A 50760-nucleotide genomic window follows, 5' to 3' on the forward strand; every position below is an offset into this window, starting at 1 on the left:
CCAGGGGCCGGCGGCGACGGCGGCGAGGTAGGTGGGGATGGGGGGCGTGGGGGCGGAGCGCCATACGGCGGATCCGGGGTCGCCGTGCTCCGTGCGGTCAGCGCGTGAAGAGCGGCTCGCCCGGCGGAGCCGGGGCGTCCGCGGGGAGCAGCGCCAGGTCCAGCCCGCGTACGAGCCGGGCGCGCAGGGTGGTGTCGGAGGCCAGGCCCTCGGCGACCCGGCGGGCCGCCGCCGGAGCCGGGGCGCCGGCTGCCAGGACGACGGCCAGGGTGCCGTCGGAGTCCGCGCCGCCGGGGACCAGGTGGGCACGCAGCACCGCCGGCTCAGCGGCCACGGCGGCCCGTACGGCCTCCCGTACGGCGGGGTCGGCGAGCGGGTCCGCGTCCGTGCGGCCTTCGGCCAGCGCGAGCAGGGCGGGACCGGTGAGCTGGTAGGGGACCGGGCCGGCCAGGTCGAGCACCAGCGTGTCGGCCTTCTCGTGCGCGGCGGCCGCCAGGGCCTGGTGCAGCGGGACGGCGACCGGGCGGGCAGCGGGGTCCCAGAGGGTCAGGGACGCGATCGAGGTGAAGGCCGGCAGCGCCCGCCGGTCCCCGGCGCGCAGGGTCGGGACGGCCATGTCGCTGGTCTTCTCGCGCTTCAGGCCCGTCCCGGGGTCCGTCTCGACCTCGCCGAGGACGGCGACGACCGGGACCAGCAGGCGGGCGCCCTTCAGGGCCGCCAGCACCTCGGGCTCCTTCGACCGGTCCCCGGCCCAGGCGGCCAGGGCCGCGCTCAGCCTCGGGTCGGCGGAGCCGTCGTCGTCGGAGAAGCCGGGGTCGGGAATGTTCTTGTTCGCCATGTTCGCCACAGTTACCCGACCCTACTGTGCCCCGTGGGGGTCTCCGTACGGGGCCGCCCCCCGGTCCCGGTGGCGGGCGCCGCGGGGGCGCCGGGCCAGTACGCCGGCCAGGACGAGCAGCACCCCTCCCGCGCCCGCAGCCGCCGCGGCCCCGAACCGGGCGCCGCGTTCGGGGGGCCGGGCCGGCTCGGGTCCGGGCCCGAAGTACGTCTGCGGGGCGGCGGCGGCCGCGGGCACCGGGGCCTCGGGCCGCACGGTCTCCGCCACCTGGAGCGCGGCGGCGGGATCCACCGTGCCGTGGCCGCGGGCGTCGTCCCGGCCGCCGCTGGGCCGGTCGGAGGCGGTGTCCTCCAGCAGCTTCTTGATCTGTGCCGGGGACAGGTCCGGATGGGCCGCCTTGACCAGGGCCACCGCGCCGGAGACGAACGCCGCCGCGGCGCTCGTGCCCCAGCCCTCGTAGTAGGAGCGGTCGGGGTCGGCGATGACCACGTCGACGCCGGGGGCGCTGACGGTGGCGTACCAGTTGCGGGTCGAGAAGGGGGCCTTCCTCCCCCGGCGGTCGACGGCGGTGACGGCGATGACCCCCGGGTAGGCGGCCGGGTAGGAGACGCGGTCGCCGGTCTCGCCGCCGTTGCCCGCGGAGGCGACGACCACCACGCCCTTGGCGAGGGCGTACTGGACGGCCTCGTCCTCCCCGGCCTCGTGGTGGGCGGAGTCGCTGTCGTCGCCGAGGGACAGGTTGATCACGTCCGCGCCGTGGTCGGCGGCCCAGCGGATGCCCTCGGCGAGGGCCCCGCCCTTGTTCTCGCGGGCCTGGGCCCGGCCCGGATCGCCTTCCTCCAGGATCACCCGCACGGGCAGGATCTTCGCCTGCGGGGCGAGACCGAGGACGCCCTGGCCCCGGTCCGGGCCGTGGCCGTGCCCGGCGATGATGCTCGCCATGGCGGTGCCGTGGCGGGCCCAGGCGCGGTCGCCGCGGCCCGCGCCCATGCCGACGAGGTCCGTACCGTCGAGGACCTGCCCCGCGAGGTCGGGGTGCGTGGCGTCGACCCCGGTGTCGAGGACGGCGACGGTGACGCCGTCGCCCCGGGTGGTGCCCCAGGCCTCCTCGGCGCGCAGGGCCAGGAGGCCCCACTGGCGGTCGCGGATGGCGTCGGCGGCGGCCGGGGGCGCGACGGCGCCCGCGAGGAGGACGGCGAGGGCGACGGCGAGCGCGCCCCGGGCTCTGCTCATCGGGCGGGCTCCGCGGCGGGTGCGGAGGCGGAAGCGGAGCCGGAGGCCGCGGACGGGGACGCGGGCGGCGGCGCGGAGGCCCCGGGCGGTACGGCGAGGGCCCGGACCGTGTCCCGGATGCGGTCGGCGAGGGCCTTGGCCTCGTGGCCGAGGCCCGCCTGGGCCACGGCTCCGGTGGCGTCCTTCTTCATCACGTCCTCGGCGGGGCGGGGTGCGTCCAGGTGGCGTCCGTCGGCGAAGGCGGAGACCGCGTAGACGATCACGGGGGCGTCGGGGAGTACGGACGCCTCCCAGGCGGCGCGCTGGGTGTCGGCGAACCCGTACGCGGGCGGGGCGGTGAGCCGGCCGGTGAGCGCGGCCATCGCGGGGGCGCCGGCGGGGGTGAAGACCATGCCGACGGTGATCAGGGAGCTGCGGGTGGCGTCGGTGTAGGTGGCCCGCAGGACCCGCGTGCAGCCGGTGCCGGCCAGCAGGCCCTGCCAGTCGGGGGCCAGGGCTGCCGGGCAGTCCGCGTCGGGGGCGAGCGCGATCCGGGTCCAGGTCCGGTCGGCGCCACCGGGCCCGGCGGCGGGTCCCGCCACCACGGGCGGGAGGAGGCCGTCCACGGGGGTGGCCCGCCACAGCGAGCCGGCCTCGCGGTGGACGGCGGCGGCGGACAAGGGCCGGTTGGCGGCGCGGTGTTCGCTCCAGGCGGTGGCCGCGGCCCCGCCGACCAGGCCCGCTCCGAGGAGGGCGCAGAGCACGGCGGCGACGATGCGCCCGGGGCGGCGGCGCGGGCCCGGAGGCGGGGGCGGCGGCGGGCCGGGGTCTCCCAGGACCGCGGTCCGCGGTGTCGACGTGGTCATCCGGCGGCTCGCCCCCCGTTCCGTACGGCTGCCTGTCCGTACTCTACGGTCCTCCGGGCCCCGGCCGGACCCGGGGGGACGGGCCGCGACCCCTACCCACGGGTAGAGCGGTCTGGCAAGCTGCGCCCATGAATTACCCCGCCGCCGACCGCGCCCGCTACGACCGGGCGACCGCGCACCTCGACGCGCCCCTGGCGATCGTCGACCTCGCAGCGTTCGACGCCAACGCGGACGATCTCGTGCGGCGGGCCGGCGGCAAGCCGGTGCGGGTGGCCAGCAAGTCCGTCCGGTGCCGCGCACTCCTGGAACGGGTCCTGGCACGGCCCGGATTCGCCGGGATCATGTCGTACACACTCGCCGAGTCGCTGTGGCTGGCCCGTTCCGGGTTCGAGGACGTCCTGCTGGCGTACCCGTCCGCCGACCGGGGCGGTTTCGCCGAACTCGCCGCGGATCCCAAGCTCGCCGCCGCGGTCACCGTCATGATCGACGATCCGGCCCAGCTGGACCTCGTCGACCGGTCGCGCGACGGCGGCACGCAGGAGGTGCGGGTCTGCCTGGAACTGGACACCGCGCTGCACCTGTTCGGGGGGCGGGTGCGGGTCGGTGCCCGCCGCTCCCCGCTGCGCGAGCCCGACCGGCTGGCGGACCTGGCCCGTGCGGTCGCGGCCCGGCCGGGCTTCCGGGTGGTGGGGCTGATGGGGTACGAGGGCCACGTCGCCGGGGTCGGGGACGCGCTGGCGGGCCGTCCGCTGCGCTCCCGGGCCATCCGGCTGATGCAGGGAGCGGCCCGCAAGGAACTGGCGGCCCGCCGCGCCGAGGCCGTACGGGCGGTGCGCGCGGTGGTGCCGGACCTGGAGTTCGTCAACGGCGGCGGGACGGGCAGCGTGCAGCAGACGGCGGCGGAGGACGCGGTCACGGAGATCGCCGCCGGGTCCGGGCTGTACGTGCCGCGGCTCTTCGACAACTACACCTCCTTCCGCGGGCGGCCTGCCGCGCTCTTCGCCCAGCCCGTGGTCCGGCGGCCCGGCGTCGGCGTGGTCACCGTGCTCGGCGGGGGCTATCCGGCCTCCGGCGCGGCCGGGGCGGACCGGTTGCCGGTGCCGTACCTTCCGCAGGGCCTGCGCTACGACCCCCGGGAGGGCGCGGGCGAGGTGCAGACGCCGCTGCTCGGGAGCCCGGCCGACGACCTGCTGATCGGCGACCGGGTCTGGTTCCGCCACGCCAAGGCGGGGGAACTGTGCGAGCGTTTCGACGCGTTGCACCTCGTGGAGGGCGACCGGGTGGCGGCCACCGTCCCGACCTACCGCGGCGAGGGCCGCACCTTCCTCTAGGCCCTGTCGTCACCGTGGCGCCCGGCCCGCGACGCCCGGCACCGCCGGACCGTCAGAAGACGCTGTCCGTCTGGTCGGGTATGACGCTGGTGTCGCTCCGGCGGACCGGTCCGGCGGTGCCGTCGCGCTCGGTGTAGCCCGTCGTGGCGCACGGGTAGGGGCTGCTCCTCCGCGGCTTCGGCTCGATGAACATCGGGTTGACGGCCCATGTGCCGTCGCTGTTGTCGTACGCCCGGCACATCAGCTCGTTCTTGTTCCGGTTCACGACGAGCCGCAGGGCGGTCGCGTCGCGCAGGAACGAGATGTCCGTGTCGGAGTCGCCGGCGGCGAACACCGGGCGGCGGGCCGCGGGCTGGACCTTCTCGGCGGCGGCGCCCCGTACGCCGAAGATCTCCTTGTTGATCCAGCAGCGCTTGCCGTCGATGTACGTGATCATCGTGTCGGCTCCGTCCCGGACGGAGCCGCACCCCTGGAGGTGGGAGGTGAACTTCCCGCCGCGCGCGGTGGTGTTGCGGATGCCGATGACCCGGTCGGCCCCGATGCCCACGCTCCCGGCCCACACCTCTACGACCGGCTGCGGGGAGGCGGAGCTGATCCAGACGTCGAAGCCGGCCTTCTGCAGGCTTTTGACCAGGTCCTTCTGCTGGTCGTAGTAGCGGACCCAGCCGGTGGCGGTGCCGCTTCCGACCCGTTGCGCGGTCCCGACGGGCGCGGCGAGGTTCTCGGTGCGGGCGGCGGCGGCGAAGCCGCGTACCTCGCGGGCGGTCCAGCCCTGCATGAGCTGCGGGAGCCATGCGTAGCCGGGTTCGTTCGTGCGGCGGTCCCAGCCGGCGAAGGCGGCGGCGCCGTTCCTGGTCGCCCCGGTCGCGTAGACCGCGTGGACCTCGTCGGCGCAGCGGTCGGCTCCGGCCGTACCGGTGCCGGTGGGCAGCGGGGTGCCGGGGCGGGCCAGGGCGCCGCAGGCCCCGGCCAGCGCGGTGGCGGCGGCCGGGGTGAGGAAGCGGCTGGTGGTGGTCCAGTCACCGGCGGCGGGCTGGCGGATCTTCCCGTTGCGCAGGAGCCAGAACATGGTGGCGTCGCCGACGTCGTTCTTGACGACCGTGTTGTCCCAGTCGAAGACGGCGACGGGCTGGACCCGGCCGGACCGGTAGGGGCCGCATCGGCCGTACCGGTCGACGAGCTGCTGGAGCCGTGCCTGGTTGTCCCCGTACCACCCGGCTCCGACGGTCACCCGCGGACACGGGGCGTGGCCTGCCTGTGCCGGGGGTGCCAGGAGGAGTCCGGAGCCGGTGACCGCCACGAGGGCGAGGGGCGTCGCCCATCTTCACTGCATGCTGCTCCTCCGGGGATGCGGGGTACGGGGCCGGCCGGGCACCTTGTGGCGCCCGGCCGGCGGAGTGGCGGGTGGGTGAGTGAGGCGGGTGGGGTGAGGCGGGCGGGGCCTACAGCGGGGTCACGTACGCGCCGGAGATGCCGCCGTCGACGAGGAAGTCGGTGGCGTTGATGAAGGAGGAGTCGTCGCTGGCGAGGAAGGCCACGGCGGCGGCGATCTCGGTGGGCTCGGCGAAGCGGCCCAGCGGGATGTGGACGAGGCGGCGGGCGGCCCGTTCGGGGTCCTTGGCGAACAGCTCCTGCAGGAGCGGGGTGTTGACGGGCCCCGGGCACAGGGCGTTCACGCGGATGCCCTCGCGGGCGAACTGGACGCCGAGCTCGCGGGACATGGCGAGGACGCCGCCCTTGGAGGCGGTGTAGGAGATCTGGGAGGTGGCCGCGCCCATGACGGCCACGAAGGAGGCGGTGTTGATGATCGAGCCCCGGCCCTGTCGCTGCATGTAGGGCAGGGCGGCCTTGCAGCACAGGTACACGGAGGTGAGGTTGACGTCCTGGACGCGGCGCCAGGCGTCGAGCTCGGTGGTGAGGATGGAGTCGTCGTCCGGCGGCGAGATGCCCGCGTTGTTGAAGGCGATGTCGACGGAGCCGTAGGTGTCGAAAGCGGTCTTGAACAGGGCGTCGACCTGTTCCTTGTCGGTGACGTCCACCTTGGCGTAGGTGCCGCCGACCTCTTCCGCGGCGGCCTTGCCGGCCGTCTCGTCGATGTCCCCGCAGACGATGTGCGCGCCCTCCGAGGCGAGGCGGCGGGCGGCGGCCAGACCGATGCCGCTGCCGGCTCCGGTGATGACGGCGGTGCGGCCGACGAGGCGGCGGCAGATGATCTCTTCGTTCGACATGCTGGTCAGGCCTCCGTGCTGATGAAGACGTTCTTGGTCTCGGTGAAAGCGGTGAGGGCGTCGGGTCCGAGCTCGCGGCCGAGTCCGGACTGCTTGTAGCCGCCGAAGGGGGTCCAGTAGCGGACGCTGCTGTGGGAGTTGACGGACAGGTTCCCGGCGGCGACGGCGCGCGAGACGCGCAGGGCGCGGCCGATGTCGCGGGTCCAGAGGGAGCCGGAGAGGCCGTACTCGGTCGCGTTGGCCAGGCGTACGGCGTCCTCCTCGTCCTCGAAGGGCAGGACGACGGCCACGGGGCCGAAGACCTCCTCGGCGGCCACGGGTGCGGTGGGGGCCACGTCCGTGACGAGGGTCGGGGGGTACCAGAAGCCGGGGCCTTCGGGGGCGGAGCCGCGGACGGTGGTGAGGTCGTCGGTGACGTAGGACCGTACGCGGTCCAGCTGGGTCCGTGAGATCAGTGGGCCCATCTGGGTCTTCGCGTCGGCCGGGTCCCCCACGACGACGCTCTCGATGCCCGGGGCGAGCAGCTCCAGGAAGCGGTCGTACGCCGAGCGCTGGACGAGGATCCGCGTGCGGGCGCAGCAGTCCTGGCCGGTGTTGTCGAGGAAGGCCATGGGGGCGGCCGCGGCGGCCGCTTCCAGGTCCGCGTCCGCGAAGACGATGTTGGGGCTCTTGCCGCCCAGTTCGAGGGTGACCCGCTTCACCCGGTCCGCGCACTTGGCCATGATCTGCTTGCCGACGCGGGTGGAGCCGGTGAAGACGATCTTGGCCACGGCGGGGTGCTCGACCAGTGCGTCGCCCGCCACCGCCCCGTGGCCGGGGAGCACCTGGAAGAGGTGCTCGGGGATCCCGGCTTCGAGGGCGAGTTCGGCGAGGCGCAGCGCGGTCAGCGGGGTGGTCTCGGCCGGCTTGAGGATCACGGCGTTGCCCGCGGCCAGGGCGGGCGCCAGGCCCCAGGCGGCGATCGGCATGGGGAAGTTCCAGGGGGCGATCACGCCGATGACGCCGAGGGGTTCGAGGAAGGTGACGTCGATGCCGCCGGCCACGGGGATCTGGCGGCCGGAGAGCCGTTCCACTCCCCCCGCGGCGAAGTCGAGCAGGTCGCGGACGTTGCCGGCCTCCCAGCGGGCGTTGCCGATGGTGTGGCCGGCTTCGCGGACCTCCAGCTGGGCCAGTTCCTCGACGTGTCCGTCGACGACCGCGGCGAAGCGGCGCAGCAGCCGCGCGCGGTCGGCGGGCGCCGCGGCGGCCCAGCCGCGCTGGGCGGCGGCGGCCCGCGCCACGGCGGCGTCGACATCGTCCCGTGTGGCGGCCGGGACGAGGGCGACGGTCTCCTCGGTGGCCGGGTTCAGCACTCTCAGATCGGCAGGGGCCGGCGCAGCGGACACGTGGGGCCTCTCAGTTCTCGGGTCGGTACGGGTGGGCTTAGAGGCGTTCGAAGGAGCGGCGCAGCTCCCAGTCGGTCACCGCGGAGTCGTACGCGTCGAGTTCCACGCGGGCCATGTTCCGGTAGTGGGCGACCACGTCCGGCCCGAAGGCCGCCTTGGTGATCTCGCTGTTCTCCCAGAGTTCCGCGGCCTCGCGCAGGGTGGTGGGGACGTGGGCGTACTCGCCGGTGTAGGCGTTGCCCGCACAGGCGTCGGGCAGTTCCAGCTCGTTCTCGATGCCGTGGAGACCGGCCGCGACCAGGCCGGCGACGGCGAGGTAGGGGTTGACGTCGCCGCCGGGGAGGCGGTTCTCGAAGCGCATGGACCGGCCGTGGCCGACGACCCGGAGGGCGCAGGTCCGGTTGTCCACGCCCCAGGCGACGGCCGTGGGGGCGAAGGATCCCGGCTGGAAACGCTTGTACGAATTGATGTTGGGGGCGTAGAGAAGGGAGAAGTCGCGCAGTGCGGCCAGCTGGCCGGCCAGGAAGTGCCGCATCACCGGTGACATCCCGCCCGGACCGTCACCGGCCATGGCATTGCGTCCGTCGGCGTCACCCAGGGAGAGGTGGATGTGGCAGGAGTTGCCCTCGCGCTCGTCGTACTTGGCCATGAAGGTGAGCGAGACGCCTTCCTGGGCGGCGATCTCCTTGGCCCCCGTCTTGTAGACGGCGTGCTGGTCGCAGGTGGTGAGCGCCTCGTCGTAGCGGAAGGCGATCTCGTGCTGGCCGAGGTTGCACTCCCCCTTCGCCGATTCGACGACCAGGCCCGCGGCCTGCATCTCGTTGCGGATGCGGCGCAGCAGGGGCTCGATGCGGCCGGTCCCGAGGACCGAGTAGTCGGTGTTGTACTGGTTGGCGGGGGTCAGACCGCGGTAGCCGGAGTTCCAGGCCTTCTCGTAGGTGTCCTGGAAGACCATGAACTCCAGCTCGGTGCCGACCATCGCGGTGTACCCGCGCTCGGCGAGGCGCTCCAGCTGGTGGCGCAGGATCTGCCGGGGCGCGGCGACGACGGGCGAGCCGTCGTTCCAGGCGAGGTCGGCCACGAGGAAGGCGCTGCCGGGGTTCCAGGGGATGCGGCGCAGGGTGGCGGTGTCGGGGTGCATGGCGAAGTCGCCGTAGCCCCGGTCCCAGGAGGACATCTCGTAGCCGTCGACCGTGTTCATCTCGGTGTCGACGGCGAGGAGGTAGTTGCAGCCCTCGGTGCCGTGCTCCAGGACCTCGTCCAGGAAGAACTGTGCGGCGAACCGCTTGCCCTGGAGGCGCCCCTGCATGTCGGGGAAGGCCAGGACGACTGTGTCGATCTCACCGCTGGCGACGAGGACGCGGAGCTCCTCGGTCGCGAGCGGCGGCTTGCGGTCTACCACGGGAATCTCTCCTTCGGTGAGCCGAGGAGGCCTAAGGTATTGAACAGAACCATTGCTTGGGAAGGGGAGGGGCCGAGATGACCGATACGGCGAGCGAAGGAGACGCCGTGGCACGGCTGAATCCCGTGCTGCGGCAGGTGCGGGCGGGCAACGGTTTCGAGGAGGCTCTGGAGCAGATCCTCCAGGTGGTCCGGCTGGGCCTGGTGCCGGGCGGGGAACGGCTGCCGCCCGAGCGCGAGCTGGCGGAGCGGATGGGGATCAGCCGGGTCACGCTGCGCGAGGTGCTGAAGGTCCTGCAGGACCAGGGCCTGGTGGAGTCCCGGCGCGGACGCTACGGCGGAACGTTCGTCCTGCCCCGCGCCGACACGCCGGCGGCCGGCGTCGGGGAGGAGCTGCGCCGGCGCGTCGCCGGGGTGGACATCGAGGACGTCCTGCGGTTCCGCGAGGTGCTGGAGGTGGGCGCGGCCGGACTCTGCGCCTCCCAGGGGCTCACCGAGGAGGACACCGGGCGGCTGCTCGGCGCGCTGGCGGCCACGCACGACGCCCCCCTGGCCGACTACCGCCGCCAGGACACCCTCTTCCACCTCACCCTGTGCGAACTGGCCGGTTCGGCCTCCCTGACCGCCCAGTACGCGGCCGTCCGGGCCACCGTGAACGACCTGCTGGACTGCATCCCGCTGCTGGTGCGCAACCTGGAGCACTCCCAGCAGCAGCACACCACCCTGGTGGAGGCGGTACGGGAGGGGGACGCGGACCTGGCCCGGGAGACGATGCGCGAGCACTGCTGCGGCACGGCGGCGCTGCTGCGGGGGTTCCTGGCCTGAGCGGGCGGCCCGGGGGCGGGCGCGGGGCCAGGGGCCGCACCGCCTCCGCCCCGCCGCCCGGGAAGGCCCCCGGCCGGGAGGCCTTCGTAACTTCTCTTTAACGCACAGGTCTTGCGCACTCCACTCCGGTACGGCAAAGGTACGCCCCACAACCATTGCCCTGAGGCAGGAGCGCACGATGGCCGACGACATCGAGGCACGGCTCACCGCCGTCCCCGCACCCACCCCGTCCCCCGGGGGCGGCGACCAGGACTACCACGCCCGCCGCACGCTGCGCCGCGGCAGCGCCGGCTGGCTCCTGCTCACCGGCCTCGGCGTCGCGTACGTCGTCTCCGGGGACTTCTCCGGCTGGAACGTCGGCCTCGACAAGGGCGGCTTCGGCGGCCTCGCCGTCGCCACCGTCCTGATGGGGGCGATGTACGCCTGCCTGGTCTTCTCCCTCGCCGAGCTCTCCAGCGTCCTGCCCACCGCGGGCGGCGGTTACGGCTTCGCCCGGCGCGCGCTGGGGCCCTGGGGCGGCTTCCTGACCGGCACCGCCATCCTGATCGAGTACATCCTGGCTCCCGCCGCGATCGTCATCTTCATCGGCGACTACGTGGAGTCCCTCGGCCTCTTCGGCCTGACCTCCGGCTGGCCCGTCTACCTGGCCTGCTTCGTCATCTTCATCGGGGTGCACCTCTGGGGGGTCGGCGAAGCCCTGCGCTTCAGCCTCGTCGTGACCGCCATCGCTGTCACCGCACTCCTGATCTTCGCCGTCGGCGCCTTCACCGAGTTCGACGCGAGCGGCCTCGACGACATCCCCGTCGACGCGGACGCCTTCGGCTCCAGCTCCTGGCTGCCCCTGGGCCTGCTGGGCATCTGGGCGGCCTTCCCCTTCGGCATGTGGTTCTTCCTCGGCGTGGAGGGCGTCCCGCTGGCGGCCGAGGAGGCGAAGGACCCGGTCCGCTCCATGCCGAAGGCGCTCTCCCTCTCCATGGGCATCCTCGCGCTGCTGGCCCTGATCACCTTCTTCGCGGCGACCGGCGCGCAGGGCGCGGACGCGATCAAGTCGGCCGGCAACCCGCTGGTGGTGGCCCTGGAGGGGGACGGCGGCCCGACCGCGCTGAGCCGGTTCGTCAACTACGCGGGCCTCGCCGGCCTGGTGGCCTCCTTCTTCTCGCTGATCTACGCCGGCTCGCGCCAGCTCTTCGCCCTCTCCCGGGCCGGGTACCTGCCCCGCTTCCTGTCGCTCACCTCCCGGCGCAAGGCCCCGTACCTCGGTCTCGTCATCCCCGGAGCGATCGGCTTCACCCTCGCGGCGGCGACCGGCGACGGCGCCCGCATGCTCAACATCGCGGTGTTCGGAGCGACCATCTCCTACGCCCTGATGGCCCTCTCCCACATCGTGCTGCGCCGCCGGGAACCGGGCCTGGAGCGCCCCTACCGCACCCCCGGCGGCGTCCTGACCTCCTCGGTGGCCTTCGTCCTGGCCCTTCTGGCGCTGGTCGCCACCTTCCTGGTGGACAGGGACGCGGCGTTCATCGCGCTGGCCGTGTACGCCGTCGCCCTCGCCTACTTCGCCCTCTACAGCCGCCGCCACCTGGTGGCCTCGGCGCCCGAGGAGGAGTTCGCCGCCCTCGCGAAAGCCGAGGCGGAGCTCGCACGGGACTGAAATCCTGTCCCCGCCCGACCGCACCGACCGTCCAGGAGGTAGAGAACGTGCCCAGGCCGCTCATCGGCATCAGCACCTACGTGGAGGCTTCCACCCGCTACGGCGTGTGGGACCTGCCCACGGCCCTCGTCCCCTCGGGGTACTACGAACTCGTCCAGGCGGCGGGCGGCACGGCCGTGCTGCTCCCGCCGGACGAACCCGGGAGGGCCGCGGAGGTGCTGAGCCGGCTGGACGGACTGGTCGTGTCGGGCGGGCCCGACGTGGACCCGCTCCACTACGGGGCCGCCCGCGACCGCCGTACGGGCTCCCCCGCGGCCGTCCGCGACCACTGGGAGCTGGCCCTGATCGCCGCCGCCCTGGAGTCGGGCCTGCCGCTGCTCGGCGTCTGCCGGGGGATGCAGGCCCTGAACGTGGCCCTCGGCGGCACCCTGACCCAGCACCTCGACGGGCACATGGACACCCCGGGCGTCATGGGCCGGCACCCGGTCCGGCCGGTTCCCGGCAGCCGGTACGCGGCGCTGGTGCCGGAGGAGGCCGAGGTGCCGACCTACCACCACCAGGCCGTCGACCGGCTGGGCCGCGGGCTGACCGCCTCGGCCCACGCGGCCGACGGCACGGTGGAGGCGATCGAACTCGCCGACCCGGCGCGCTGGGTCCTGGGCGTCCAGTGGCACCCGGAGCAGGCCAAGGACACCCGCGTGATGTCCGCCCTGGTCGACGAGGCCGGCACCCGCACGTCCCTCCGGGTGCACTGACCTCAGCGGCCCCGCTGGGGGCGGGGGCCGGGCCCGAAGGCCGAAGCCGGGCACCCGGGCCGAGACCCGGCACGGGCCGGGTGGGGCACAGGCGGCCGGGGCCGGGCGGGCCGAGCCCGCCCGGGATCACGGGGCAGCCCTCAGGAGCGGCCCCGGGTCAGCGACAGGAGGTCGCGCGCCGGGCCGGCCGGGCGGGCGCCCGTGGGCCAGACGGCCCGCAGCGCCCGGTCCAGGGCGGCCCCCGCGACCGGGACGGCGACCAGCCGGCGGGCCGTCAGTTCGTCGCCGAGGGCCAGCTCCGACAGGACGCACGGCCCGGCGCCGCTGAGGGCCGCCGCCTTCACCGCGGTGGTCGACGCCAGTTCCAGCAGCGGCTCCGCCAGCCCCCCGGCACCCGCCAGGGCCGCATCCAGCACCTGCCGGGTCCCGGAACCCCGCTCGCGCAGGATCAGCGGCGTCGACGCCAGCTCCGCCGCGGCCACCCCGCGGGAGCGCCGGGCCCACGGGTGCCCCGGTGCCACCGCCACGACCAGCCGGTCCTGGGCGATGACGGCCGAGTCCAGCCCCTCCGGCACGATCAGCCCCTCCACGAACCCGAGGTCCGCCTCGTGCGCGAGGACCCGCTCGGCGACCACCGCCGAGTTCCCCGCGTGCAGCGACACCGCCGTGTCCGGTCGCTGCCCGCGCAGCGCGATCAGCCAGCCGGGCAGCAGGTACTCCGCGATGGTCATGCTGGCGGCCACCCGCAGCCGCGAGTCACGGCGCCCCCGCAGGGCCTGGGCCCCCGCGTCGAAGGCCTCCGCCGCCTCCACCACCTGCCGGGCCCAGTCCGTGACCAGCGCCCCCTCCGCCGTCAGCGTCGACCCGCGGGGCGACCGGTCGACCAGGGCCACGCCCAGGCGGGTCTCCATGGCCCGGATGCGGCTGCTCGCCGCGGGCTGGGTGATGCCCAGGCGCCGGGCCGCACCGCTCAGGCTGCCCATCCGCGCCACCGCGAGCAGCAGTTCCATCGCGCCCAGGTCCGGTACCCGGTGTGCCAGCGGAACCCACTCGTCATTGCCCATAACATCAGTTTATGGCCCCATAGGGAGATCACCTCTGCCGCTCGGTCCGCCCCGGCGGGAGGCTGGCCCCATGGCCACCACCCTCGTGCGACCCCGCACCACCCCCACCCCCGCCGGGACCGCGCCCCGCGCCCACCAGGCCCCCGCGCTGCGGCACCTCGGCCCCAACTGGTACGCCTCCGTCATGGGCACCGCGATCGTCGCCAACGCCGGCGCGACCCTCCCGTACCAGCTCCCCGGACAGCGCGTGGCCTGCCAGATCGTCTGGGTGCTGTCCGCGCTCGCGCTCGCCGCGCTGCTCACGGCCCGTGCCGGGCACTGGATCCACCACCGCGACCAGGCCCGCGCCCATCTCCTCGACCCCGCCGTGGCCCCGTTCTACGGCTGCCTCTCGATGGCCCTGCTGGCCGTCGGCGGCGCCACCCTCGTCGTCGGCACGGACCTGATCGGGACCGGCGCCGCCGTCGCGGTGGACGCCGTCCTCTTCGCCGCCGGCACCTCCATCGGCCTGGTCATGGCCGTCGCCGTGCCCTACCTGATGATGGTCCGCCACACGGTGGAGGCGAAGCAGGCCACCCCCGTCTGGCTGCTCCCCGTGGTCGCCCCGATGGTCTCCGCCGCGCTGGGACCCCTGCTGATACCCCACCTGCCCGCGGGCCAGCCCCGCGAGGCGCTGCTCCTCGCCTGCTACGCCATGTTCGGCCTGAGCCTGCTGGCCACGCTGCTCATGCTCCCCCTGGTCTTCGGCCGGCTGCTCGTGAGCGGCCCCCTCCCCCTGACCCTGACCCCGACCCTCTTCCTGGTGCTGGGCCCCCTCGGGCAGTCGACCACCGCCGTGAACCAGCTCGCCGACGTGGCCCCGCAGTCCATCGGCGCCCCGTACGCCGGTGCGCTCGCCGCCTTCGCGGTCGTCTACGGGGTGCCCGTGATGGGCTTCGCCCTGCTGTGGCTGGCGCTCGCCGCGGCCCTGCTGGTCCGGGCGGCCCGGAACGGGATGCGGTTCGCGATGACCTGGTGGGCGCTGACCTTCCCGGTCGGCACCTGCGTCACCGGCGCCGCCGGCCTGGCCCGCCACACCGGCCTGACGGCCTTCGCCTGGCTCGCCGCGGCCCTGTTCCTGGCCCTGCTGACCGCCTGGCTGCTCGCCGCCGCCCACACCCTCCGCGGCCTCCTCACCCGCACCCTGCCGGCCCGGCCGTAGGCCCTGTCGTCACAGTGGCGCCACTTCGACGACAGGGCCTCGGGGGTGTCCTGCCGGTCAGGCCGCCGCGCGCAGGTCGTCCGCCAGCACCCGCGGGGCCTCGGCCAGCGAAGGCCCGTACCAGGTCAGGTGGCGGCCGCCGACCAGGGCGGCGGGCAGGCCGGGGAAGGCGTCCGGGCCGTCCTCGGCCGTGAAGCGGTAGGGCTCGTCGGGGAGCACCACCAGACCGCAGCCGGCGGCCGCGAGCTCTTCCACCGGCACCCTCGGGTAACGCTCCGCGTGCCCGGCGTACACGTTGCGCACGCCCAGCCGCGCCAGCAGGTCCCCGGCGAAGGTGTCCCGGCCGAGCACCATCCACGGCCGGCGCCATACCGGGACGAAGGCGGTCACGGACCCCACCGGCTCGGCCCGGTCCCACGCGCGCTCGGCGTCCGCCAGCCATCCCGGCCTCGTCAGTCCCAGGGCCCCCACCAGGACCCGGTCCAGCTCCCGGAAGGCCTGCGGCAGGTCCCGGACCTCGGTGACCAGCACCTCCAGTCCCGCCGCCCGCAGGGCCGCCAGGTCCGGGGCCCGGTTCTCCTCCTCGTTGGCGATCACCAGGTCCGGGCGCAGTTCCACGATCCGGCGTACGTCGGGGTTCTTCGTCCCCCCGATGCGCACCGCAGCCCCGAGGTCCGCCGGGTGCGTGCACCAGTCCGTGACCCCGGCCAGCAGACCCGGACCGCTCTCCGCCACCGCCTCGGTCAGGGACGGCACCAGCGAGACGACCCGCCGCACGGCGCTCACCGCCCGGGCGACGGCGGCTCGGAGGTCGCGTGGATGTGGTCGCCGACGGCCACGACCAGGAGCCGGGTGTCCTCGGTGACGGCCCGCCAGCGGTGGCGCACGCCCCCCGACAGGAACAGCGCGTCACCGCTCTCCAGCCGGTACGCCCGCCCTTCCGCCTCCACCTGGCAGGCGCCCGAAACCACGTACATCAGCTCGTCGTTGCGGTGCTGGTACTCGCGGCCCGCGTCCTGGTCCCCCGTGAACTCCAGGGCGTGCAGCTGGTGATGGCCGCGCACGAGGGGCCGTACACCGGGCACGGGCGTGAGCCCGGACGCGTCGCCGGCCCGTACGAGGTCCACCGTGCGCGCGGTGTCGGAAGCGGCCAGCAGCTCGACGGCCGTGGTCTCCAGCGCGTCCGCGACCCGTTCCAGGGAGCGCATGCTGGGCCGCGCCCGCTCGTTCTCTATCTGGCTCAGGAAGGGGACCGACAGGCCGCTGCGCGCCGAGACGGCCGCCAGGGTCAGGTGAAGCGCGCGGCGCCGCTTGCGGACGGCCACGCCGACCCTGAGCGGTTCCTTCGCGTCCTTGTCCTTGTCCCTGTCCTTGTCCGTGCCCATGTCCGTGCTCTTGGTCTTGTCGTGCTCGCGGTGCAAGTCGTCCGGGCCGTCCGTGCCGTCCCTGTCGTTCATGTCGGGGCTGCCCTCCCCTTGTCCGTCGCACATCGGTGTGCTGTAAGCACCTTACGCAGCAACCGCCTCCCGTATCGCGCGCACGAGCGGACCGGTCCGGCCGGGCGGTGCCTTCGCGCAGGTGCCCGCTCACCGTCCGTAGCGCGTACGGCCGTCCTGACGGGCGGTTCCGCGGCGGACGGGCCCGCGCCGGGTTGCGGCATCATCGTGTCCGTGACGACACGACGCCTGATGCTCCTGGACACCGCCTCCCTCTACTACCGCGCCTACTTCGGTGTGCCGGACTCGGTGAAGGCCCCCGACGGCACGCCGGTCAACGCCGTGCGCGGGCTGCTCGACTTCATCGGACGACTGGTCCAGGACCACCGCCCGGACGATCTGGTGGCGTGCATGGACGCCGACTGGCGGCCGCACTGGCGGGTGGAGCTGATCCCGTCGTACAAGGCGCACCGCGTCGCGGAGGAGACGGAGACGGGCCCGGACGTGGAGGAGACCCCCGACACCCTTGCCCCGCAGGTGCCGATCATCGAGGCGGCGCTGGACGCCTTCGGGATCGCCCGCGTGGGAGTCGCCGGCTACGAGGCCGACGACGTGATCGGCACGCTCACCGCCCGCGCGACCGGCCCCGTCGACATCGTGACCGGGGACCGGGACCTGTACCAGCTGGTGGACGACGCCCGGCAGCGGCGCGTGCTGTACCCGCTCAAGGGGGTGGGCACCCTCCAGGTGACGGACGAGGCGTGGCTGCGCGAGAAGTACGGGGTGGACGGGCCCGGGTACGCGGACCTGGCGCTGCTGCGCGGGGACCCGAGCGACGGCCTGCCGGGGGTCCCTGGCATCGGCGAGAAGACCGCGGCGAAGCTCCTCGACGCCTACGGTTCGCTGGCCGGGATCATCGCGGCGGTCGACGACCCTAAGTCGAAGCTGACCCCCGCGCAGCGCAAGCGGCTGGACGAGTCCCGTCCGTATCTGGCGGTCGCGCCGAAGGTCGTCCAGGTGGCCGCGGACGTCCCGTTGCCGCAGTTCGACCCGGCTCTTCCCACGTCCCCCGCACAGCCCGAACTCGTTTCCGCCCTCGCCCATCGGTGGGGTCTCGGTGGAGCCGTGTCGCGCCTGAGCGGCGCGCTGCTCCACTGAGGTGCTAACTTAGGTAATCCTAAGTTTCAGGGGAGTCAGGGGAGTCACCGTGGCAGAAGGACGCGCCCGCACCGTCGGAACCGCTGTCGTCGTACGTACCGAACGGCTTTCGCCACACATGGTGCGGCTCGTGCTGGGTGGTGACGGTTTGACGGGCTTCGATGCGGGCGAGTTCACCGATCATTACATCAAGATCCTCTTCCCCCCGAAGGGCGTCACCTACCCTTCGCCGTGGAATCTTGAGCAGATCCGCGCCGACTTCCCGCGCGCCCAGTGGCCGCGCCAGCGTGCGTACACGGTGCGTGCCTGGGACCCGGCGCACCGGGAGCTGACCCTCGATTTCGTCGTCCACGGCGACGAGGGCGTGGCCGGTCCGTGGGCCGCCGGGGCCCAGCCGGGTGAACTCGTACGCTTCCTCGGCCCGGGCGGCGCCTACGCCCCGGACCCGGCGGCCGGCTGGCACCTCATGGTGGGCGACGAGAGTGCGCTGCCGGCGATCGCCGCGGCGATGGAGCGGGTACCGGCCGGTGCGACGGTCCACGCCTTCGTCGAGGTCGACGGCCCCGCCGACGAGCTGAAGATCGCCACCGCGGACGGCACCGTGCCGCACTGGATCCACCGCGGCGCCCGGCCGGTCGGCGAGGCCCTGGTGGAGGCGGTCACCTCGTTCGAGTTCCCCTCCCAGGACGTGCACGCCTTCGTCCACGGCGAGGCCGGCTTCGTCAAGGAGCTCCGCCGTCACCTGCGCCTGGAGCGGGGCGTCCCGCGCGAGCACCTGTCCATCTCGGGCTACTGGCGCCTGGGCGAGACGGACGAGGGCTGGCGCGCGATCAAGCGCGACTGGAACGCCAAGGTCGAAGCCGAACAGGAACTCCCCCACAACGCAGCCGCCTGACCCGAGCCCCCTGGACCCCGCCCCCCGGCGCAGCCCGGCCCCGCCGGCTATCGAGGCGCGGGGTCCGGGGCAGCGCCCCGGCAACGGCGCCGCGCAATCCCACCCGGCCCCAGGACCCCGCCGGACGCAGCCCAGGCCCGAGCCCCACATCCCAGCCCCGCCGGCGATCCGAGGCGCGGGTCCGGGGCAGCGCCCCGGCAACGGCGTCGCGCCGACCCACCCGGACGCAGGGCGCGGGCCCGAGACCCGGGGACCGGGCCCGGGCCCGGCACCCGGCCCGCGGCGCAGCCACACCGCGCGCAGTCACCCGCACGGCGGGACAATGACCCCATGCCCACGCTCCGCGCACTCAGCGCGGCGGCCACCGCCGCGACCCTGCTCGCCGCCACATCAGCGACGGCCACGACGGCAACGGCGGCACCGGCAGCGGCGGCCACAGCAAGCACAGCGGCCACGGCAACGGCGACGCCCGCCGCCCCCAGCCCCCCACCCCCGCCGAAGCCCCTCCTGACCGACGCCCAGGTCGACAAGGCGGTCGCCCGCCTCGACCAGACGGTCCGCGACATGATGCGCCGCACCGGCGTCCCCGGGGTGTCCGTCGCGGTCGTCCACCAGGACGAGGTCGTCCACCTCCAGGGCTACGGCCTCCGCAGGACCGGCGAGAACGCCCGCGTCGGCCCCGACACCGTCTTCCAGATCGCTTCGCTCTCCAAGCCGGTCTCCTCGACGGTGGTGGCCGGCACCCTCACCGCCCCCGACGAGTGGGACCGCCGCGCCGCCCTCCCCGGCTTCTCCCTCAAGGACCCCTGGGTCACCGAGCACGTCTCCACCGCCGACCTCTTCTCGCACCGCAGCGGCCTCCCCGACCACGCCGGCGACCTCCTCGAAGACCTCGGCTACGACCAGGCGTACATCCTCGACCACCTGCGCCTGGAGCCCCTCACCCCGTTCCGCGCGAGCTACGCCTACACCAACTTCGGTTTCACCGCCGCCGCCGAGGCCGTGGCCCGCGCCAAGGGCACCAGCTGGCAGAAACTCGCCGCGGACACCCTGTTCAAGCCCGCCGGCATGGCGCACACCAGCACCGCCTTCGCCGCCTTCGCGGACGCCCCCGACCACGCCGCGACCCACGTCAGGAACGCGAACGGCACCTGGAGCCCCCGCTACGTCCGCGACCCGGACGCCCAGGCCCCGGCCGGCGGGGTCAGCTCCACCGCCCGCGACATGTCCCGGTGGCTGCGGCTCCAGCTCGGCGAAGGCCGTCTCGACGGGAAGCAGATCGTCCCGGCCGACACCTTGGCCCGTACGCACCTGCCCGAGATCGTGTCCCAGCAGCCCGCCCCGCCGCAGAACCGCACCGGTTTCTACGGCCTGGGCTGGAACGTCAGCTACGACGACGCCGGGCGCCTGCGCCTGAGCCACTCCGGTGCCTTCGACCTCGGCGCCAACACGAGCGTCACGATGCTCCCCCTGGAGGAACTCGGCATCGTCGTCCTCACCAACGGCGCCCCCGTCGGCCTGGCGGACGCCGTAGCCCTGGACTTCTTCGACTTCGCCGAGCACGGCAGGCCCACCGCCGACTGGCTGGGCCTGGCCGGCACCCTCTACGCACAGATGGAGGACGCGAGCCGCTCCCCCACCGACTACGCCCGCCCGCCCGCCTCCCCGGAGCCCGCCGAGGACAGCGCCGCGTACACCGGCACCTACGACAACCCCTACTTCGGCAAAGCGACCGTGACCGCCGACGACAAGGGCGCCCTCACCCTCTCCCTCGGCCCGAAGCCGGAGCGCTTCCCCCTCGCCCACTACGACGGGAACACGTTCAGCTTCGAGACCCGCGGCGAGAACGCGGTCGGCCGCACCGGCGTGACCTTCTCCGACGGCACCCTGCGCGTCGAGTACCTCGACGCGGACCACCTGGGCACCTTCACGCAGCCGTAGCCGCATAGCCTGTCCCCCGATGAGACGCAGAGCCCCGGTACCCCCCTCGCCCCTCCCCCAGCGCGCCGGAATCGACCCGGTCCGGCTGCGCCTGCCCCCCGACCCGGACGGGACCTGGACGGACCTCGGCGGCTACCTGGCCGCGCACTACGCGGGCGGCCCCGGCGCCGAGGCCGTGGCCCGCCTGCTGGCGGCCGGCCGGGTACGGGGGCCGGGCGGCCGGGTGCTGCGCGCGCGGGACCCGTACGAGCCGGGCGCCTACCTGTGGTTCCACCGGGACCTGCCGGCCGAGCCCGCCGTCCCCTTCCCGGTCCGCGTCGTCCACCGCGACCCGCACCTGCTGGTCGTGGACAAGCCGCACTTCCTGGCGACCACCCCGCGCGGCAGCCACATCACCCAGACCGCCCTGGCCCTGCTCCGCGAGGAGCTGGACCTGCCCGGCCTGAGCCCGGCGCACCGGCTGGACCGGCTGACCGCGGGCCTGGTGATGTTCAGCGTCCGGCCCGCGGACCGGGGTGCCTACCAGCTCCTCTTCCAGCGGCGGGAGGTGCACAAGGAGTACGAGGCCCTCGCGCCCCACGATCCGCAGCTCGGCCTGCCGCGCACGGTGCGCAGCCGGATCGAGAAGACCCGCGGGGTCATCGCGGCGACCGAGGTCCCGGGCGGCGAGCCGAACGCCGAGACCCGGATCGAACTCACCGGCACCCGCGGCGGCCTGGGCCGCTACCGGCTGACCCCGCACACCGGCCGCACCCACCAGCTGCGGGTGCACATGAACGCCCTGGGCGTGCCCATCCTCGGCGATCCGGTCTATCCGCGGGTCACCGATCCGGCCCCGGACGACTACCGCAGACCGCTCCAGCTCCTGGCCCGGGTCCTGGCCTTCACCGACCCGGTCACCGGCATCGCCCACCGCTTCGAGAGCGGCCTCGCCCTGCAGGCCTGGGACGACCGCCCGGGCTGGGAGTCGGGCACCGGGTCCGGCACCGCGCCCTGAAACCGGGCTGCGGCCAGGCCCGGGCCGTCCCGTCCGGCTCTTGCCGGGCCCGCCCCGCCCGCAAGAGCCGGCCGGACGGCCTAGCCGTCGATGCCCGCGACCCGCAGGGCGGCGTCCGCCGTGGCCTCCGCGAAGGCCGTCACCGGCCGCGCCGGATCCGCACGGTGGATGAGCATGACCCCCTCGATGAGGCCGAAGACCAGGTCGGTGCGGAGTGCCAGCCCGGCCCGGTCCCCGGCCAGTTCGGCCCCGACGCAGGTGCCGTGGAGCAGCCCGCGGTAGATGTGCCTCAGTTCGGCGCGCATCCGGCGGAACTGGCCGAAGCGGGCCCCGGCCACCTCGGGCAGCAGGTACAGGGCGCCCAGGTTGTGCGGCCCCCCGCACAGCAGCAGCACGTCGGCGCGGCACAGTTCCCACAGCCTGCGGGCGGCGGGCCGCCCGGCGTCGGCGAGGAGTCTGCGGCCCAGCAGCAGCGAGGGCGCGACCGTGGACTCCAGGAGTTCGGCGAGGAGTTCCTCCTTGCCGGTGAAGTAGTGGTACATGGTGGCCTGGCGCAACCCGGCCCGTTCGGCCACGGCCCGGGTGGTCGTGGCCGCGTACCCCCGGACGGTGAACAGTTCGGCCGCCGCGCACAGGAGTTCCTCGCGCGGCGGCCGGCCGCTCACCGGTCTCAGCTGGTCGGCGCGTGGCCGACCGACCCGTCTCGGTCCTTCGTCTGCTGCCCCACTCATGGGCCGATCGTCGCACAGCGCACGGCGAACTGATCATGGCAAGAGATGAGATCAAGCCATGCCCACTCTCGGAGGAAGCCCCAAAAGCGCCTAGCCGACCGAGCTGTAGGCCACTACACCCCGAAGGAGGGCGTCCACGGCCTTGCGGGCATTTCGCGCCACCGTGCTCCCGCTGCCACCGGAGGCCGAAGGAGCCGCCGCCGCGACCTGCCCCAGGACGTCGATGACCTGCTTGCACCAGCGCACGAAGTCACCGGCCGGCATCTCCGCCTCGCGCAGCACCTCGTCCAGGGTCTTGTCGGAGGCCCACTGGTACGCCGCCCAGGCGAAGCCGAGGTCCGGCTCCCGCTGGCCCACGCCCTCCGCCTGGTTGATGCGGTGGTCCTCCTCCAGCGCATCGAGCCGGCCCCAGATCCGGACCATCTCGCCGAGCGCCTCCTTCGCCGCGCCGCCGGGCACCTTCGGCGCCACCGCGTCGTCGGACTGGCGCGCCTCGAAGACCAGCGCCGATACGCAGGCGGCCAGTTCGGCCGGGCTCAGGCCCTCCCAGACCCCTGCGCGCAGGCACTCGGAGGCCAGCAGGTCGAGCTCCCCGTACAGCCGGGCGAGCCGCCTGCCGTGCTCGGTGACCTCGTCCTCGCGCAGGTAGTCCAGATCGGTGAGCAGCGCGTGGATCCGGTCGAAGGTGCGGGCGATGGTGTTCGTCCGGCCCTCGATGCGCCGCTCCAGCGCCTGGGTGTCGCGCTTGAGCCGGTGGTAGCGCTCCGCCCAGCGGGCGTGGTCCTCGCGCTCGTCGCAGCCGTGGCAGGGGTGCGCCCGCAGGGCGGCCCGCAGCCGGGCGATCTCACGGTCGTCGGCGGCCGCCGAGCGGCCGCGTCCGTGCCGCTCCGGCGTGATGTGCCCCGCCTTGGTGCGCAGTTGGGAGGCCAGGTCCCGACGGGACTGCGGCGAACGGGCGTTGAAGGTCTTGGGGATCCGCATCCGGTCGAGCGCCTCCACCGGGACCGGGAAGTCGATCGCGGCGAGCCGCTTGACCTGCCGCTCGGCGGTGAGCACCAGCGGCCGGGGGCCCTCGGCGTACTCGTACCCGCGGTGCCCGTTGACCCGCCCGGCGGGCACGCCCGGGTCCAGGACCAGCGCGAGTCCGGCGAACTTGCCGGTCGGGACGTGGATGATGTCGCCCGGCTTGAGCTTCTCCAGCGAACTGGCGGCCTGGGCCCGGCGCTGGGCCGCACCGTGCTTGGCCAGCTCCGTCTCGCGGTCCTTGAGGTCGCGGCGCAGCTGCGCGTACTCCTCGAAGTTCCCCAGGTGGCAGGTCATGCCCTCCTGGTAGCCCTCCAGCCCCTCCTCGTTGCGCTGCACCTGGCGGGAGATGCCGACGACGGACCGGTCGGCCTGGAACTGGGCGAAGGAGGTCTCCAGCAGCTCGCGCGAGCGGTGCCGCCCGAACTGGCTGACCAGGTTCACGGCCATGTTGTACGAGGGCTTGAAGCTGGAGCGCAGCGGATAGGTGCGGGTACCGGCGAGGCCGGCCAGCTGCACCGGGTCCATGCCGCGCTGCCAGAGCACCACGGCGTGGCCCTCGACGTCGATGCCGCGCCGCCCGGCCCGGCCGGTGAGCTGCGTGTACTCGCCGGGGGTGATGTCGGCGTGCTGCTCGCCGTTCCACTTGACGAGCTTCTCCAGGATGACCGTGCGCGCGGGCATGTTGATGCCCAGCGCGAGGGTCTCGGTGGCGAAGACGGCCTTCACGAGGCCGCGTACGAACAGCTCCTCCACGACCTCCTTGAAGGTGGGCAGCATGCCCGCGTGGTGCGCGGCGATACCCCGCTCCAGGCCTTCGAGCCACTCGTAGTAGCCGAGGACGTGCAGGTCCTCGGTGGGGATGGAGGCCGTCCGCTCCTCGACGATCTCCCGGACCCTCAGGCGGGCCGCGTCGTCGTTGAGCCGCAGGCCCGCGTAGAGGCACTGCTGGACGGCGGCCTCGCAGCCGGCCCGGCTGAAGATGAAGTTGATGGCGGGCAGCAGCCCGTCGCCGTCGAGGCGGGCGATGACCTCGGGGCGGGAAGGGGTCCAGATCCGGCCCCGGGAGCGGCGCTCGCGCTCGCGGTCGGCTTCGCGGACCATCTTGCCGCGGCGCCGGTCCTTGGGGCTGTAGGTACGGCTGTTCTCCTCGCGCGCCATGCGCAGCAGGTCGGGATTGACCTCGCGGCGTGCGGAGCCGCGGCCTCCGTGGTCGGACTCCTCCTCGAAGAGGTCGAAGATCCGGCGGCCCGCCATGACGTGCTGCCACAGCGGTACGGGCCGTTCCTCGGAGACGATCACCTCGGTGTCGCCGCGCACGGTGTCCAGCCAGTCACCGAACTCCTCGGCGTTGGACACGGTGGCCGACAGGGACACCAGGGTCACCGACTCGGGGAGGTGGATGATCACTTCCTCCCAGACGGCCCCGCGGAAGCGGTCGGAGAGGTAGTGCACCTCGTCCATCACGACGTAGCCGAGGCCGCGCAGCGACTGGGAGCCCGCGTACAGCATGTTGCGGAGCACCTCGGTGGTCATGACGACCACGGGTGCCTCGGAGTTGACGCTGTTGTCGCCGGTGAGCAGGCCCACCTTGTCGGCGCCGTAGCGCTTCACCAGATCGGCGTACTTCTGGTTCGACAGCGCCTTGATGGGCGTCGTGTAGAAGCACTTCCGGCCCTGCTGGAGCGCCAGGTGCACGGCGAACTCGCCGACGATGGTCTTGCCCGAGCCGGTCGGGGCGGCCACGAGGACGCCCTTGCCCGCCTCCAGGGCCTTGCAGGCCTCGATCTGGAAGGGATCCAGATCGAACGCGTACATCTCGCGGAAGGGGTGCAGCGCCGTGGCCTCTTCGGCTGCGCGGATCCGGGCAGCGGCGTACCGCTCGGCGGGTGAGAGTTCTTCGGTCATCTTGGGATCGAGCCTACCCGCCACCCCTGACAACAGTCGCGGTCATTTGTACGAGCGCGCCCGGCCCTGGGGCGGGCACCTCCCGGCGGTGGCCGGGGGCGCACCCGTCAGGTCGCGTCGTCGTACCCGTTGATCCGCTGGCGTCCGCCGTCGGCCTGTCCGGGCAGGGCCGCGGGAGCCGCGACCGGCTCCATGGCCCCGATCGGCGCCGGGGTGAGGTCCAGGTCGGCGGCTTCGTCGTCGTCGAGGCCCGCGTCGGGGTCGTTGCGCTTGCGCCTGCGGTCGTTGAGCAGGCAGATGCCCAGCGCGATGAAGTAGAGGGCGACGATGGGCCCGGCCAGGGCCAGCATGGTGAGCGGGTCGCCGGTGGGCGTGGCGAAGGCGGCGAAGACGGTGATGCCCAGGACCATGGCGCGCCACCAGCCCGCCAGGCGCTTCGCCGGGAGCACCCCGGTGACGTTGAGCAGGACGAGCAGCAGGGGCAGCTCGAAGGCCAGGCCGAAGACGACGACCAGGCGGGTGATCAGGTCGAGGTAGTCGTCGACCGGCAGCAGGTTGCGCGCGTGGTCGGGCGTGAACTCGAGCAGGATGGTCGCGGTCTGCGGCAGGATCATGTACGCGAGGACCGCGCCGGCGCCGAACAGCGGCGCACCGACCGCGACGAAGCTCATCGCGTACTTCTTCTCGTGGCTGTGCAGGCCGGGGGCGGTGAAGGCCCACAGCTGGTAGAGCCATACCGGCGCGGCGAGGACCACACCGGCGGTGAGCGAGACCTTCAGGGCGATGGAGAAGGGCGCGATGAGGCCGTTCACGGTCATGTCGGCGCAGGGCCGGCCGTTGCGCTGCGAGACCACCCCGTCGGTGCAGCCGACGGAGTTCAGCATCGGCTTCATCAGGAAGTCGATGAGGTCCTTGTAGAAGAAGGCCGCCACGACGGTGATCACGAGGATCGCCAGGACCGACTTCAGCAGGCGGTTTCTCAGTTCGCGCAGGTGCTCGACGAGAGGCATGCGCCCTTCGGCGTCCTTGGCCTGTCGTTCTTTCCCCTGCTTGCGGGCAGACTTGAGCAACCCACGTCCCTTGTCTCGTTGCAGATGACTGGCGTGTCCGGGGGTGTCAGCCCTGGGTGGTGCGGTTCGGCTCGCTGACGGGGCGCGAGCTGGTGACGTCACCGGGCGCGGCCTGGATGGTGCGCGGGGCGACGGGCTGCTGGGCCGGGTCGGCGGCGGTGGCGGCAGCGGCAGCGTCCTCCGCCTCGCCGTCCTTCTTCATGGCCTTCGCCTCGCTCTTGAGGATGCGGGCCGACTTGCCGAGGGAACGGGCCATCTCCGGGAGCTTCTTGGCACCGAACAGCAGCACGATCACAGCAATGATCAGAAGGATCTCGAGGGGCTTCAGATTGCCGATCATGTGTGTCTTCCTTCTCACCGAGACGGCTGGTTGTGGTGGCTCCGGGCGGCTCGGACACCCATCCGGTAACTGCCCAGGCAAGGATCGTAACCCCCGGGGGTTAACGCCCGGCAATCCCCCGGGGTACCCCTGCTTGCGCGCGGGCCGGTGATCTATGCCGGGCTCGCCCTGATTCGTCCCGCTTTTCCCGTACGGTACGGGCCTGCCGGGTCCGTACCGTAGGCGCCGGACCCTACGGGCGTACGCCGCGACCCGCCCGGGCCAGGTCGGCCGCGGCCCGCTCCAGGTCCCCCGAGGCGTCCGTGATCCGGCGGCTGGCCTGGGCGACCTGCCCGGAGAGTCTGCGGACCTCGATGAAGACCCGCAGGGCCAGCACGGACAGGACGGCGACCCCGAGGAAGCCCAGGGAAATTGCGAGCATCGGCCACAGCATGGGAAGGAGCCTAGGCCACCGGCCGCCTCAGATGCTGCGCAGGGTGCTCACGCCGCCCCCGGTCAGCAGTTCCACGATCCGCTCCCCCGCCGGTTTGCGGACCGAGGCCCCGCACTCGGGACAGGTGAAGGAGTAGAAGGTGGTCCGCCGGCTGCCGCCGATGGCCAGCCGCAGGGCGCCCGCGTCCAGCTCGAAGCGGGCCTGGCAGTCGGGGCAGGCGGCCTTGAAGGCGACCGGGCCCCTCGTGGCCGGGTCCGCCGCGGCCGGCGTTGTCGGCGACCCGGAGCCGGGCCCAGACGTTGGAGACATCGACCGACCCCTCCCTCAGACCTGTTCCCCGTACCCCGCGAGGGCTTCCCGGGCGGCGCTGCGCGCGCTCTCCGCCAGCTCCGCGGGGGCCACGATCCGTCCCTCGCGGCCCAGCCGCAGCGCGAGCCGGCGCAGCGAGGCCGGGTCCGGGCTGCGCAGCGTGATCCGCAGGCCGCCCCCGGCCAGCTCCTCCGCACTGTCGTGCGGGTAGTACTCGGCGACCCAGCGTCCGCCCGGCCCCACCTCGACCACCACCTCCGGGTCCTCGGCGGCCGGCTGGACCAGCCCCTCGGACAGGTCCCGCGGCTCGATGGCCGGCGGCTCCGCCCGCTCGTCGAGCAGCCGGATCTCGGCCACCCGGTCGAGACGGAAGGTCCGGCGGGCCTCCGAGAGGTGGCACCACCCCTCCATGTACGTGTGCCCCACCGCGAAGAGCCGGATCGGGTCGACCTTGCGCTCGGTGAGCTCGTCCCGCGCGGGCGAGTAGTAGCGCAGCCACAGCCGCCTGCGCTCCGCGATGGCCCGGTCGACGTCCGCGAAGACCCCGCCCTCCGCCTCGAAGGTCACCGACAGCCGGGAGCTGGCCCCGGCGGCCTCGCCCGCCGCGGCCTCCAGCTTGGCGGTGGCCCGCAGCAGGGCGTCCCGGTCGCTCTCCCGCAGCCCCGGCAGGGTCGCCACGGCGCGGGCCGCGACGAGCAGCGCGGTCGCCTCGTCGGCCGCGAGCCGCAGCGGCTCGGCGGTGGACTCCCCCGAGGCGTCGGGATTGCGCCACCAGATGCGCTCCCCGTCGGTGTCGATGTCGAGCAGGTCCCCGCCCCGGAAGCTGGTCCCGCACATGGGCAGCACGTCGAGGTCCGAGATCAGCTCGTCCTCGGTGATCCCGAAGGCGCGCGCGACGTCGGCGACGTGCGCCCCGGGGCGCTCGCGCAGGTAGGTGACCAGGGACAGCATCCGGCGGGTCTGGTCGATGGCGTTGGCAGCCATGCTGGTACGTCTCCCCCTCAGGGCGTGCTCGGCAGATGGTGCGGGTGGCTCGGTGGCGCGGCGGCGGCCGGGTCAGCCCTTGGCTACGGCCCTCAGCCGGTCCACCACGTCGGCCCGCAGGTCGGCGGGCCCCACCACCACGACGTCGGGGCCGAACTCCACCAGCCAGGCGTCGAGCCCGTGCCCGTAGGGGATCTCCAGCTCGTCCCAGCCGTCCCCGCCCTCGCGCACGGCGGTGGCCTTGGCCCGCAGCGGGTAGCCCGCCCCGGAACGCAGCCGGATCAGCGCGGAACGGTCCGCGCTCTCCCCGGCCCAGCTCGCCACGGTCTCCCGTACGGTCACCACGTCGGGGACCTCGGCGGTGTACTTCGCGGCGCGGGAGCGGACCTTCCCGGTGATCCGCGAGAGCCGGAACACCCGCTCCGCCCCGCGGTCGCGGTCGAAGCCGGCCAGGTACCAGTGGCCCCGCCAGCACTCCAGGGCCCAGGGCTCCACCTGGCGGGTCTCCGGCCGGGCGGCGGTGGACTTGCGGTAGTCGAAGACCACCGGCCGGCGGTCGCGGCAGGCCAGCATCAGGGGCTCGAAGGCCGCCTCGTGGACCGGGATGCGCGGCTCGATGGCGCTGTGCTGGCCCTCGTACGGGTCGCCGGCCTCCGGCATCCCGCCCGCGCGCAGCTTCTGCAGGGCCCCGCTGGCGGCTCCGGCGAGGCGGGCCTGCTGCCAGACCTTGGCCGCCAGCCCCAGGGCGGCGGCCTCCTCGGCGTCGAGGGCGACGGGCGGCAGCCGGTTGCTGTCCCGGCGGGCCAGGTAGCCCGTCTCGCCCTCCAGGTTCTCCACCGTCTCGATGACCAGGCCGAGTTCGCGCAGATCGTCCTTGTCCCGCTCGAACATCCGGTTGAAGGACTCGTCGTTGCCGGCTTCCATGTAAGCCTCGATGGAACCGCGCAGTTCGCGCTTGCTCAGCGGCCGACGGGTCCCCAGCAGACACAGCGCCAGATTCATCAGCCGCTCGGCCTTGGCAATCGCCATCGACGCCCTTCCGCCCTTCTCCGCGTACACATCCGTCGTACCGTCACACGCAATGTCACACGGACCGTCACACCCGACGTCGCACGTGCCGTCACCGCGCGCGGACGGGCCCCTGACCGATGACCGTACCGCCCCGGCGCGTCCGGGCAAAAGCGAGGGGCCCCCGCCGGACGGCGGGGGCCCCTCCACGGATCGCGGATGTCCGGATCAGCCGACCTTCACCAGGTCGCAGACGAAGATCAGCGTCTCGCCCGGGGCGATCGCGCTGCCCGCGCCGCGGTCGCCGTAGGCGAGGTGGGCGGGGATCGTCAGCTTGCGACGGCCGCCGACCTTCATGCCCTGGACGCCCTGGTCCCAGCCGGCGATGACCTGGCCGACACCGAGCTGGAACTGGAGCGCGGAACCGCGGTTCCAGGACGCGTCGAATTCCTCGCCGGTGGAGAAGGCCACGCCCACGTAGTGGACGGAGACCCGGTCGCCGGCCTGGGCCTCGTCGCCGTCGCCCAGCCAGATGTCCTCCTTGACGAGGTCGTTCGGCGCTTCGCCCTCGGGGAAGTCGATCTCGGGCTTCTCGAGCTTGTCGCTCACGGAACTGCTCCTCATACGTACGAACCGGTCAACCGGAACAGTCTTACATCACCGCGAGGATGTCGAGGCTGAAGACCAGCGTCGACTTGGCCGGGATGGTCCCCTGGTCCTTGTCCCCGAAGCCCATGTCCGGCGGGATGACCAGCAGGATCCGGCTGCCGGCCTTCTTGCCGACCAGGCCGTCCTTCAGGCCCTTCACCTGCAGCTGCTCCAGCGGCCAGGTGTCCGACATGCCCTTGGCGTACATGTCCTCGAAGGTCTTGTCGTCCTTCCAGGTCTTGCCGTGGAACTTCACCACGACGGTGTCGGTGTCCTTGACGGCCGGACCGTCGCCCTCGATGACGTAGCTCGACACCAGCTTCGCCGGCTCGGCGACGTCCTTCGGGACGGTGACGGGGACGTCCTTGCCATCGGTGCCGGTGCCGACCTTGGGCAGGTCCTTGTTGTCCTGGGCGACCTCCTTGCCGGTGGCGGAGGCCGGGATCGCGACACCCTTGACGATGTCCACGACGAAGACCAGCGTGGCGTTCGGCTTGATGTCCGGGGGCGAGCCCTTCTCGCCGTAGCCGAGGTTCGGCGGGATCACCAGCTCGACGCGGCTGCCGACCTTCCGGCCCTCGAGGCCCTGGTCCCAGCCGGGGATGACCTTGCCGGCCCCGAGGGTCACGTCGAAGGTCTTGCCCTTGCTGAAGCTCTCGTCGAACGGCTCCGTGCCGTCCCACACCTGGCCGTAGTAGTTGACCTGGGCGAGGTCGCCCTTCTTCAGCACGGGGCCGTCGCCCTCGCTGATGGTCACCACCTTGAGTTCCTTCGGCGGTCCGCCCTTGCCCTTCGCCAGGGCGGGCTTCTCCCCGAACTTGGCACCCTCGGTGATCGCGGGCGCCCCGTTCTTCATCTGGGCGGAGTCGGAGCCGCTGTCGTCGCCACAGGCCGCTGTCGACAGCAGCAGAAGGGGTACGACAAGCAGGCCGGCAAGTCGGCGCACGTGTTCCTCAGATCTCAGACGGCAAGGCGGTCGCCCGCCACTCTAAGCCGTGCGCAGGGCCCCGTACGAGAGACGTACGGGGCCCTGGCCGGGAGCGGAAGATCGGTGCGGTGTCGCCCGGCAGCCTCACATGCCGGCGATCAGCTTCTCCACCCGGTCGTCCACGGACCGGAACGGGTCCTTGCACAGCACGGTGCGCTGTGCCTGGTCGTTCAGCTTCAGGTGCACCCAGTCGACCGTGAAGTCCCTGCGCTGCTCCTGCGCCCGGCGGATGAAGTCGCCGCGCAGCCGCGCCCTCGTGGTCTGCGGGGGCACCGACTTGCCCTCGAAGATCTTGAGGTCGTTGCAGATGCGTGCCGCCTGCCCCTTGCGCTCCAGGAGGTAGTACAACCCGCGCCGCCGGTGGATGTCGTGATAGGCGAGGTCTATCTGAGCCACCCTCGGGTTCGACATCGTCATGTTGTGCTTGCCCCGGTACCGCTCGATCAGCTGGTACTTCATGACCCAGTCGATCTCGGTGCCGATCCGGTCCAGGTCCTCCGCCTCGATCGCGTCCAGCGTGCGGCCCCACAGCTCCAGCACCTGGTCCACCACGCCGGTCCGGATGCCCCGGCGCTCGGCGAAGTCCACCGCCTTGTCGTAGTACTCCCGCTGGATCTCCAGCGCCGAGGCCTCCCGGCCGCTCGCGAGGCGCACCTTGCGCTGACCGGTGATGTCATGGCTGACCTCGCGGATCGCCCGGATCGGGTTCTCCAGCGTCAGGTCCCGCATCACCGTGCCCGCCTCGATCATGCGCAGCACGAGGTCGGTGGCCCCGACCTTGAGCAGCATGGTCGTCTCGGACATGTTCGAGTCGCCGACGATGACGTGCAGGCGCCGGTAGCGCTCGGCGTCCGCGTGCGGCTCGTCCCGGGTGTTGATGATCGGCCGGGACCGGGTCGTCGCGGAGCTGACGCCCTCCCAGATGTGCTCGGCCCGCTGGCTGACGCAGTACACCGCGCCGCGGGGGGTCTGGAGCACCTTGCCCGCGCCGCAGATCAGCTGCCGGGTGACCAGGAACGGAATGAGGATGTCCGCCAGGCGGGAGAATTCCCCGTGCCGTGCCACCAGATAGTTCTCGTGGCATCCGTACGAGTTGCCCGCAGAGTCGGTGTTGTTCTTGAAGAGATAGACGTCGCCCGCGATTCCCTCCTCGTGCAGGCGGCGTTCGGCGTCGACGAGCAGGCCTTCGAGAATGCGCTCGCCCGCCTTGTCGTGCGTGACGAGTTCCGTCACGTTGTCGCATTCGGGAGTTGCATATTCCGGATGCGAACCCACGTCGAGGTAGAGGCGGGCGCCGTTCCGCAGGAAGACATTGCTGCTGCGGCCCCATGACACAACACGGCGGAAGAGGTAGCGCGCCACTTCGTCAGGAGACAGTCGGCGCTGTCCCCTGAACGTGCACGTGACGCCGTACTCGTTCTCCAGCCCGAAAATGCGGCGGTCCATGACTGAACATTACGCCTTCTGCCCTCTTCTGAAACCGGGTTCGCCCATGCCGTTGCGATCAGTTCCCCGAACAGAGCCCGCCGGAGGCCGCGCAATCGGCCGCGGACGGCCCCCTGTCAGCCCGCCGAACGGACCTCCGGCACCGCCCCGGCCGAATCCTGCGGCGGCTTCCCGGCCGAACCCGCCACGTCCCGGCCGCGCCCCGGGGCCGCCAGCACCCGCTGAGTGAGCGTCAGCACGAGCAGCGCCGCGGCACCGGCCACCGAGGCCACCCCGAAGCTCGCCGCCGTACCGCCCAGCTCCACGGCCGGGCCCGCCACCGCGGTGCCGATCGCCGCGCCCACCCCGAAGAACGTGACCAGCCACGAGAACGCCTCGGTCACCGTGCCCGCCGGGGCGTGCCGGTCCACGACGATGAACGCACAGGCGATCGCCGGAGCCAGGAACACGCCCGCGAGCGCGCTCAGCGCCGTCATCGCCACGGGACCCGGCGTCAGCATCAGCGGCAGGTAGCACAGCGCCAGGAGGGCGACCAGCGTCCGCAGCCGCCGCTCGGGCGCACCGGCCCACTGCCGGGCGCCGTAGACCACTCCGCCGATCAGCGCACCGAGCCCCAGGGCCGCCATCAGCCACCCGTACACCGCCTGCCGGCCGTGGTCGTCCGCGTACGCCACGCCCGCCACCGTGATGGACCCCAGCGCCGCCCCCACGAAGAAGAACGCACCGAGCAGTGCCAGCAGCCCCCGGGACCGCAGCGCGCCCAGCCAGTGCGCCTCCCGCGGGGCCGACCGCCACGTGCGCGAGGGCTCGCAGACCACCACGGAGAGCGCCCCGAGCACACCGATGGCATTGATCACCAGCAGGGCCGCGGCCGGGTCCCACAGCGAGACGAAGAGCGTCACCAGCAGCGGACCGACCGTGAACATGACCTCCTGGGCCACCGCGTCCATCGCGTACGCCGCGTGCACCTTCTCCTCGCGCCCGCCCAGCACGCTCGGCCACAGGGCCCGCAGCCCGCCCTCCAGCGGCGGCGTGAACAGCCCCGCCACCACGACCGCCCCGTACGCTGCGGCCACCGAGCCGGTACCCACGAGCGCCAGCCACACCATGCCGAGCGCGGACACCACCGCCGCCGGCAGCTGGACCCGGGGCTGCCCGTACAGGTCCACCGCCCGGCCCAGCAGCGGCTGCCCCACCGCGTTCGCCAGCCCGTACACGGCGGCCAGTGCCCCGGCGAGGCTGTAGCTGCCGCCCTCGGCCCGGGTGAACAGCACGATCGCGATCGGCGCGGTCCCGTTGGGGAGCCGGCCTATGAGCGTGCCCACCAGCAGCCTCGCGGCGTGCCGGGTCCGGAGCAGCTCCGCGTATCCCGCGGCCATATCGGCCCCCTCCTGCCCGGATCCAGCCGGGGTAATACGTATAACTTGACGGGGTCATACGTACCATGGCTGCACTCCGCCCGTCCACACGCCAGACACCCCCAGGGGCCCGGGCGGCACCCGCAACCCCCCAGAACCAGCACTCCAGGAGCACCCCTGTGACGAGACCCACCAGCCGCGACGTCGCCGGCGCCGCCGGAGTCTCCCAGGCCACCGTCTCCCTCGTCCTCGGCGGCAAATGGCGCGGCCGCGTCTCCGAACGCACCGCAGCCCTCGTCCGCGAGAGCGCCACCGCCCTCGGCTACCGCCCCAACCTCGCCGCCCGCAACCTCCGCCTGGGCTCCACCCGCACCGCCCTCCTCGTCGTCCCCGCCCTGACCAACGAGTTCTTCGCCCGCGTCTACACCGGCGCCGCCCGCATCGCCGCCGAGCACGGCTTCGGCGTGGTCCTCTACCCGTCCCCCGACGGCACCGGCCCCGCCCGCGACCCCTTCGCCTCCGCCCGCGCCGCCCTCGACGGAGTCATCGCCTCCTCCATGGCCGCCCACGCCCTCGACGCCCTCGGCGGCGGAGCCGACGGCGGGGTCCCCCTCGTCATGCTCGACAGCGACCCCGCCGCCGGGACCGCCGCCGCCCACGTCAACCTCGCCATGGCCGACGGCATGCGCCAGGTCACCGAACACCTCCTGGCCCTCGGCCACCGGCGCTTCCTGCACCTCGCCTCCGCCGTCGACTCCTGGACCTTCGCGGTCCGCGCCGAGGCCCTGGCCGCCCTCCTGGAGCCCCACGCCGCGCTGCGCACCGTACGGGCCCCCCTCACCGTCGACGCCGCCCGTTCGGCCGCGGAGGCCGCCCTGGCCGCCTCCCCGGACCGGCCCACCGCCATCGTCTGCGACGACGACATCCTGGCCGCCGGCGCCTGCAAGGCCGCCCGCCGCCTCGGACTGCGCGTCCCGGAGGACCTCTCCGTCACCGGCTTCGACGACCTGGCCCTGGCCATCGCCGTCGAACCCGAACTGACCACCGTCCGGCTCCCCGCGGAACGCGTCGGCGAGCAGGGCATGAACGCCCTCCTCACCGTCCTCGACGGCGCCCCCTGGACCGCCCCGGACCTCCCCGTCGAACTCGTCCCCCGCGGATCCTCCGGCCCCGCCCCCGCCTGAGAACGCACGATGCCCCGGCCCGCCCGTGAGGGCGGACCGGGGCATGGTGCGCACGGGCTACTCGGCGTCCTCGTCGGGCGCCTCGTCGTTCGACACGGCGTCGGCCTGCACCGCCGCCGTCACCTCCGCCTCCAGCAGCCGCGACAGCTGCCGGCCGCGGATCCGCTTGAACTTGCGCTGCTGCGCCCGCGTCCGGTCCAGCACCGCCACCTCCAGCCGCTCCGCCGGAATGGCCTTGTCCGCACCGTTGGCCTGGCTGGACAGGGCCTGCACCGCCAGCTTCAGCGCCTCGGACAGGGTCATCCCGTCCTGGTGGCGCTGGTCGAGGAAGGTGCTGATCTGCTCGGCGTTCCCGCCGACCGCGACCGAGCCGTGCTCGTCCACGATCGAACCGTCGTGGGGCAGCCGGTAGATCTGGTCCCCGGCCGCGGTCGCACCGACCTCGGCCACCACCAGCTCCACCTCGTACGGCTTCTCACCCGCCGAGGAGAAGATGGTGCCCAGCGTCTGCGCGTAGACGTTCGCCAGCCCACGGGCCGTCACGTCGTCGCGGTCGTAGGTGTAGCCGCGCAGGTCCGCGTAGCGCACACCGCCGATCCGCAGGTTCTCGTACTCGTTGTACTTGCCCGCGGCCGCGAAGCCGATCCGGTCGTAGATCTCGCTGAACTTGTGCAGCGCACGGGAGGGGTTCTCGCCGACGAACACGATGCCGTCGGCGTACTGCAGCACGACAAGGCTGCGACCGCGGGCGATGCCCTTGCGGGCGTATTCCGCCCGGTCGGCCATGGCCTGCTGGGGTGACACATAGAACGGAGTCGACACCGGCTGTCCGTCCCTTTCTTCTGGGCGGAGGGGGGTCCCCCCGGACGGAGCCTGGGGGAGGGGCGACGGATGGTCAGAGCAGGGCGGCGCGCGGGCCGTCGGGCTGCTCGAGACGACGGTTGGTGACCGTACGGGCGAGCTCCTGCGACTCGTCGTCGGTCAGCCTGCGGAAGCCCTCGTCGGTGATGACGGTGACGATCGGGTAGATGTGGCGGTACAGGTCCGGCCCACCGGTCGCCGAGTCGTCGTCGGCCGCGTCGTACAGCGCCTGGACGACCAGGGTGGTGGCCTGCTCCTCCGTCAGATCCGGGCGGAAGAGCTTCTTCATGGAGCCCCGGGCGAAGATCGAACCCGAACCGGTGGCGGCGTAGCCGTGCTCCTCGGAGCGGCCGCCCGTCACGTCGTAGGAGAAGATCCGGCCCTTCTCCTTGGCCTCGTCGTACCCCGCGAAGAGCGGGACCACGGCCAGGCCCTGCATGGCCATGCCCAGATTGCTCCGGATCATGGTGGAGAGCCGGTTCGCCTTGCCCTCCAGGGAGAGGGTCGTCCCCTCCACCTTCTCGAAGTGCTCCAGCTCCAGCTGGAACAGCTTGACCATCTCCACGGCCAGACCGGCCGTACCGGCGATGCCCACCGCGGAGTACTCGTCGGCCGGGAACACCTTCTCGATGTCCCGCTGCGCGATCATGTTCCCCATGGTCGCCCGCCGGTCACCGGCGAGCACGACCCCGCCGGGGAAGGTGGCGGCCACGATGGTCGTCCCGTGCGGCGCCTCGACGACGCCCTCGGGCAGCTTGCGGTTGCCCGGCAGCATCTCGGGCGAGTGCGCGCCCAGGAAGTCCATGAAGGACGACGACCCCGGCGTCAGGAAGGCTGCCGGTAGACGCCCTGTGCTACGAGTGTTGGGTTCCACAGGTTTCCTTCCACGTAAGCGGCTGCACGCCGTATGACGTCCGGCCGATCCTTGAACTGCCCCGGGGCTGCGTCGCAGCCGGAGCACGTACGCCCCGGACCCTACCCGTCCGATGATCGCGATCCACCTGCCCGGCGGTGCGGGCCGGCCCGCAACGGGCGGCGGGACTCCGGCCCGCGCGCCCGGCGGAGCCGGCCGGACCGGCGCCTGCTTCCCGGCACGGCCCCCACCCGACGGCTACCTTCGATTCGAAGGCAGAGAGGCCTACTGACCACCCTTTTGCACGAAGGACCGTACGAAATCCTCAGCGTTCTCTTCGAGTACGTCGTCGATCTCGTCAAGTACGGAGTCGACGTCGTCGGAGAGCTTCTCCTGGCGCTCCTTGAGGTCGGTCGATTCCTCGACCGCCGCCTCCTCGACCTCCTCGGTCGAGCGCGTCGCCTTCTGCTGTCCGCCGCCGGTGTCCTTGGTCGCCATGTCTACCTCACCCCGCTCGGTTCGCACGCTCACACAGAGAGACCCCGGACCGGGATCCCTCAAGATCAGACCCTACGCCGGACCCTACAAGGAGGGTCCGGCATCCGTCCCCGCACTTTCGTAAGTCCGGCTTTCTCCATGATTCCCGTGCCGGGGGCCTTTCAGCCCCGATCAGCGGCCCGAAAGCAGCCGTACCAGGTCCTCCGCCGTGCGGCACCGGTCCAGGAGTTCCTTGACGTGCGCCCGGGTGCCCCGGAGCGGCTCCAGGGTGGGGACCCGCTGGAGCGAGTCGTGGCCCGGGAGGTCGAAGATCACCGAGTCCCAGGAGGCCGCCGCCACGTCGTCCGCGTACTGCTCCAGGCAGCGGCCGCGGAAATAGGCCCGGGTGTCCTCCGGAGGCTTGCTCTGCGCCCGCTCCACGTCCTGCTCGCCCACCAGCCGCTGCATCTTCCCGCGGGCCGCCAGACGGTTGTACAGGCCCTTCTCGGGGCGTACGTCCGCGTACTGGAGGTCCACCAGGTGCAGCCGCGCCGCGTCCCAGTCGAGTCCGTCGCGCCTGCGGTAGCCCTCGAGGATCTCCCGTTTGGCGATCCAGTCCAGCTCGCCGGACAGGCTCATCGGATCGGTCTCCAGCCGGCCCAGCACGTCCTCCCAGCGGGCGAGGACGTCCTTGGTCTGGTCGTCCGCGTCGGACCCGAACCGCTCGTCGACGTACTTCCTGGCCAGCTCGAAGTACTCCATCTGGAGTTGCACGGCGGTCAGGGTCCGGCCGCTGCGCAGCGTGATGAGGTGCTGGAGGTCCGGGTCGTGCGAGACCTGGTGCAGGGTCCGCACGGGCTGGTCGACGGCCAGGTCGACGCTGATGAACCCGTCCTCGATCATGGACAGGACCAGGGCGGTGGTGCCGAGCTTGAGGTACGTGGAGATCTCGGACAGGTTCGCGTCGCCGATGATCACGTGCAGCCGGCGGTACTTCTCGGCGTCGGAGTGGGGTTCGTCGCGGGTGTTGATGATGGGCCGCTTGAGGGTGGTCTCCAGGCCCACCTCGACCTCGAAGTAGTCCGCGCGCTGACTGATCTGGAAGCCGTGCTCGCGGCCGTCCTGGCCGATCCCCACGCGTCCGGCACCGGTGACGACCTGGCGGGAGACGAAGAAGGGGGTCAGGTGGCGCACGATGTCCGAGAAGGGGGTCTCCCGCTTCATCAGGTAGTTCTCGTGCGTGCCGTAGGAGGCGCCCTTGTTGTCGGTGTTGTTCTTGTAGAGGTGGATCGGCTGGGCCCCGGGCAGCTGGGCCGCCCGTACGGCCGCTTCGGCCATGATCCGCTCGCCGGCCTTGTCCCACAGCACGGCGTCCAGCGGGTTGGTGATCTCCGGGGAGCTGTACTCGGGGTGCGCGTGGTCGACGTAGAGCCTCGCGCCGTTGGTGAGGATCACATTGGCGAGGCCGATGTCCTCGTCGGTGAGCTGGCTGCTGTCGGCGGCCTCGCGGGCGAGGTCGAAGCCGCGGGCGTCCCGCAGCGGATTCTCCTCCTCGAAGTCCCAGCGGGCGCGTCGCGCCCGGTGCATCGCCGCCGCGTAGGCGTTGACGATCTGGGACGAGGTGAGCATGGCATTGGCGTTCGGGTGCCCCGGGACGGAGATCCCGTACTCCGTCTCGATTCCCATTACTCGCCGTACGGTCATGCGGCCCTCCTTGCCCGGCGGCGCCCCCGTTCGGGAGCGGCGCTCAAGTACCGCTGGTGCTCCGGTGCGTGTGCTGTGCGGTGTCCGTCCCCGCACTGCGGATGAGGCGGTACGGAAGAGCCTAGGACCACCACGCGCTGGTGGGGAGATCATTCCAGTCATTGACTTCGCGCTGTCACCGGCTGGAATGCAGTCGGTAAAGCAGTCGGCTGCGGATGCCCCGGAGGGCATCCGCAGCCGCTCCGCTTCGTCAGAGGTACTGACCGGTGTTCGCCACCGTGTCGATGGAGCGTCCGGTGTCCGCGCCCTGCTTTCCGGTGACGAGCGTGCGGATGAATACGATCCGCTCGCCCTTCTTTCCGGAGATCCGGGCCCAGTCGTCGGGGTTGGTGGTGTTGGGCAGGTCCTCGTTCTCCTTGAACTCGTCCACGCAAGCCTGGAGGAGGTGGGAGACGCGCAGGCCCTTCTGGTTGTGCTCGAGGAAGGCCTTGATGGCCATCTTCTTCGCACGGTCGACGATGTTCTGGATCATCGCGCCCGAGTTGAAGTCCTTGAAGTAGAGGACTTCCTTGTCGCCGTTGGCGTACGTGACCTCGAGGAAGCGGTTCTCCTCGGTTTCGGCGTACATCTGCTCGACGACGGTCTGGATCATGCTGTGGACGGTGCCGGGCCGCGATTCCTGGTGTTCGGACAGGTCGTCCGTGTGCAGGGGCAGCGAGGCCTTGAGGTACTTCGCGAAGATGTCCTTCGCGGCCTCGGCGTCCGGACGCTCGATCTTGATCTTCACATCGAGGCGGCCGGGCCGCAGGATGGCCGGGTCGATCATGTCCTCGCGGTTGGAGGCGCCGATGACGATGACGTTCTCCAGGCCCTCCACACCGTCGATCTCGGCGAGGAGCTGCGGGACGATGGTGTTCTCCACGTCCGAGCTGACACCGGATCCGCGGGTGCGGAAGAGGGATTCCATCTCGTCGAAGAAGACGATGACGGGGGTGCCCTCGCTCGCCTTCTCCCGGGCCCGCTGGAAGACCAGGCGGATGTGCCGCTCGGTCTCACCGACGTACTTGTTGAGGAGCTCGGGGCCCTTGATGTTCAGGAAGTACGACTTCCCCTGGGCCTGTCCGGTCACCTCGGCGACCTTCTTGGCAAGGGAGTTGGCGACGGCCTTGGCGATGAGCGTCTTGCCGCAGCCGGGCGGACCGTAGAGCAGGATGCCCTTCGGGGGCCGCAGTTCGTGTTCCTTGAACAGGTCCGGGTAGAGGTACGGGAGCTCGACCGCGTCGCGGATCAGCTCGATCTGGTCGCCCAGGCCGCCGATCTTGTCGTAGTCGATGTCCGGGACCTCTTCGAGGACGAGGTCCTCGACCTCGCTCTTGGGGACGACCTCGTAGACGTAGCCGGAGCGGGGTTCGAGCAGCAGGGCGTCGCCGGGGCGGATGGTGATGTCCAGGAGCGGCTCGGCGAGCCTCACCACCCTTTCCTCGTCGGTGTGCCCGACCACCAGGGCGCGCTCGCCGTCCTCGAGGATCTCCTTGAGGGTGACGATGTCCCCGGCCCGCTCGAATGCCATGGCCTCGACCACGTTGAGGGCCTCGTTGAGCATGACCTCCTGGCCGCGCCGGAGGTCTTCCGGCTCGACGCTGGGGCTGACGTTCACGCGGAGTTTTCGGCCTCCGGTGAAGATGTCGACGGTGCCGTCCTCGTTCGACTGCAGGAAGACACCGAAACCGGCCGGCGGCTGTGCGAGCCGGTCGACTTCTTCCTTGAGGGCCACGATCTGGTCCCGGGCCTCACGGAGGGTATTCGCCAGTCGTTCGTTCTGAGCGGAGACGCCGGCCAGATTTGTCTGCAGTTCGACGATCCGCTCTTCGAGAATCCTCGTGTGTCGCGGAGAGTCGGCGAGCTTACGTCGCAGGACGGCGATTTCCTGCTCGAGATAGGCAACCTGGCCAGCGGGGTCCTCAGACCCTCGCCCGGGCCGGATGCCGCGGTTGATGTCGTCGTCGTGGGCTGCCACGGTCCTCACCTCCTCCAAGGGGAGCTGGACGCTTCCTGACCCTACCTGGGCTGGTGGTGATTGAAACCCCTAGATCACAAAGACGGTAGAGGTGTGTCCGATCTTCACCCTTGCGTACTCCCTCACGCCAAGGAAATACCCACCCATCAACATCGGAAAGCGGCCGGTTGTAAGGTCGAAGCGTTCAACACCCGTCAGGGCTCGTGCGACTTGCTGCGAGTTGTGGCCGGGATGGATCACTCAGCGCAGGAAACGGCAGGAGATATGACCGTGCAGCAGGAGGCTCCGGCGGGCGGTGTCGGCGAGGCCGGCGAGCCGCTCGAGGTGTGGATCGATCAGGACCTCTGCACCGGGGACGGGATCTGCGTGCAGTACGCGCCTGAGGTGTTCGAGCTGGACATCGATGGTCTGGCGTACGTGAAGAGCGCGGACGACGAGCTGCTCCAGGACGCGGGGGCGACCACTCCGGTTCCGCTCACGATCGTCCAGGACGTGGTCGACTCGGCGAAGGAATGCCCCGGCGACTGCATCCACGTGCGGCGCGTTTCGGACAGGGTCGAAGTCTTCGGCCCGGACGCGGAGTGACGCTTCAAACACTCCTGGCGGCCGAGTCCGTCAGCTCCTGGCGGAATTTTCCGCCGCTCCAGCGCCACTTGGCGAGCTGCTTCACGTCCGGGCTGTAGCGGGGCACGTCGGGCGACGAGTAGCCGAGGAGGCCGGCGGTGACGATCCCGTCGCGGACGGTGAGGTCGACCGCGGTCTGCCTCCGGGAGGCCTCCAGCAGGGTCGCGACGATCCGGGGGCGGGCGTCCGGCCCCTTGTCCCGCGTGAGGACGTACAGGGCGTGGGGAGGGGCCCCTGAGCCCGCGTCGCAGCGGACCGCGGCCACGGTCTCGGGGCGCCCGTCACCGTCCAGGTCGCCCTGCGCGGTGGCGGTGACCGCCTGGGGGACGCCCTTGCAGTCCAGGGGGTAGGTGAGCCCGGCGGCGTCGGGGGCCGCCTCGGGAGCCGTTGCGGCGACGGCCCCGCGGGCGTCCGGGGCGGGTTCCGCTGCGGGCGAGCCGGTGGCCGGCTGGACCAGTCCGGCGGCGGCTATGACGGCGGCCAGGGCGGCGGCCGTGGCGAGCCAGTGGACGGGCCGGGAGCGGCGGTGCGTCCTGTCCTCCGCTGCTGCCGGGGCGGGCTCGGCGGTGCTGTGCGGCACGCGGGGTGTCTCCTGTGTGAAGGGTGACGGGGAGCCAGCATCGTGCCACACCTCACACGGAGGTGGAACGGGCGGGTCCGGACCGGCCGGGTGCCGGGGCCGGACCCGGCGCCGGTGACAACGAAAAGGCGCTGCGGCGCAGTTCCCGTAGGGTTCGGGGAACTGCGCCGCAGCGCCGTCGCGTTGGGTCGCCGTGGGGCCTAGGCCGACCGGTCGCTGCCGGGGCCGTCGTAGTCCTCGCCGTACGCGCCCTTGGAGGGGCGGCGGCGGCGCAGCGGGGGCTCGACGCCGTCCGCGAGGCGGCGGGCGGTGACGAGGAAGCCGGTGTGGCCGATCATCCGGTGGTCCGGGCGGACGGCCAGGCCCTCCACGTGCCAGTTGCGGATCATCGATTCCCAGGGCTGCGGCTCGGCGTAGCAGCCGAACTCCCGGATGGACTCGACGGTGCGCGCGAGCTGGGTGGTGGTGGCCACGTAGCAGCAGAGGATGCCGCCGGGGACGAGCGCCTTGGAGACGGCCTCGAGGCACTCCCAGGGGGCGAGCATGTCGAGGATGACGCGGTCGACGTCGGTGTCGGACAGGTTGTCCTGGAGGTCGCCGACGGTCAGCTGCCACGCGGGGTGCGGGCCGCCGAAGTAGCGCTCGACGTTGGCCGTGGCGATCTCGGCGAAGTCCGCGCGGCGCTCGTAGCTGTGGAGCATGCCCTGGTCGCCGATGGCGCGCAGCAGGAAGCTGCTCAGGGAGCCGGAGCCCACACCTGCTTCCACGACGCGGGCGCCGGGGAAGATGTCGGCGAAGGCCAGGATCTGGCCCGCGTCCTTGGGGTAGACCACGGCGGCGCCGCGGGGCATGGACAGGACATAGTCGGGGAGCAGGGGACGCAGCGCGAGGTAGGCGACGTTCCCCGTGGTACGGACAACACTTCCCTCGGGGGCACCGATCAGCTCGTCGTGCGGGAAGGAACCCTTGTGGGTGTGGAAATTCTTCCCGGCTTCGAGCGTGAACGTGTAGTGGCGGCCCTTGGGGTCGGTGAGCTGAACCTGGTCCCCGACCTCGAAGGGCCCGCGTCGGCGGGCGGCACCGGTCGGTTCGGACATGTGACCAGTGTATTGGCTTCAGGACTGGGGCCGCGCCATGGCCTTCACGAAGGCCTTCTCGACGTCGAGCGTGGACAGGACGCCGTAGATGGTGCCGCCGGGTTCGAGGACGAGGTACTCGGTGGCGGGGTGGGTGCGCAGGTGGTCGAGGAGTTCCTCGCCGGTGAGTTCTGCCGAAACCTTCATGCCGTCGGTGAGGTCCTGGGCGAGGGTGCTGACCGCGACCCAGGGGCGACGGTGCTCGGGGACGGAGGCGATGGCGCTCTCGCGGACGACGGCGGTGGGGTCGCCGTTCCCGTCGACGACGACGAGCGCGCGGGCTCCGGCTTCGTTGGCGCGGCGCAGGGCTTCGGAGAGGGGGGTGGCGTTCTCGACGGGGATGGCGCGGCGGGTGAGGGTGCGGGCCCGCAGTGCGGGGAGGTGTTCGCGCAGGCGGGCCAGGCGCAGGCTGTTGCCGGCGCCGGTCCAGATGATCGCGGCGAGGATCGCGGCGAGCAAGGCGTCCATGACGGTGTCCATGCCGGACCGGCCGATGTCCCCGCCGGTGCCGACGACGCCGGTGTGGGTGAGCAGGGGCAGGCCGAGGAGGACGGCGACGGCGAGGGCGCGGCCGATCCAGGCGGCGGCGACGGTGCCGGTCATGGCCTTGCCGGTGATGCCCCAGATGACGGCGCGGAGCATGCGGCCGCCGTCGAGGGGGAGGCCGGGGAGGAGGTTGAAGGCCGCGACGAGGAGGTTGGAGATCATCAGGCCGGCGAGCAGGACGCCGGGGACGGTGGCGGGGTCGACGGTCTTCATGCCGAGGTAGAAGACTCCGGCGAGGACGAGGGAGAGCAGGGGGCCGACGAAGGCGAGGACGAATTCGCGGCCGGGGGTCTCGGACTCCTTCTCGATCTCGGAGACGCCGCCGAAGAACTGGAGCTGGATGCGGCGTACGGGGAGCTTGAAGCGGAGGGCGGCGACGGTGTGGGCGAGTTCGTGGACCAGGACGGAGGCGTAGAAGGCCACGGCGAAGAAGAGGGAGACCAGGTAGCGGACGGGTCCGAGGTCGGGGAGGACCCGGTCGAGCTGGTCGCCGAAGACCCAGGTGATGAGGGCGGCGACCAGGAACCAGCTGGGCGAGACGTAGACGGGCACGCCGAAGGGGCGGCCCATGAGGAGTCCGCCGCCCGGTCCGGAGCGCCGGCCTCCGCGCTCGCCGGTTTCGTCGGTGTCTGCCACGGCTGTCCTTCGTTCGGTGCGTGTCCGGCGGGTCGGGGCCGCCGGTGGTCTCCGGTGGGGTTCGGGTCCGCGCCGGGTGGGTGTCGGGGGTGCTGCGGGTCTGGTTCCAGTGTGGTTCCAGCCGCGCCGTAGCGCGGTGTGATGCACCGATCATGCAGTGCGAGGGTGCCCGGCGTCGATGGTATGCGTGCGCTGTCGGTCGCGGGTCGTAGGGTTTTGTGCATGACGACGAGCCCCGGTGCTGTGCCAGGCACAGCCGACGCCGATGCAGCGCCGAGTGCTGTGCGGCCCACTTCGCTGTCCCCTTCGCGGGCGAGCGACTTCATGCAGTGCCCGCTCCTGTACCGGTTCCGGGTGATCGACAAGCTGCCGGAGAAGCCCAGTGCCGCGGCTACCCGGGGGACGCTGGTGCATGCGGTGCTGGAGCGGCTCTTCGATCATCCGGCGCAGGAGCGGACGGCGCCGCGGGCGAAGGCGTTGATCCCGGGGCAGTGGGACCGGCTGCTGGAGTCGAAGCCGGAGCTGACCGAGCTGTTCCCGGAGGGTGACGAGGGGGCGGGGCTGGCGCGTTGGCTGACCGAGGCCGAGGCGCTGGTGGAGCGCTGGTTCACGCTGGAGGACCCGACGCGGCTGGAGCCGGTGGAGCGGGAGTTCTTCGTGGAGACGGAGCTGGAGTCGGGGCTGCGGCTGCGCGGGATCATCGACCGGGTGGACGTGGCGCCCACGGGCGAGGTGCGGATCGTCGACTACAAGACGGGCAAGGCGCCGCGGCCGGAGTACGCCGAGGGTGCGCTGTTCCAGATGAAGTTCTACGCGCTGGTGGTGTGGCGGCTGAAGCAGGTCGTGCCGCGGCGGCTGCAGCTGGTGTACCTGGGCAGCGGGGACGTGCTGACGTACGACCCGGTGATCGCGGATCTGGAGCGGGTGGAGCGGAAGCTGCTGGCGCTGTGGGAGGCGATCCGGGAGGCGACGGAGACGGGCGAGTGGCGGCCGCGGCCGACGAAGCTGTGCGGCTGGTGTGATCATCGGGCGGTGTGTCCGGAGTTCGGGGGGACTCCCCCGGCGTACCCCTTGGTGGTGGTGTCGCGTGCGGAGGCGGAAGCTGCCCCCGGCGAGGCCGGGCAGGCCGGGCCCGTACGCCCGGCGGACTGCTGATCGTCGGGCCAGGGCAGAATGGGCGGCGTCCGCCGAAGCCGTCCGACGAATACGAGGGAGACCCTGTGGCGATCCGCGTCCTGCTGGTCGACGACCAGCCACTGCTGCGCACCGGCTTCAGGATGATCCTGGAGGCCGAGGAGGAACTGGCGGTGGTCGGGGAGGCCGGGGACGGTCTGCAGGCGCTGGACCAGGTCCGGGCGTTGCAGCCCGACGTGGTGCTGATGGACATCCGGATGCCGCGCATGGACGGCGTGGAGGCGACCCGGCAGATCACGGGCCCGGGCCGGGACGGTCCGGCGAAGGTGCTGGTGCTGACCACCTTCGACCTCGACGAGTACGTGGTGGAGGCGCTGCGGGCGGGGGCGAGCGGGTTCCTGCTGAAGGACGCGCCGGCCACCGAGCTGGTGCAGGCGATCCGGGTGGTGGCGGCGGGCGAGGCGATGCTGGCGCCGAGCATCACGCGGCGGCTGCTGGACAAGTACGCCGGTCATCTGCCGTCGGGCGAGGACAGGGTCCCGGACACCCTGGGGACGCTGACCGAGCGTGAGGTGGAGGTGCTGAAGCTGGTGGCCAGGGGCCTGTCGAACGCGGAGATCGCGGCGGATTTGTTCGTGAGCGAGACCACGGTCAAGACGCATGTGGGCCACGTGCTGACGAAGCTGAGGCTGCGCGACCGGGTGCAGGCGGCGGTGTACGCGTACGAGAGCGGCCTGGTGCGCCCGGGCGCCCCGCAGTAGGACCCCGCGCCCTGCGCGAGCCTCCGCGCCCATGGCTCGCATGCGGCAGCCCCGGCCGTTGTCCGGCCGGGGCTGCCTGGGTACGTCGGTCCCTGAGGGATCAGCCCTTGCTGATCTCCCAGAAGCGGAACACGGTGGAGGCGTCCAGGGACCACTGGAGCCCGGTGACGTTCGGCCGGGTGACCGCGTACTGCTTGCCCTGCCAGAGCGGGAGGATCGGGACCTCGTCGGCCACGATGTCCTGGAGGCGGACGTAGTCGGCGTTCGCGGCGGAGCGGTCCGACTTCGCGGAGGTCGACGGGATGATGGTCCCGGTGATCTCCTTGTTGTCGTAGTTGTTGCGCAGGACGTTGTCCGGGCCGAAGAACGGCTGGGTGAAGTTGTCGGCGTCGGGGTAGTCCGGCACCCAGCCCTTCACGTAGACGCCGTACTTGCCGTCCTGGATGTCCTTCTCGTACTGCTCGAACTCGATGGACTTGACGTCGGCTTCGAAGAGACCGCTGTCGTTGAGCTGCTTGGCGATGAGCTGGAATTCCTGGTCCGTGGACGGACCGTAGCGCGTGGGCGTCGAGTACAGGGTGATCTTCACCTTGTCCTTGATGTTGGCCGCGCGCAGGACGGCCTTCGCCTTCTCGGGCTGCGGGCTGCCGCCGTAGCGGTCGAAGAAGGGCGTGGTGTGTCCGGCGATGCCGGCCGGGACGATGGAGTAGAGCGAGGTCGCGGTGCCGTCGTACACGTCCTTGACCAGGGCTTCCCGGTCGACGAGGTAGGCGATGGCCTTGCGGATGGGGAGCTTGCCGGCGACCGGGTCGTTCATGTTGAAGACGAGGTGCTCGACCTCGGCTCCGGTGCCCTGGACGACCTCGACCTTCTGGTCGCCGCTCTTGTCGGCGAGACCGGCGATGTCCTTGGCCGCGAGTCCGCGGAAGGCGAAGTCGACGTCGCCGCTTTCGAGGACCTTCTTGAGGGCGGCCTGGTCCTCGTTGAAGAACTTCATGGTCACGCCGGAGTTCTTCGGCTTGGCGCGGCCGGTGTAGGAGCTGTTCACCGAGAAGTTGGCGCTCTTCTCGCTGATGGAGTCCAGCTTGTAGACGCCGGAGCCCACGGCCTTGCCGTCCGTGCGGAGCTTGTCCGCCGGGTACTCGGTGTGGTCGACGATGGAGCCGGCGCCCGAGGCGATCTTGCTGGGGAAGGTCGCGTCGGAGGTCTTCAGGCGGAAGACGACGGTCTTGTCGTCGGGGGCGTCGATGCCGGCGATCGAGGACAGCATGACGGCGGGGCCGTTGTCGTCGTTGATCTTCAGCGTGCGCTCGAAGGAGTACTTGACGTCCTTCGAGGTGAGGGCGTTGCCGTTGCTGAACTTCAGGCCGGCGCGCAGGGTGCACTTGTACACCTTGCTGTCGGCGCCCTCGAAGGCGCAGGACTGCGCGGCGTCGGGCTCGGGCGTGGTGCCGCCCTTGGGGAAGCTCAACAGCGACTGGAAGACGTTGTTGAACAGCAGCCAGGAACCCGGGTCGTAGCCCGACGCGGGGTCGGTGGCCTTCACCTTGTCGGATATCCCCATGACCACGCCCTTGCCGCTGCCGGCACTGGAGCCATCGGTCGAACCGCAACCGCTGAGCAGCGCGGCGGCGGTGGCTGCGCCGAGCGGGGCCGCCAGCCACTGGTTACGTCTCATCACGCGAACGTCCTTCACAGTCTCACTCGATCGTTGCGCCGGCCTGCGACACCCGCCGCCGGATACTGCCGTCTCAGCCGCTGACACCCCGGCCGAGTTCCCACAGCTGGAGGTCGGAGATGGCGTTGACGGACCACTCCACTCCGGTGATTCCGTCGCGTGCGGCGACGTACTGCTTGCCCTGCCACAGGGGCAGGACGGGTACGTCCTCGGCGACGATGTCCTGCATTTCCGTGATCGCGGGGACGGCGACGTTGCGGTCGACCGCCCGCCGGGATTCGGGGATGAGCCTGGTGCGCACCGCGTTGTTGGCGTACGGCGTGCCCAGGAAGTTGTCCTGCTCCAGGAACGGGGCGAGGAAGTTGTCGGCGTCCGGGTAGTCGGGGAACCAGCCGAGCCCGTAGGCGGCGTGGTCGCCCTTCTTCTGGGCGGGGCGGAAGTCGGCCCACTCGCTGCCCTGGACGGTGATGTCGAAGAGCTGGGTGGAGTTCAGCTGGGTCTTGAGCGCTTCGAATTCCGCGGCCGTGCCGTCGCCGTAGTGGTCCGTCGTGTAGTGGAGGGTCAGCTTGACCGGGGTCTTGATCCCGGCGTCCTTCAGCAGGGTGGCGGCCTTGGCGGTGTTCGCCTCGCCGTACTTGTTGAAGAAGGAGTTGACGTGGCCGTTCACGGAGGTGGGGACCAGGGAGTACAGCGGCTGCGCGGACTTTCCGTAGACCTTGGCGATGAGTGCGTTGCGGTCGACGGCGGCGGCGAGGGCCTGGCGTACGGCCTTGTCCTTGACGACGGGGGCGTCGGTGTTGAAGCCGAGGTAGCGGATCTCCAGGCCGGGCATCGGGACGAGCTTGACGCCCTTGGGCGGCTTGGCGGAGAGCTCGGTGATCTGGGCGGGCGACAGGGTGCGGGAGACCATGTGGATGGACCCGTCGGTCAGCGCCTTGCCCATGGCCGCGGAGTCGGCGAAGGTGCGCAGTTCGACCTTGTCGTTCTGGAGCTTCAGGTCGCCCTTGTAGTGGGGGTTCTTGCTGAAGACGGCGCGGACGAGCTGGTTGTCCTTGACTTCGGCCTTCATGGTGTACGGGCCGGAGCCGTCCACGGCGAAGCCCGCGCGGAGCTTCCGGGCGTCGTAGCTCTTCTCGCTGACGATGCCGGCGGCGGGGGTGGAGAGCTTGGAGGGGAAGGTCGCGTCCGGGGTCTTCAGGTGGAAGACGACGGTGTCGGTTCCCTTGACCTCGACGGTGTCGAGGGTGGAGAGCAGCGAGGAGGGGCCGTTCTCGTCCTTGATCGTCCGGATGCGGTCGATGGAGAACTTGACGTCCTTCGCGGTGAGCGGGTCGCCGCTGGCGAACTTCAGCCCGGGGCGCAGGGTGCAGCGGTAGCTTTCGTTGCCGGCGTCGGTGAAGCGGCAGTCGGAGGCTGCTTCGGGGACGGGCTGGCCGCCGCCGCGCGGGGTGTGCATGAGCGTCTGGACGGTCTGGCGCAGGACGTTCCAGGCGCCGGCGTCGTACGCGTAGGCCGGGTCGAAGGGGGCGGGAGCGTAGTCGGCTGCCTCGAACCGGTCGGTGGTGCCGACGACGATCGCTCCGGATCCTGCTCCTCCGCCGCTCGCGCTGCCGCATGCGGTCAGCGCGGGGGCGAGCAGTCCGGCCGCAGCCGTCAGCACCAGGGTCTTGCGGTTCATGCTGGAAGTACTCCCTCGACCGGCTCTTGCTCAAAGCGGGGTAAAGGGCACTTCGCGGCGGTCGCCCGTTCAGGGCGGAACGATCGGGCCGGTGTGGTGACGATCGGTCCACGCGGTCCCGGCACAGGGGTGTGTGTCCGGTACGGCTGAGGTGCGGCGCAGTGCCCGCGTCGACACTAGTGGCCCGCGGCGGGATGGCTGGAACTGGCCGGACTTGGGGCGTAATCGCACGGTGATGGGAGCGGACCGGCTGTCCATCCGGAGGTCACCGGAGATTCGGTCAGGAGCTGATCAATCCGGACACAAGGGAAGCGGATCGGCCGCTCCGACAGGTCCGTCGGGGGGTTCACGGGTGACGAAGGTCACCCGGGACGACTCCCCTGAAGGGGATGGAATTTCAGCCTCCGGTGCAGTTCGCGGAAGATCCTTCCGCCGGGCCTCGGTCCGGCGGGGATCTGTTCGGCACGGAGTGTGTATGGGGCATCTACAGGGCGTGCCGTCGTGCGTCGGGGCTCAGTTCATCGAGGCGATGAGGGAGCGCAGGAAGGGCAGGTCCACTTCCTCCAGGGAGCGGACGATCGTGCGCCCCGGGGCGGGCGGGATCAGACCCACCGAGGGGATGGCCACGACCCGGCAGCCGGCGGCCTCGGCGGCGGCCACACCGGTGGCGGTGTCCTCGATGACCGCGCACCGCGCGGGGTGGGCACCGAGGGTGCGGGCGGCGAGCAGGTACGGGTCGGGGTGCGGCTTGGTACGGGGCACCTCGTCGCCCGCGACCGTCATCGTGAAGCGGTCCCGGCCGAGGGCGAGCAGGACCCGGTCGATGACCCGGCGGTGGGAGGCCGACACCAGGGCGGTGGGCACGTTGTGCCGGGCCAGCTCGGCCAGCAGCCGCTCGGCCCCGGGCATGAGCGGCACCTGGTCGGCGATGCGGGCCTCGAAGCGCTCGTTGAGCAGGACGCTCAGCTCGGCGAGGCCGATGTCGGCACCGGTGGACGCGATGAGGAAGGCGGCGCTGCGGCTCATGGGGCCGCCGACGACGATGTCCCGCCAGGAGTCCTCCAGCCGGTGGCCGAGCTCGGCGAAGACCTCCGCCTCGATCTCCCACCAGAAGCCCTCGGTGTCGACGAGGGTGCCGTCCATGTCGAGGAGCACCGCCTGCAGGGCGTGTCCGTCGGCCGTACGGGCGACGGGCGCGGGAACGGTGCTGGTCATGCGGCACACCTCTCAGAGGGGACGAGAAGGCCGGTCACCCGCTCCCATGGGGCATCCCCCCGGGAACAGGTGACCGGCCTGTATGGGACCGACAAGTGTACGTCGGTCCACCTCAGCGTGCGTTGAAATACTTCGCTTCGGGGTGATGAATCACGATGGCGTCGGTGGACTGCTCGGGGTGGAGCTGGAACTCCTCCGAGAGGTGGACCCCGATCCGCTCCGGCTGGAGGAGGTCGGCGATCTTCG

Annotated in this window: 47 protein-coding genes; 13 read left to right on the forward strand and 34 right to left on the reverse strand. The window is 72.1% G+C overall.

The features are described from left to right. Window positions 1–97: 97 nt before the first annotated feature. The 3 genes from ACFWUZ_RS32910 to ACFWUZ_RS32920 are packed head-to-tail and all read right to left on the reverse strand — an operon-like array spanning window position 98 to window position 2916. Window positions 98–838 carry an SseB family protein gene (locus ACFWUZ_RS32910; RefSeq protein WP_384381240.1) on the reverse strand — a complete coding sequence of 247 codons (741 nt, stop codon included), beginning with the start codon at window positions 836–838 and terminating at the stop codon, window positions 98–100. A 21-nt stretch (window positions 839–859) separates the two neighbouring features. Continuing rightward, the gene (mycP, locus tag ACFWUZ_RS32915) at window positions 860–2071 is read right to left on the reverse strand and encodes a type VII secretion-associated serine protease mycosin (protein ID WP_384381242.1); all 1212 of its coding nucleotides are present in this window, start codon (window positions 2069–2071) and stop codon (window positions 860–862) included. After that, on the reverse strand, window positions 2068–2916 hold the full coding sequence (locus ACFWUZ_RS32920) for a hypothetical protein (protein WP_384381244.1): 849 nt from the start codon (window positions 2914–2916) through the stop codon (window positions 2068–2070). Before ACFWUZ_RS32920 ends, mycP begins: the two co-directional genes overlap by 4 nt. Before the next feature lie 128 nt (window positions 2917–3044). On the opposite strand from ACFWUZ_RS32920, the gene ACFWUZ_RS32925 reads away from it, so the two are divergent. Then, the gene (locus tag ACFWUZ_RS32925; RefSeq protein WP_384381246.1) at window positions 3045–4247 is read left to right on the forward strand and encodes an amino acid deaminase/aldolase; all 1203 of its coding nucleotides are present in this window, start codon (window positions 3045–3047) and stop codon (window positions 4245–4247) included. A 52-nt stretch (window positions 4248–4299) separates the two neighbouring features. On the opposite strand, the gene ACFWUZ_RS32930 is transcribed toward ACFWUZ_RS32925, so the two are convergent. The 4 genes from ACFWUZ_RS32930 to ACFWUZ_RS32945 form a co-directional block, all read right to left on the reverse strand. Then, window positions 4300–5478, reverse strand: coding sequence for a haloacid dehalogenase-like hydrolase (locus tag ACFWUZ_RS32930; protein WP_384381248.1), 1179 nt, complete (start codon window positions 5476–5478; stop codon window positions 4300–4302). A 211-nt stretch (window positions 5479–5689) separates the two neighbouring features. Beyond that, window positions 5690–6475 carry a 3-oxoacyl-ACP reductase gene (locus ACFWUZ_RS32935; RefSeq protein WP_384381250.1) on the reverse strand — a complete coding sequence of 262 codons (786 nt, stop codon included), beginning with the start codon at window positions 6473–6475 and terminating at the stop codon, window positions 5690–5692. Window positions 6476–6480: 5 nt separating this feature from the next. Further along, complete coding sequence (locus tag ACFWUZ_RS32940; RefSeq protein ID WP_384381252.1) at window positions 6481–7860, reverse strand: aldehyde dehydrogenase family protein; 1380 nt, start codon at window positions 7858–7860, stop codon at window positions 6481–6483. 37 nt (window positions 7861–7897) lie between these two features. Then, a complete protein-coding gene (locus tag ACFWUZ_RS32945) occupies window positions 7898–9262 on the reverse strand; it encodes a glutamine synthetase family protein (protein ID WP_384381254.1) in 1365 nt (454 codons plus the stop codon). A 77-nt stretch (window positions 9263–9339) separates the two neighbouring features. Here ACFWUZ_RS32945 and ACFWUZ_RS32950 point away from each other — a divergent pair, with 77 nt between their 5' ends. From ACFWUZ_RS32950 to ACFWUZ_RS32960, 3 genes are all read left to right on the forward strand, one after another. Continuing rightward, a complete protein-coding gene (locus tag ACFWUZ_RS32950) occupies window positions 9340–10086 on the forward strand; it encodes a FadR/GntR family transcriptional regulator (protein WP_384381256.1) in 747 nt (248 codons plus the stop codon). 178 nt (window positions 10087–10264) lie between these two features. Next, a complete protein-coding gene (gene eat, locus ACFWUZ_RS32955; protein WP_384381258.1) occupies window positions 10265–11737 on the forward strand; it encodes an ethanolamine permease in 1473 nt (490 codons plus the stop codon). 47 nt (window positions 11738–11784) lie between these two features. Then, window positions 11785–12492 (forward strand): gamma-glutamyl-gamma-aminobutyrate hydrolase family protein, encoded by a 708-nt coding sequence (locus ACFWUZ_RS32960; protein WP_384381260.1) that lies wholly within the window; start codon window positions 11785–11787, stop codon window positions 12490–12492. A gap of 140 nt (window positions 12493–12632) precedes the next feature. Here the strand turns inward: ACFWUZ_RS32960 and ACFWUZ_RS32965 are convergent, their stop codons facing one another. Continuing rightward, complete coding sequence (locus ACFWUZ_RS32965; RefSeq protein ID WP_384381262.1) at window positions 12633–13556, reverse strand: LysR family transcriptional regulator; 924 nt, start codon at window positions 13554–13556, stop codon at window positions 12633–12635. A gap of 70 nt (window positions 13557–13626) precedes the next feature. On the opposite strand from ACFWUZ_RS32965, the gene ACFWUZ_RS32970 reads away from it, so the two are divergent. Further along, window positions 13627–14757 (forward strand): TDT family transporter, encoded by a 1131-nt coding sequence (locus tag ACFWUZ_RS32970; RefSeq protein ID WP_384381264.1) that lies wholly within the window; start codon window positions 13627–13629, stop codon window positions 14755–14757. Between the two features lie 57 nt (window positions 14758–14814). Here ACFWUZ_RS32970 and ACFWUZ_RS32975 read toward each other — a convergent pair whose 3' ends face one another. Next, on the reverse strand, window positions 14815–15534 hold the full coding sequence (locus tag ACFWUZ_RS32975; RefSeq protein ID WP_384381313.1) for a helical backbone metal receptor: 720 nt from the start codon (window positions 15532–15534) through the stop codon (window positions 14815–14817). 5 nt (window positions 15535–15539) lie between these two features. Further along, a complete protein-coding gene (locus tag ACFWUZ_RS32980; RefSeq protein WP_384381315.1) occupies window positions 15540–16142 on the reverse strand; it encodes a helix-turn-helix domain-containing protein in 603 nt (200 codons plus the stop codon). Between the two features lie 303 nt (window positions 16143–16445). Here ACFWUZ_RS32980 and ACFWUZ_RS32985 point away from each other — a divergent pair, with 303 nt between their 5' ends. The 4 genes from ACFWUZ_RS32985 to ACFWUZ_RS33000 all read left to right on the forward strand — a co-directional run bounded on the left by ACFWUZ_RS32985 (window position 16446) and on the right by ACFWUZ_RS33000 (window position 21184). After that, entirely contained in the window at window positions 16446–17351 is a 906-nt protein-coding gene (locus ACFWUZ_RS32985) for a 5'-3' exonuclease H3TH domain-containing protein (protein WP_384381316.1), read from the forward strand. A 49-nt stretch (window positions 17352–17400) separates the two neighbouring features. Beyond that, complete coding sequence (locus ACFWUZ_RS32990; RefSeq protein WP_384381266.1) at window positions 17401–18246, forward strand: siderophore-interacting protein; 846 nt, start codon at window positions 17401–17403, stop codon at window positions 18244–18246. Between the two features lie 330 nt (window positions 18247–18576). Then, window positions 18577–20187, forward strand: coding sequence for a serine hydrolase (locus ACFWUZ_RS32995; protein WP_384381268.1), 1611 nt, complete (start codon window positions 18577–18579; stop codon window positions 20185–20187). Between the two features lie 19 nt (window positions 20188–20206). Next, window positions 20207–21184, forward strand: a complete 978-nt coding sequence (locus ACFWUZ_RS33000; protein ID WP_384381270.1) for an RluA family pseudouridine synthase — start codon at window positions 20207–20209, stop codon at window positions 21182–21184. Window positions 21185–21264: 80 nt separating this feature from the next. Here the strand turns inward: ACFWUZ_RS33000 and ACFWUZ_RS33005 are convergent, their stop codons facing one another. From ACFWUZ_RS33005 to ACFWUZ_RS33060, 12 genes are all read right to left on the reverse strand, one after another. Further along, window positions 21265–21915: a helix-turn-helix domain-containing protein gene (locus ACFWUZ_RS33005; RefSeq protein WP_384381272.1), complete on the reverse strand. Its 651-nt coding sequence runs from the start codon at window positions 21913–21915 to the stop codon at window positions 21265–21267. Window positions 21916–22005: 90 nt separating this feature from the next. Continuing rightward, a complete protein-coding gene (locus ACFWUZ_RS33010) occupies window positions 22006–24846 on the reverse strand; it encodes a DEAD/DEAH box helicase (RefSeq protein ID WP_384381274.1) in 2841 nt (946 codons plus the stop codon). Between the two features lie 107 nt (window positions 24847–24953). Then, complete coding sequence (gene tatC / locus ACFWUZ_RS33015) at window positions 24954–25916, reverse strand: twin-arginine translocase subunit TatC (RefSeq protein ID WP_384381276.1); 963 nt, start codon at window positions 25914–25916, stop codon at window positions 24954–24956. A gap of 46 nt (window positions 25917–25962) precedes the next feature. After that, window positions 25963–26256 (reverse strand): Sec-independent protein translocase subunit TatA, encoded by a 294-nt coding sequence (tatA, locus tag ACFWUZ_RS33020; protein WP_384381277.1) that lies wholly within the window; start codon window positions 26254–26256, stop codon window positions 25963–25965. A gap of 232 nt (window positions 26257–26488) precedes the next feature. Further along, on the reverse strand, window positions 26489–26689 hold the full coding sequence (locus tag ACFWUZ_RS33025; protein WP_384381279.1) for a hypothetical protein: 201 nt from the start codon (window positions 26687–26689) through the stop codon (window positions 26489–26491). A 27-nt stretch (window positions 26690–26716) separates the two neighbouring features. After that, the gene (locus tag ACFWUZ_RS33030; protein ID WP_384381281.1) at window positions 26717–26998 is read right to left on the reverse strand and encodes a hypothetical protein; all 282 of its coding nucleotides are present in this window, start codon (window positions 26996–26998) and stop codon (window positions 26717–26719) included. Between the two features lie 15 nt (window positions 26999–27013). Beyond that, window positions 27014–27982, reverse strand: coding sequence for a WYL domain-containing protein (locus tag ACFWUZ_RS33035; RefSeq protein WP_362742085.1), 969 nt, complete (start codon window positions 27980–27982; stop codon window positions 27014–27016). A 72-nt stretch (window positions 27983–28054) separates the two neighbouring features. Beyond that, entirely contained in the window at window positions 28055–29011 is a 957-nt protein-coding gene (locus ACFWUZ_RS33040) for a helix-turn-helix transcriptional regulator (protein ID WP_384381283.1), read from the reverse strand. A 207-nt stretch (window positions 29012–29218) separates the two neighbouring features. Next, window positions 29219–29614 (reverse strand): FKBP-type peptidyl-prolyl cis-trans isomerase, encoded by a 396-nt coding sequence (locus ACFWUZ_RS33045; protein WP_384381285.1) that lies wholly within the window; start codon window positions 29612–29614, stop codon window positions 29219–29221. A 28-nt stretch (window positions 29615–29642) separates the two neighbouring features. Beyond that, window positions 29643–30584: an FKBP-type peptidyl-prolyl cis-trans isomerase gene (locus tag ACFWUZ_RS33050; protein WP_384381287.1), complete on the reverse strand. Its 942-nt coding sequence runs from the start codon at window positions 30582–30584 to the stop codon at window positions 29643–29645. Between the two features lie 126 nt (window positions 30585–30710). Continuing rightward, entirely contained in the window at window positions 30711–32072 is a 1362-nt protein-coding gene (pafA, locus tag ACFWUZ_RS33055) for a Pup--protein ligase (protein WP_030655944.1), read from the reverse strand. Window positions 32073–32188: 116 nt separating this feature from the next. Next, complete coding sequence (locus ACFWUZ_RS33060; RefSeq protein ID WP_384381290.1) at window positions 32189–33451, reverse strand: MFS transporter; 1263 nt, start codon at window positions 33449–33451, stop codon at window positions 32189–32191. 158 nt (window positions 33452–33609) lie between these two features. Here ACFWUZ_RS33060 and ACFWUZ_RS33065 point away from each other — a divergent pair, with 158 nt between their 5' ends. Next, entirely contained in the window at window positions 33610–34614 is a 1005-nt protein-coding gene (locus ACFWUZ_RS33065; protein ID WP_384381291.1) for a LacI family DNA-binding transcriptional regulator, read from the forward strand. 57 nt (window positions 34615–34671) lie between these two features. Here the strand turns inward: ACFWUZ_RS33065 and prcA are convergent, their stop codons facing one another. The 5 genes from prcA to arc form a co-directional block, all read right to left on the reverse strand. After that, window positions 34672–35436: a proteasome subunit alpha gene (gene prcA / locus ACFWUZ_RS33070; protein WP_384381293.1), complete on the reverse strand. Its 765-nt coding sequence runs from the start codon at window positions 35434–35436 to the stop codon at window positions 34672–34674. 73 nt (window positions 35437–35509) lie between these two features. Then, a complete protein-coding gene (gene prcB, locus ACFWUZ_RS33075) occupies window positions 35510–36349 on the reverse strand; it encodes a proteasome subunit beta (RefSeq protein WP_030233611.1) in 840 nt (279 codons plus the stop codon). A 264-nt stretch (window positions 36350–36613) separates the two neighbouring features. Then, window positions 36614–36826 (reverse strand): ubiquitin-like protein Pup, encoded by a 213-nt coding sequence (locus ACFWUZ_RS33080; RefSeq protein WP_030016348.1) that lies wholly within the window; start codon window positions 36824–36826, stop codon window positions 36614–36616. Window positions 36827–36997: 171 nt separating this feature from the next. Further along, the gene (gene dop, locus ACFWUZ_RS33085; protein WP_384381295.1) at window positions 36998–38509 is read right to left on the reverse strand and encodes a depupylase/deamidase Dop; all 1512 of its coding nucleotides are present in this window, start codon (window positions 38507–38509) and stop codon (window positions 36998–37000) included. Between the two features lie 250 nt (window positions 38510–38759). Next, a complete protein-coding gene (arc, locus tag ACFWUZ_RS33090) occupies window positions 38760–40526 on the reverse strand; it encodes a proteasome ATPase (RefSeq protein WP_384381297.1) in 1767 nt (588 codons plus the stop codon). A gap of 264 nt (window positions 40527–40790) precedes the next feature. Between arc and ACFWUZ_RS33095 the strand changes: the two genes are divergently transcribed. Next, window positions 40791–41111 (forward strand): ferredoxin, encoded by a 321-nt coding sequence (locus ACFWUZ_RS33095; RefSeq protein WP_384381299.1) that lies wholly within the window; start codon window positions 40791–40793, stop codon window positions 41109–41111. 4 nt (window positions 41112–41115) lie between these two features. Here ACFWUZ_RS33095 and ACFWUZ_RS33100 read toward each other — a convergent pair whose 3' ends face one another. The 3 genes from ACFWUZ_RS33100 to ACFWUZ_RS33110 form a co-directional block, all read right to left on the reverse strand. Further along, window positions 41116–41730: a hypothetical protein gene (locus tag ACFWUZ_RS33100; RefSeq protein ID WP_384381301.1), complete on the reverse strand. Its 615-nt coding sequence runs from the start codon at window positions 41728–41730 to the stop codon at window positions 41116–41118. Window positions 41731–41930: 200 nt separating this feature from the next. Beyond that, window positions 41931–42827 carry a tRNA (adenine-N1)-methyltransferase gene (locus ACFWUZ_RS33105; protein WP_150520350.1) on the reverse strand — a complete coding sequence of 299 codons (897 nt, stop codon included), beginning with the start codon at window positions 42825–42827 and terminating at the stop codon, window positions 41931–41933. An 18-nt stretch (window positions 42828–42845) separates the two neighbouring features. Next, window positions 42846–43982: a site-2 protease family protein gene (locus tag ACFWUZ_RS33110; protein ID WP_384381318.1), complete on the reverse strand. Its 1137-nt coding sequence runs from the start codon at window positions 43980–43982 to the stop codon at window positions 42846–42848. A gap of 288 nt (window positions 43983–44270) precedes the next feature. Here ACFWUZ_RS33110 and ACFWUZ_RS33115 point away from each other — a divergent pair, with 288 nt between their 5' ends. Together ACFWUZ_RS33115 and ACFWUZ_RS33120 are read left to right on the forward strand one after the other, a co-directional pair. Beyond that, window positions 44271–45203, forward strand: a complete 933-nt coding sequence (locus tag ACFWUZ_RS33115) for a RecB family exonuclease (protein ID WP_384381303.1) — start codon at window positions 44271–44273, stop codon at window positions 45201–45203. Between the two features lie 65 nt (window positions 45204–45268). After that, complete coding sequence (locus tag ACFWUZ_RS33120) at window positions 45269–45943, forward strand: response regulator (protein WP_384381305.1); 675 nt, start codon at window positions 45269–45271, stop codon at window positions 45941–45943. 100 nt (window positions 45944–46043) lie between these two features. Here ACFWUZ_RS33120 and ACFWUZ_RS33125 read toward each other — a convergent pair whose 3' ends face one another. The 4 genes from ACFWUZ_RS33125 to ACFWUZ_RS33140 form a co-directional block, all read right to left on the reverse strand. Continuing rightward, entirely contained in the window at window positions 46044–47621 is a 1578-nt protein-coding gene (locus ACFWUZ_RS33125; protein ID WP_384381307.1) for an ABC transporter substrate-binding protein, read from the reverse strand. 73 nt (window positions 47622–47694) lie between these two features. After that, window positions 47695–49299 carry an ABC transporter substrate-binding protein gene (locus ACFWUZ_RS33130; RefSeq protein WP_384381309.1) on the reverse strand — a complete coding sequence of 535 codons (1605 nt, stop codon included), beginning with the start codon at window positions 49297–49299 and terminating at the stop codon, window positions 47695–47697. Between the two features lie 513 nt (window positions 49300–49812). After that, window positions 49813–50514 carry an HAD family hydrolase gene (locus ACFWUZ_RS33135; protein WP_384381311.1) on the reverse strand — a complete coding sequence of 234 codons (702 nt, stop codon included), beginning with the start codon at window positions 50512–50514 and terminating at the stop codon, window positions 49813–49815. Window positions 50515–50626: 112 nt separating this feature from the next. Further along, window positions 50627–50760: vitamin B12 dependent-methionine synthase activation domain-containing protein (locus tag ACFWUZ_RS33140; RefSeq protein WP_384381320.1), on the reverse strand; the 134-nt coding region annotated here is incomplete at its 5' end.

It is taken from the genome of Streptomyces sp. NPDC058646, from assembly GCF_042716875.1.
In the GTDB taxonomy this organism is placed as follows: Bacteria; Actinomycetota; Actinomycetes; order Streptomycetales; family Streptomycetaceae; genus Streptomyces.

Coding starts and splice junctions, on each gene's coding strand:
- ACFWUZ_RS33005 (WP_384381272.1), bottom strand. CDS start 21,915: ATGAGTGGGGCAGCAGACGAAGGACCGAGACGGGTCGGTCGGCCACGC.
- ACFWUZ_RS33035 (WP_362742085.1), bottom strand. CDS start 27,982: ATGGCTGCCAACGCCATCGACCAGACCCGCCGGATGCTGTCCCTGGTC.
- mycP (WP_384381242.1), bottom strand. CDS start 2,071: ATGAGCAGAGCCCGGGGCGCGCTCGCCGTCGCCCTCGCCGTCCTCCTC.
- eat (WP_384381258.1), top strand. CDS start 10,265: ATGGCCGACGACATCGAGGCACGGCTCACCGCCGTCCCCGCACCCACC.
- ACFWUZ_RS32980 (WP_384381315.1), bottom strand. CDS start 16,142: ATGGGCACGGACAAGGACAGGGACAAGGACAAGGACGCGAAGGAACCG.
- ACFWUZ_RS33010 (WP_384381274.1), bottom strand. CDS start 24,846: ATGACCGAAGAACTCTCACCCGCCGAGCGGTACGCCGCTGCCCGGATC.
- ACFWUZ_RS33095 (WP_384381299.1), top strand. CDS start 40,791: ATGACCGTGCAGCAGGAGGCTCCGGCGGGCGGTGTCGGCGAGGCCGGC.
- ACFWUZ_RS33045 (WP_384381285.1), bottom strand. CDS start 29,614: ATGAGGAGCAGTTCCGTGAGCGACAAGCTCGAGAAGCCCGAGATCGAC.
- pafA (WP_030655944.1), bottom strand. CDS start 32,072: ATGGACCGCCGCATTTTCGGGCTGGAGAACGAGTACGGCGTCACGTGC.
- ACFWUZ_RS32920 (WP_384381244.1), bottom strand. CDS start 2,916: ATGACCACGTCGACACCGCGGACCGCGGTCCTGGGAGACCCCGGCCCG.
- ACFWUZ_RS33130 (WP_384381309.1), bottom strand. CDS start 49,299: ATGAACCGCAAGACCCTGGTGCTGACGGCTGCGGCCGGACTGCTCGCC.
- ACFWUZ_RS33125 (WP_384381307.1), bottom strand. CDS start 47,621: ATGAGACGTAACCAGTGGCTGGCGGCCCCGCTCGGCGCAGCCACCGCC.
- ACFWUZ_RS32910 (WP_384381240.1), bottom strand. CDS start 838: ATGGCGAACAAGAACATTCCCGACCCCGGCTTCTCCGACGACGACGGC.
- ACFWUZ_RS32995 (WP_384381268.1), top strand. CDS start 18,577: ATGCCCACGCTCCGCGCACTCAGCGCGGCGGCCACCGCCGCGACCCTG.
- ACFWUZ_RS33040 (WP_384381283.1), bottom strand. CDS start 29,011: ATGGCGATTGCCAAGGCCGAGCGGCTGATGAATCTGGCGCTGTGTCTG.
- ACFWUZ_RS32965 (WP_384381262.1), bottom strand. CDS start 13,556: ATGGGCAATGACGAGTGGGTTCCGCTGGCACACCGGGTACCGGACCTG.
- ACFWUZ_RS33105 (WP_150520350.1), bottom strand. CDS start 42,827: ATGTCCGAACCGACCGGTGCCGCCCGCCGACGCGGGCCCTTCGAGGTC.
- ACFWUZ_RS33030 (WP_384381281.1), bottom strand. CDS start 26,998: ATGTCTCCAACGTCTGGGCCCGGCTCCGGGTCGCCGACAACGCCGGCC.
- dop (WP_384381295.1), bottom strand. CDS start 38,509: ATGACCGTACGGCGAGTAATGGGAATCGAGACGGAGTACGGGATCTCC.
- ACFWUZ_RS33115 (WP_384381303.1), top strand. CDS start 44,271: ATGACGACGAGCCCCGGTGCTGTGCCAGGCACAGCCGACGCCGATGCA.
- ACFWUZ_RS33080 (WP_030016348.1), bottom strand. CDS start 36,826: ATGGCGACCAAGGACACCGGCGGCGGACAGCAGAAGGCGACGCGCTCG.
- ACFWUZ_RS33135 (WP_384381311.1), bottom strand. CDS start 50,514: ATGACCAGCACCGTTCCCGCGCCCGTCGCCCGTACGGCCGACGGACAC.
- ACFWUZ_RS33025 (WP_384381279.1), bottom strand. CDS start 26,689: ATGCTGTGGCCGATGCTCGCAATTTCCCTGGGCTTCCTCGGGGTCGCC.
- ACFWUZ_RS32950 (WP_384381256.1), top strand. CDS start 9,340: ATGACCGATACGGCGAGCGAAGGAGACGCCGTGGCACGGCTGAATCCC.
- ACFWUZ_RS32935 (WP_384381250.1), bottom strand. CDS start 6,475: ATGTCGAACGAAGAGATCATCTGCCGCCGCCTCGTCGGCCGCACCGCC.
- ACFWUZ_RS33060 (WP_384381290.1), bottom strand. CDS start 33,451: ATGGCCGCGGGATACGCGGAGCTGCTCCGGACCCGGCACGCCGCGAGG.
- ACFWUZ_RS33000 (WP_384381270.1), top strand. CDS start 20,207: ATGAGACGCAGAGCCCCGGTACCCCCCTCGCCCCTCCCCCAGCGCGCC.
- ACFWUZ_RS32985 (WP_384381316.1), top strand. CDS start 16,446: ATGCTCCTGGACACCGCCTCCCTCTACTACCGCGCCTACTTCGGTGTG.
- ACFWUZ_RS32970 (WP_384381264.1), top strand. CDS start 13,627: ATGGCCACCACCCTCGTGCGACCCCGCACCACCCCCACCCCCGCCGGG.
- ACFWUZ_RS33110 (WP_384381318.1), bottom strand. CDS start 43,982: ATGGGCCGCCCCTTCGGCGTGCCCGTCTACGTCTCGCCCAGCTGGTTC.
- tatA (WP_384381277.1), bottom strand. CDS start 26,256: ATGATCGGCAATCTGAAGCCCCTCGAGATCCTTCTGATCATTGCTGTG.
- ACFWUZ_RS32925 (WP_384381246.1), top strand. CDS start 3,045: ATGAATTACCCCGCCGCCGACCGCGCCCGCTACGACCGGGCGACCGCG.